The following is a 56,064-nucleotide window of genomic DNA, read 5'->3' on the forward strand; positions in this document are numbered from 1 at the left end:
AAGCCGACAACCTGATGGGAGGAAACCATGGCCGCCAAACCGACCGTACTCGTCACCCGCAAACTGCCGGACGCAGTGCACGCGCGGCTGTCGCGCGATTACGACGCGCGCCTGAACCCGGAAGACAAGCTTTATACAAAAGACGCACTGATCGAAGCAGCCCAGGACGTGGACGCCATCCTGCCCTGCCATACGGAACACTTCACGGAAGAGGTCTTCGCCAAGCTGCCCGAGCGCATGAAGATCATCGCCAATTTCTCCGTCGGCTATGACCATGTCGATGTCGAGGCGGCGAAGAAACACGGCGTCATCGTCACCAACACGCCCGAGGTTCTGTCCGACGCCACGGCGGAAACGACCATCCTGCTCATGCTCGGCGCGGCGCGGCGCGCCAGCGAGGGCGAACGGTTGGTGCGGTCCGGCGGTTGGAAGGACTGGTCGCCGGCCTTCATGGTCGGCCTGGGCGTCACCGGCAAGCGGCTGGGCATTCTCGGCATGGGCCGGGTCGGCCAGGCGGTCGCCGATCTGGCGCGCGCCTTCCGCATGGAAATCCATTACCACAACCGCTCGCGCCTCACCCCGGACAAGGAGAAGGGCGCGGTTTGGCACGACAGCCTGGACTCCATGCTGCCGCATTGCGATTTCCTCACGCTCCACTGCAACGTGACAGCGGAAACCCGCGGCATCATGAACGCCGCCCGCTTTGCCCTGCTGCCCGACGGCGCGGTGCTGGCCAACGCGGCCCGGGGGGCGGTGATCGACGACGACGCGCTGATCGACGCCCTGAAATCGGGCAAGCTGTTCGCGGCGGGAATCGATGCCTACAACAACGAACCCAACGTCGATAAGCGGCTGATCGCCCTCGACAACACGTTCCTTTTGCCGCACATCGGCAGCGCCAATCGGGAAACCCGTGACGCCATGGGGTTCCGCGCACTCGATAATCTCGACGCCTATTTCGCCGGCCGCGCCCCCGGCGACCGGGTCGCCTGAGACACTGTAATCAGCACGGTATTCCGTATCGTGAAAAACACCCGCGGCCCGGCAAGCGCGGCGACGGCGGTCGGGCTGGCCGTTCTGGACCACGAATTCCCGCCGTACGCGGCCCGGAATCTTGATCCCTCCCCCCTGTAACGCCCCCTCTACGAATCCGGGTCGCGTTGTCCGCAGGAAAAGTCCTACAGGGAAAAAGCCTTGCCTTCGCGTTGCGTATTGGGAAGATTCCCGACAGGATATAACGGTTCCCCACCACTAATGGTTCGGGAGCGGTTGTAACCGGGCCCGGGGGATTGCAAAAAAAATCAACACGACGACTTGGGCTGTTCATTAAACGCGCGAACATCGCGCAAATTATACCCATCGGCGGATGGTGGTTGTCCGCTGATTATTAATTGGGAGGAAACACATGACGACCACGAAAGTGAACCGGCGTAAGTTCCTTAAAGGCGGCGCCGTTGCCGCCGGAGCGACTGCTGCTACTCTTGCCATGCCGAACATCGCGACGGCGGCCCCCACGGTTCTGAAAATTCAGGCCGCCTGGGGCGGTGGCATCTTCCTTGAAAACGCCAAAAGCTATGTCGAACGCGTCAACGCGATGGCCGGCAAGGGCCTGAAGCTCGACCTGCTGTCCGTCAACTCGGTCGTGAAGACCAGCCAGATGCAGGACGCCGTCCATCGTGGCGTTCTCGACGGCGCCCACTACGTGCCGGCCTACTGGTATTCCAAATCGAAAGCGGCGTCGCTGTTCGGCACCGGCCCCTGCTTCGGCTGGTCGGCGCAGGAAATGCTCGGCTGGATCCACTACGGCGGCGGTAAGGCCCTGTTCGAGGAACTGATGAAGAGCCTCGGCCTGAACCTGGTCAGCTTCTTCAACAGCCCGATGCCCGCACAGCCCTTCGGTTGGTTCAAGGAGGAAATGAAAGACGCCTCCCAGATGAAGGGCCTCAAGTACCGCACCGTCGGCCTGGCGGCCAACGTCTTGCAGGAAATGGGCATGTCGGTCGTTCAGTTGCCGGGCGGCGAAATTCAGCCCGCCATGAAGAGCGGCCTGATCGACGCGGCCGAGTTCAACAACCCGACCTCGGACAAAGACTTCGGGATGCAGGACGTTTCCAAGCACTACCATCTGGCCAGCTTCCACCAGTCGCAGGAATGCTTCGAAATCACCTTCAACAAGAAGAAGTTCGATGCCCTGTCGAAGGAACTTCAGGCGATCCTGGAATATGCTTCGGAAGCGGAAAACTCCAACTTCTACTGGAACAACACGCTCCGTTACGCCGATGACCTGATCGCGCTGAAGGAAAAGCACGGCGTCAATGTCTACCGGACGCCCGAATCCATCATGGCCGAACAATTGAAGGCCTGGGATGTGATCGTGAAGCAGATCTCCGACGAAGATCCGTTCTTCGCCAAGGTCGTTGCCTCGCAGAAGACCTATGCCAAGAAGGTCATGGGCTATCTGCTGCTGAACCAGCCCGATTACGAGCTGGCCTACAAGCACCACTTCGGTTGATCTGATCCTTTTTTCCAGGATCAATCCGGAAAAATTCGGTATTGAGGGGCAGCCTTAACCGGCTGTCCCTCACATATCTGAGCCATCAAGGGCGGGAAACCAAGCCGTGATAAAGACCATCCATGCCATTGAAGAACTGAGCATCTGGGTCGGGCGCACCTTCGGTTGGTGCATCCTGATCCTCACCCTGTCCGTCGCCTACGAAGTCTTCGTCCGTTATGTCCTGAATGCCCCGACCGTCTGGGCCTTCGACATGATGGTGCAGATGTACGGCGCCCTGTTCCTGATGGCCGGGCCATATGCCCTTGCCCAGGACACCCATGTGCGGGCGGATGTGGTCTATCGCCTGCTTTCGGTCCGCTGGCAGGCGCGCATCGATTTGATTTTGTACTTTTGCTTCTTTTTCCCGGGCATGCTGGCCCTGGCCTGGTACGGCGCGGAAATCGCCGCCGATTCATGGCGTTACAAGGAAGTCAGCTGGAACAGCCCGGCCCGCATTCAAATCTATTTCTTCAAGACCCTGATCCCGCTGGCCGCCGGCCTGTTCATCATTCAGGGCATCGCCGAATGCATGCGCTGTTATCTTGCGATCAAGTCGGGCCGTTGGCTGCCGCGTCTCAAGGACGCCCAGGAAACCGAAGACATCTTGCTGCAACAGCAGGCCGCGGCCGCCAAGGCACAAGCCTGATTCTCATAATTACACACCGACGTTTTGGTGAGACGGAGCACGTTATAGAATGACGAACCCCGAAGTAGCGATTTTGATGTTGTCGCTGTTCATCGTGATGGTCCTGCTCGGATTCCCGGTGGCCTTCACCTTGCTCGCCATGGGCGTCGGCTTTGGTTATTTCGCCTACTACGAAGCTGGCAGCATCACGACCTTCAGCGACATCTTCAACAACAAGATCTTCTACCTTTTGAACCAGAACACCTATTCGGTGATGGAGAACGACACGCTGGTCGCCATCCCGCTGTTCCTGTTCATGGGCTACGTGGTCGAACGCGCCAACATCGTCAACAAGCTGTTCTACGCGCTACAGATGGCGGCGCGGAACCTGCCGGGCTCCATGGCCATCGCGGCCCTGATCACCTGCGCCGTGTTCTCAACGGCCAGTGGGATTGTCGGCGCCGTCGTGACCCTGATGGGGCTGCTGGCGTTTCCGGCCATGGCCAAGGCGAATTATGACAAGAGCTTCGCATCCGGCGTGATCTGCGCCGGCGGCACGCTGGGGATTTTGATCCCGCCGTCGATCATGCTGATCGTCTATGCGGCGATCGCCGAACTGTCGCCGCTGCGTCTCTACGCCGCGGCGATTTTCCCCGGCTTCCTGCTCGCGGGATCCTACATTCTCTATGTCATCATCCGCGTGATGATCAATCCGTCCATCGCGCCGAAACCGCGGGCCGAAGACGTGCCGCCCCGGCATGTCGTCTATTGGCAGCTTTTGACGTCCTTCGTGCCGCTGACGGCGCTGATCCTGCTGGTCCTCGGATCGATCCTGGGCGGCTTGGCGACACCGGCGGAAGCCGCCGCCATGGGGGCCTTCGGCGGCATTGTCCTGGCGGGCATATATCGCTCCCTAACGTGGCAGATGCTCAAGGAATCCGTCTACCTGACCGCCAAGGCAACGGCCATGGTCTGCTGGTTGTTCGTCGGGTCCTGGACCTTCGCCTCGGTGTTCTCCTACCTCGGTGGGCACGAAATCATCGAACACTTCATCCTCGGCTTCAACCTGGAGCCCTGGCAGTTCCTGATTCTGGTCCAGGTGATCATCTTCCTGTTGGGCTGGCCCCTGGAATGGTCGGAAATCCTGATCATCTTCGTGCCGATTTTCCTGCCCATGCTGAAGACCTTCGACGTCAATCCTTACTTCTTCGCCATGCTGGTTGCCCTCAACTTGCAGACGTCGTTCCTCACCCCACCCATGGCGATGTCCGCCTATTATCTAAAAGGGGTGATGGGCAAGGCCGTCGAATTGATGGAAATTTTCAGAGGCATCATGCCGTACCTGGCCATCGTCATTGCCGTCATGGTTTTGATGTATCAGTACCCGGGAATCGCGCTGTTCCTGCCTGATTACTTCTTCGGCAAGTACATCCCGTAACGCCGGCATGAGCGAAACCAAAACAAGGACGATCCAAGCCAGGATTTCAGGAGTGAACCGATCATGAGATCAAGGGTATTCGAACAATTTTGCGGCATCCTCGGCACCGCAATGGTGGCGGCCTTCGTCCTCGGCCTCGCCTGGGGCATCTCCCACGGCTTCGCCGGGTTCTGGGGCGGGCTGCCGTTCTGGATCATCAGCCTCGGCGTCCTGGCCCTGGTCCTTTACGACCTTTGGGACTCCACCTTGAAGAAGACCACATCAGACTGAACCATCGCGGGTTTGGCATACCTTTAGGAACCGGCACCATGGATTTGGCGGATTTGGGCGCATCCCAATTGGTTGGGATGATCGAACGGGGCGAGATCACCTCCACGGAACTGGTTGAGGCCTGCCTCGCACGGATCGAGGCAAAAGAAGACGCCGTCGGCGCCTGGGCGCATCTCGACCCGGATTTCGCCCGCCGCCAGGCGGCCCATTGCGACGATGTGCATGCCAGTGGTGCTCCGACCGGACCGCTGCACGGCATTCCCGTCGGCATCAAGGACATCTTCGACACGGCCGACCTGCCCACGGAAAACGGCACCGTGCTGTCCAAGGGCCGCCTTCCCGACGACGACAGCGCCGCCGTCCGCCTGTTGCGGGCCGCCGGCGCCGTGATCATGGGCAAGACCGTGACCACGGAACTGGCCGTCTATTCCCCGGGCAAGACCCGCAACCCGCACGACCCGGAACGCACCCCGGGCGGGTCGTCCAGCGGTTCCGCCGCCGCCGTCGCGGCGGGCATGGTGCCCTTGGCGATCGGCTCGCAGACCAACGGGTCCGTCATTCGCCCGGCGTCGTTCTGCGGTGTCGTCGGCTTCAAGCCGACGCACGGGCGGATTTCCCGCGCCGGCGCGTTGGCCCTGTCGCGAACCCTCGACCATGTCGGCGTGTTCGCCCGAACCCTGGAAGACGCCGCCCTGATCAGCGACTGCCTGATCGGCCACGATCCGGCCGACCCGGACACCAAGCCGGCCGCCGCCCCGCGCCTGTCGGAGATCACCCGCCAAGAGCCCCCCATCGAACCCCGGTTCGCCTTCGTCAAATCCCCCGTGTGGGACCGCGCGGACCCGGATGCCCAGGAAGCGTTCGAAGAACTGCGTGAGTTCCTTGGCGATCAATGCGAAGAAGTCACCCTGCCCGATCCCTTCAATGGCGCCGTCGACAACCTGCGCAAGATCATGTGCGCCGATCTGGTGCGCTACCTATCCGGATACGTGGCCCGCGGCGAAGACAAGCTGAGCGATGTGCTGCGCGCCATGATCGAGGAAGGCAAGTCGGTGACGGCCGTGGATTTCAATGAATGCGTCGACATGCGGGTTCATCTGGCCGGCTGGGTGAAAAGCCTGGGCGAGGAATTCGACGCCATCCTGACCCCGGCGACCTGCGGCGAAGCCCCCAAGGGCCTGGATGCGACGGGCGACCCGGTGTTCTGCTCGACATGGTCCTATCTGGGTGTACCGGCGGTGACCGTTCCCTTGATGCTGGGCGCCAACGGGATGCCCATCGGCGTTCAGTTGGTCAGCGCGCGAAACGATGACGGGCGCCTGCTGCGCACGGCGCGCTGGCTGGTCGAAAAGGTGGCGGCGGAAGGCTGACGGGAACGCGCGTTCCCATACCTCTCTCCGCGCACCGCCCCACATCGATCCGAAATGTTTCGTTGGCGCGGGTCGTCGCCCGCAATCGTCATCGACAGCAATCCACAGTTTTCATATGGTTATTGGCGCGACTCAATGGATGCGAGCCTGGAAAGGACAAGCGCATGACCGCCCCCAGCGTCGATGCCACGCCGGCCACCCGCCGGGGCACTCGCCCGCCGCCGCCGCAGGTGAACCGGGTTGGGGTCAATGACCTGATCGACGTTCTGGCCCTGGGCCTGCGGGATTTCCGGGCGGCGCCCGCCTACGACCTTTTTTTCGCGGGGATTTACGCGGTCGGCGGCTGGGTCTTGATCCTGATGCTTTTCGCCTTCGACCTTCCTTACCTGGTTTATCCTTTGGCCGCGGGATTTGCGCTGATCGCGCCCTTCATCGCCAGCGGCTTCTACGTGATCAGCCGACGCCTGGAGGCCCCCGCCCCAGACGGCGGCGCGGTGCTCAGCTGGGGGATCGTGCTGGGAACCGTCAAGTCCATGTTCAGCCATGAATTGGGCTGGATGGCGCTGGTCACCGGGTTTTCCCTGTTCTTCTGGATGGACATCGCCGCCCTGTTGTCCTTCGGTTTCATGGGATTCCAGTTCTTCGGATTCCGCGAACTGATCAACGACATCTTCACGACGCCGTCAGGCTGGTTGTTCCTGGTCGTCGGCAACGCAGCCGGCGCCCTCATCGCCTTCGCTGTGTTTTCTTATTCCGTCATCTCCATCCCGATGCTGTTCCACCGCGACGTCGATTTCATCACGGCCATGCTGACCAGTGTCCGGTTCGTTGCGCTGAACCCGCGGGTGATGGCGATCTGGTGCGCCACCATCGCCACGATGATCGCCCTCGCCCTGCTGTCCGGATTGATCGGCCTGTTCCTGGTCCTGCCGGTCCTGGGACACGCCACCTGGCATCTCTACCGCCGCGCGGTCGCGCTGCCCTAAGGGATAGATGCCCCTTTCCGCCTAATCCAGCGGTGCTCTGGCCAGCGGATGGGCCTGGTCAACCAGTGCCTTCAGACGCTCTTCCAGAACATGGGTGTAGATCTGCGTGGTCGAGATGTCCGCATGGCCCAGCATCTGTTGCAGAGAACGCAGATCGGCGCCATGAGCCAAAAGGTGGCTGGCGAAGGAATGACGTAGAACGTGCGGCGACACCCGTTTCGGCGGAATGTCGGCGGCAATCGCCAGTTCCTTGAGAATTTGCCCGAAACGGGCGCGCGTCAGATGCCCCTGTTGCGCGCGGGACGGAAACAGGAAGGCCGCCCGCGCGTCCCTGTCCTTGCCGAGAAATCCGTCGCGCACGGCAAGGTACTCTCCGAGGGCATCCCGCGCCGGCCCGCCGATCGGCACCATGCGCTCCTTGCCGCCCTTACCGCGCACGATCAGCACCCGCCCGTCGCGGGCAACCGCGGCCATGGGCAGGCCGACCAGTTCCGACACGCGCAGCCCGGTGGCATAAAGCACCTCCAGCAAGGCCGTCGTGCGCAGGCCGTCGGCACCCGGCCGTTCGCGGGCCGCGGTCAGCAGGCGTTCGACCTCTTCCTCGCTCAGGTATTTGGGCAGGGACCGCGCCTGACGCGGCGCATCGACGGCCTGGGTCGGATCGTCGTCGCGGACACGTTCCGCCTGGAGGAAGCGAAAGAACTGGCGCAGGGCCGACAGCCGCCGGGCCTGGGTGCTGGCCGCCATGCCGGCACCCGACAGGCGCTTCATATAGGCCGTGACGTCATCCGGGGCCGCCGCGTCGGCGGCCGTCTTGCGCCGGGCGCAGAACGACGCGAAATCGTCCAGATCCCGGCCGTAGGATTCAATCGTATTGCGGGCGGCCCCTCTTTCGGCGGCCAACATGTCGAGAAACAGGCTGATGTAACGAGACAGGAGTTGCCTCCCTTCGCGAGTTGCCGCCGGGCTTACAGGCCCGCCGCGAGCGCCGCCTCCAGCGCCAGGTCGTGGGCTTCCTGATCAAGGCCGATGGCGCGCAGGCTGATCACCGCCTGACGCAGAACCTGGGCTTCGGACCGCGCCGTGCCGCCATCGCCGATGGCGGCCAGCACCATCAGGATGATCTCGCCGCGATGGGGCGGCAGAACCGTTTCCTCGGCCACCGCGGGTGCCGGCAGCACGTCGGTCGTGCCGAGTTGCGCCTCGCGCGCAGCCTCACCCGCCGGCGGCACCTGCGACGCGTCAAGCGCCGCCGTAGAGACCGCAGCCGTTTCGCGTGCTTCGCGCGCGGCGTTCCATGCGGCCACCTTGTCGGTCACGGACAGCAGGCGGAACCACAGCGCCGGATGGACCGTTTCCGCCGTGGCATGGCCGATCACCGGCCCCATCGCCCGCCAAGCATCGAGCGGTACATCCTCGCCCAGACCGTCCAGCAGCGCATAGAGCAGCGCCGCCCGGCGGGCCGCGTCTTTCTCGCCCGCCATCGAACGCCACCAGACGCTTAGGTCGCGGGGCTCGTTCTCCAGCCCCATGGTGCCGACCAGCCGGACCAGCGGCGTCATGCGGATCAAAAGATCGCGGCTATCGTCCTGGAACAAAGCGCTCGCCTGTAGCAGCTTGAACCAAGCCTCGGCGCCCGTGGGGTCGTCCGTCGACAGCATCAGACGCACCGCGCCGGGGGCGAACCACAACAGGTCCGCCGACGGCGGAATCTTGGAAACCAGCGGATGGAACACCCGCGCGGCGGCACCATAACGGCCTTCGCCGACGGCGATCTTCAGGGCCTTGTCGATAATTTCCGCCTGAGCCGTCGGCACCGTTTGCGACAGGGCCGAATGGTAGAGCAGCGCGCGCGCCACGGGACCGCCGATTTCCTCGGCCCGCGACAACGAGCGCTTGAGATCGCCCGGATCGAAGGTGACGCTGGAATAAAGCTGGCGCAGGGCCTCCGTATCGAGGGCGCCGGCGGCCTCGGCGCGCTCGGCGGCCTCCAGGCGGATATCGGGCCCCACGTTGGGATTGACCGCGATGGCGCGCAGCACGCCCGGACGGTCGGACCGGGTGGCGTCGGCCGGCAACGGCGTTTTGGCCGCCCGCGCCATGGCCAGCAGCAAACCATCGGCTTCGCTCACCGTCGTCAGTTCCCCGGTCGTGCCGCCCAACAGGCGGTCGCTCAGGGCGTAGAACGCCGGGTCCCGGGCGCCCAGTTCGTTGAGCATGGAAATGCCGATTTCCGCCTTTTCCGGCTCCCCGGCCAGGATCTGGCAGAAAATCATCGCCTTCTGCCAATAAGGTCCGCCGCCGGCCTGAATCTGATGCGCCGTGATGCCGCAGGCGCGGGCATTGTCGTTGGCCAGGAAACGGGCGTTGGCTTCGACCTGCAGCAGGGCCGGATCGGTGATGCTGCCGGGGATCGCCGCCAGAAGGTCGCCAACCCCGGCGACGTCGCCCATGGCGGCAAGCTGTTGCACACGCAGGGTAATCAGGCTGACCGGCTTGGTCTTGGCCGCATCCGCGTCGTCGCCTTCAATCGGTTTGGCCGCGGCGGGGGGCTGGGCCGCCGTCAACAACAGCCGGCGCATCAGAGCGCGCATCACCGGCGAGGGGGCGCGCACGGGCAGGTTCGCCATCAAGGCCGCGACATAGGCGCGGTCGGCACCCTGCCAGAGATCAAAGCCCAAACCGCCTTCGTCGGGGCCGATGACGCCCGCCGTTTCCGGATCGACCTTTTCCAGGGTATCGACCTGAACCCCGGGCTCCCCACCCGAGGCCGAGCCCGACACCGGCCGGATCGACCCCTGGTCCATCGACGGCTGAACGGGTGCCGCGGGCGCATGAGGTTTCAGGGCCCGCGGCGGCGCCAACGCGGCCGGCGGTTGCAGGGCCACAGGTTGGGCCGCGGACGGCGGCATCGACGGCAGCGAGGTCGCAGGCGCATCCGCCGAGGGGGTCTGGGCCCGCGGCTGGCTTAACGGGGCGGTCAACAGCAGCGGCGCCACCGCGAGGGTAGCCAGCCGCAATGCCGAAACCGGGCGCTTAGCGCGGGAACCGGTCATCAGGCAGAACTTTCGTCACGTCCTTGGACGGCGCGGGGAAATCCCAGGTAACCAGGAACGTCCCGCCGCCCAGCACCAAGGCCAGGGCGAGGATGAGGATGATCTTGGAAATGCTTTTCATCGGGAGGGCGGGCCTATTCGTCTTCGCGGGTGATCTTGGTGGCCGTCGGATCGGCGTTTGCCACAGTCTTCGGGCTTTCTGCTAGACTGTGACTATGGCATTTTTCCGGCGGCGGCGGGCAGGCCGGAGTTTATCGGCTCGCCCTCCCGCTTTCAACGCCGCCCGCCCGGCGCCACCCGCAGCCCGCAAGTTACAGGTCCATGTCTTCCCAACTCATTCAAAAACAAGAAAAAACCATCGTCCTCGTCGGCCTGATGGGCGCCGGGAAAAGTTCCGTCGGCCGGATCCTGGCCACGAAGCTGGGCTTGCCGTTCATCGATTCCGACGACGAGGTGGAAACGGCCGCCGGCTGTAGCATCGAGGATATCTTCGAAATCTACGGCGAACCGGCGTTCCGCGACGTGGAGGAACGGGTCATCGACCGCCTGCTGAACGGGCCGCCCATGGTTCTGTCGTCCGGCGGCGGCGCCTTCATGAACCCGCGCACCCGCGCGCGCATCGCCGAGACGGCGACCAGCGTCTGGCTGCGCGCCGATCTGGAGATTCTGGAACGCCGCACCAAACGACGGGCCGCCGGGCGTCCGCTGCTCAAGGGCACGGATCCGTCGGAGAAACTGAAGCAATTGATAAATGAGCGTTATCCCGTGTACGAACAGGCGGATATCATCATTGAAAGCGTCGATGAAACCCCGGAAAAGACCGCCGACAAGATCATCGAGAAACTGACGGACGGCACGGCATGACGAGCGACGAGATCACAATCGAGCGCCTGGGCGTCGACCTGGGCGAGCGCAGCTACGATATCCTGATCGGCGATGGCCTGCTGCCCGACGCGGGGCGGCTGATCGCGCCCGTGCTGCGCTCTAAACAGGTTGTGGTGATCACCGACCGCAACGTCGCCGGCGCGGGACATCTGGCGACCCTGGAAACGGCGCTGGCCGCCGCCGGCATCGCCAGCCGCACGATCGTTCTGGAACCCGGCGAGCAGACCAAGGACTTCGCCCATCTGGAACAGGTCATCGGCGATCTTCTGGCCGGCGGCGTCGATCGCAAGACGACGCTGATCGCGCTTGGCGGCGGGGTCATCGGCGACCTGACCGGCGTCTGCGCGGCACTGACCCTGCGCGGCATCGATTTCGTACAGGTGCCGACGACCTTGCTGGCCCAGGTCGATTCATCGGTCGGCGGCAAGACCGCCATCAACACGGCCCAGGGCAAGAACCTGGTGGGCGCGTTTTACCAGCCGCGTCTGGTGCTCGCCGATACGGGCGTGCTCGACACCCTGCCGCCCCGCGAACTGCGGGCCGGCTATGCCGAGGTCGTTAAATACGGCGTCATCGACATGCCCGATTTCTTCGATTGGCTGGAAGGCAACGGCCCTTCCTTGCTGGCCGGGGACGCCGCCGCCCGCCGCCACGCCATCCTGACCTGCTGCAACGCCAAGGCGCGCATCGTCAGCGCCGACGAAACGGAACAGGGGCAGCGCGCGCTGTTGAACCTGGGGCATACCTTCGGCCACGCGCTGGAGGCCGAAACCGGCTACGGCGGCGGCCTGCTGCACGGCGAGGCCGTGGCCATCGGCATGGTCATGGCGCTGACCCTGGCGAACCGTCTGGGTCATTGCAAAGGCAACGACGCGGCGCGGCTTCGGGCCCATCTCGACGCCACGGGCCTGCCGGGCGACCTCGTGCGGCTCGACACCGGCGGCTGGACGGTGGACCGCCTGCTGGCGCACATGATGAAGGACAAGAAGACCGAAGGCGGCAAGCTGACCTTCATCCTGGCCCGGGCGATCGGCGAGGCGTTCATCGAACGTGATGTGCCGACCGGGCTGGTCGCCGATGTCCTCAACGAATTCCTCAGCGCCCGGCGTTGACCCGGGCCGACCCGCCGGTGCGCCCAAGACGGCGCCCGGCACATTGAATGAGCGGATAACATGGAAGACGAAACAAGCCTGATCACCATCTTTTTCCTGCTTTTGATGTCGGCGTTCTTTTCCGGCTCGGAAACGGCGCTGACCGCCAGTTCCCAACCGCTCATGCATCGCCTGGAACTGGCCGGCGACAAGCGGGCCGCGGTGGTCAACCGCCTCTACGATCAGAAGGAGCGCCTGATCGGCGCCATTCTGCTCGGCAACAATCTGGTCAACATCCTGGCGTCCTCTTTGGCGACCAGCCTGCTCATCACCTATTTCGGCGAGGCCGGCGTGGCCTACGCGACCCTGGTCATGACCCTTCTGGTGCTTATCTTCGCCGAGGTCATGCCCAAGACCTACGCAATCAAAAACGCCAACACCATGGCCCTTTTCGTGGGGCCGCCGGTGAGGATTCTGGTCGCCCTTCTGGCCCCCATCACCCATACCGTGGAATTGCTGGTGCGCGGCCTGTTCTACATGGTCGGCGTCGATATCCGCGCATCCGGCGGCAACGAGCACGAATCCGAACAGGAACTACGCGGCGCCATCGAGCTTCACACGGGCGACGAGGAAACGGGCCTGGAACGGGTGATGCTGCGCAGCGTGCTCGACCTGGCCGATGTCCAGGTCGGGGAAATCATGATTCACCGATCCAGCGTGAACACGCTGAACGCCGACCTGTCGGCCGAGGCGATCATCGCGGGCGTCCTGGAAAGCCCCCACACCCGCATCCCCCTGTGGCGGGGCGAGCCGGACAACATCGTCAGCGTGCTCCATGCCAAGGCCCTGTTCCGCGCCGTACACGGCGCCAAGGGCGATTTGGCGGCGCTGGACGTCAAATCCTTCGCCGCCGAACCCTGGTTCATTCCGGATACGACGCCGCTGTTGGACCAGCTTCAGGCGTTCCGCGAACGGCGCGAACATTTCGCCCTGGTCGTCGATGAATACGGCAGCCTACAGGGCATCGTAACCCTGGAGGACATCATCGAGGAGATCGTCGGCGAGATCGACGACGAGCATGACCTGAAGGTCGCCGGTGTCGAGCCGCAGGCCGACGGATCCTACCTGGTCGACGGCACGGTGACGATCCGGGATCTCAACCGCCAGTATGAATGGCACCTGCCCGACGAGGAGGCCGCGACCGTCGCGGGTCTTGTTCTGCACGAAGCCCGGCGCATCCCCGAGGTCGGTCAGTCGTTCCGTCTGTTCGGATTCCGCATCGACATCGTGGCCCGTCACCGCCATCAGATCACCCGCCTGCGCGTAACGCCGCCCAAGCCCGGCGAAGTCACCGACTGACCCCGTCGCCCGATGCACCAGCCGGTTAACGGTTAACATGAGCATCCGTTAATTCTTAACCCGTCGGCACAATTCCCGTACAATGACGCATCAATTGTCGCACCGTGGCAAAGCCCGGCAAACGTCCGGGCGACATGGTCAACGAGAGGAAACGTCCGATGCAGCGCAAGATTATTCCGGACATCGTTCAGCGCACGGAACTGACCGCGACCACCATCGACGCCACGTCGGAACAGGCCGCCAAGGACATGGCGGCGGCCAATGTCGCGGCGGTCGTCGTTCTGGACGCGGATGGTGTGCTGATCGGTATTCTGACGGAACGTGACATGTCCCGCCGCGTGGTGGCGGCGAACAAGCGCCCCAGCGACATCAAGGTCGGCGACATCATGACCGCCAATCCGGATACCCTGGCGCCGAACGACCGGGCCTCGGACGCACTCGAGTTGATGCTGACCCGACGCTACCGCCACCTTCCCGTCGTGGGCGAGGACGGCAAATGCGTCGCCATGGTGTCGATCCGCGATCTTTACCAGGCGGTCAAGGAAGGCCTGGAAGAGAACATTCGCGAGACGGAAGCCTTCGTCTTCGGCGACCGATACAGCGCCTAATACATTGAAATAAATATTTTTTTACGGGCCTGCGCCGACTGCGCGCAGCATCTCTTGCCGCCCGTGGCCGGCAACCGATAAAGTTGCCGGACGATATGCCCCGCCCGCTTCCGGGCGGCGGTGCCCAATTCGCCCGACAGGAATCCGCCCATGCCCCTCAGCAGACCCGCCTCCCGCAAGCATATCCACACCCGTGACATCAAATGTCTCGGCTTTGAGCGCGATGACGGCCTGTGGGACATCGAGGGCCGCCTGACCGACACCAAGACCTACAGTTTCGAAAACCACGACCGCGGCGGGATCGCGGCGGGCGAGCCCATTCACGACATGCTCATCCGCCTGACCCTGACCGGCGACATGGTGGTCACGGCCGCCGAGGCATCGACGGAATCGAGCCCGTTTTCCATGTGCGGCGACGTCACCCAGGCCTTTTCTCAACTGGTCGGACTGAAGGTCGGGCCTGGCTGGCGCCGGGCCGTGGCCGAAGCCATGGGGGGCGTGCACGGCTGCACCCATCTGCGCGACCTCGTGATGGGGCCCATGGCGGTGACCGCGTTCCAGACCATCTTTCCCGCCCGCAAGAAGCGGGGCGAACCCGGCCCCGGCAAGAAATCACCCTTGATCGACACCTGCTACGCGTTTCGCAGCACCGGCCCCGTGGTTAAGGTCCGTTGGCCCGAATTCTATGAGGAAGAAGGTGATGGCCCCGCCGGGACCGAAGGAAAGAAGGCCGGCTGACCCGGCCGGAACGTCAGGTGGTCTTGAAGGCCGTCAGTGCCTTGTCGGCAATTCCAACTTCGATGCTGGTGCGGTTCGCCGCCAGACGGAAATAGGTCACGATGAAGGCCCGTACCGTTGATGTGCGGGACGAGCCGAAGCGAACGCTTTCGATCATCGAGCAGAGCTCATGAACGGTCGTCTTTTCGCATTCACAGATTTGGTCCAAAGCATCCCACGTTGCGTTTTCAAGCCGCAGACTGGTTCTGCGGCCGTTGACGGTCACGTTTCGGCTTATAAGTTTGCTTTGCATAGTCCGACTAACACCCTCTTTTATTGTATGTGGCGATTATTATACTCGCATTACGCCTGTCACCCCAGCAGAACAAATCGTGCTGCCGCCTCCAAAACTTTCCCCCACCGGTTCACAGACGCCACATGAGGGCGCCGAATTACCGACGTTAGGGCGGAATCATCCGCCCACTGCCTTCAGAATTAGAGATAACGCAAGGGAATTCAAGTTAGACGAAGGTTATATGTCTGTTTTTCAACCCTTTGGATCATGACGGAATCCGGGGGCATTTTCGCCTTCGTAACGTCCACATGTCTTGTCTGGAACAAAGGGCGCGCGCATAGTGTCGTCATGGGTGAACTGCTTAAAAATCACGAATCCCGCCAGGCGGAGTCGGTCTGTGAATGGCCTGGCTGCGACGGCAATGCCGAATTCAAGGCCCCGCGGTCACGCGATGCCTTGAACGAATACCGTTGGTTCTGCCTGGCCCATGTCCGGGAGTACAATCGCAACTGGAACTATTACAAGGGCATGGACGAAAATCAGGTCGAGGCGGACGTGCGCAACGATACGGTATGGCAGCGGCCGACCTGGAAACTGGGCGCGGGCGACGCCGCCAAGTTCACCCGCGCGCGCATTTTCAATCCCTTCGGCATCGATGACGCGATCCGTGACGCCGATGCGCGGGCGCAGCCCTTTCGGGCGGACCCACGCGCGGCCGAAGCCCGCAAGACGGACCCGAAGACCGCGCGGGCCCTTTCCGTCTTTGGCCTTGAAACCCCGGTGACCATTGACGACGTGAAGTCCAGATACAAGGAACTGGTGAAACGCCATCACCCGGACGCCAACGGCGGCACCAAGGCGGCGGAGGAAGAATTCAAGAAAGTCACCGAGGCCTATGAGGCGTTATTGGACTTTCTCGGCCCTTGACGGCCCGCCGCTTAACCCCTACGACGTTTGCCAAACATGACCGATCTTAGCCCCGCGTCCGTCGGGGCGGCCTCAGAAACTGGAACATTTGCATGACAACTCTGGAATCGACCGCCACTCCCGGGATCGATGCGGCCCATCAGGTGCCCGACGTTACCGTCTCCGTGCGCCAGACCTTCGGCATCGACAGCGACATGGAAGTCCCCGCCTTTTCCCAGGCCGAGGAACATGTCCCCGAGCGCGACGAAGCCTACCGCTTCGACCGCGAAACGACGCTGGCGATCCTGGCCGGCTTCGCCTACAACCGGCGCGTCATGATCCAGGGCTATCACGGCACCGGCAAGTCGACCCATATCGAACAGGTCGCGTCGCGCCTCAACTGGCCCTGCGTCCGGGTCAACCTGGACAGCCACATTTCCCGTATCGATCTGGTCGGCAAGGACGCCATCGTGCTGCGCGACGGCAAGCAGGTCACCGAATTCCGCGAAGGCATCCTGCCCTGGGCGCTGCGCAACCCGACCGCCCTGGTATTCGACGAATACGACGCCGGCCGCCCGGACGTGATGTTCGTGATCCAGCGCGTGCTGGAAGTCGACGGCAAGCTGACGCTTCTGGACCAGAACCAGGTCATCAAGCCGCATCCGTACTTCCGCCTGTTCTCGACCGCCAACACGGTCGGCCTGGGCGACACCACGGGCCTGTATCACGGCACCCAGCAGATCAACCAGGGCCAGATGGACCGCTGGAGCATCGTCGCGACCCTGAACTACCTGCCCCATGACGAGGAAGTGGAAATCGTCTGCGCCAAGGTGCCGGAGTATGCCTCCAAGGCCGGCAAGGAACAGATCAGCGCCATGGTCGAACTGGCCGATCTGACCCGCTCCGGCTTCATGAACGGTGACATTTCGACCGTCATGTCGCCGCGCACGGTCATCACCTGGGCCGAAAACTCCCGCATCTTCAACGACGCCGGCTACGCCTTCCGGCTGACGTTCCTCAACAAGTGCGACGAAATCGAACGCCCGGTCGTGGCAGAGTACTATCAGCGCTGCATGGGCGAGGAACTTCCCGATTCCGCCATGCGCGCGGTGCTGCAATAGGACACCCACGCCCATCCGGGCCTTGTCCGGACGGGAATCGGGGCCATAGGACATGAACAATTCGGAACGCCCGGCAGATCTTCTGAAACGCGTCACGGCGGCCGCGGTCAAGGCGATGTCCAATCGCCCGGAGTTGGAGGTTCATTTTCAGGCCTCCGGCGCTTCGGCCACCGAGGAAGCCGTCAACCTGCCCGCCCCGTCGGGCCCGCCCAGCGCCGAAGGCATCACCAAGCTGCGCGGCGTCGCCGACGCCTTGGCGTTGCGGTTGCGCTATCACGACGCCGACGTGCACCGCCGCATGGCCCCCACGGGCCCCGACGGGCATGCCGTGTTCGAGGCCCTGGAACAGGCGCGCTGCGAAAGCCTGGGCGCCCAGCGCATGTGCGGTGTCGCCAACAACCTGGATTTCCTGTTGGCCGAAAAATGCCGCGCCAAGGGCTATGGCGGCGTGACCGAACGCGAGGAAGCCATGCTGCCCGAGGTTCTCGGTCTGCTCGCCCGCGAACGCCTGCCCGGCCAGAACCTGCCCAAGGAAGCCAAGCATATCGTCGATCTGTGGCGCGACGAGTTGACCCGTAAGGTCGGCCCGCAGCTTGCCGAACTCGAAAAGAACGCCCTGGACCAGGAAGCCTACGGCAACCTGGTGCGCGAGATGATTGTCGCCCTCGACATGATGACCGACGCACCGGCCCCGTCGGAACCCGAGAATCAGCAGGATTCCGCGGATGACGATGCCGAGCAGGGCCAGGACCAGAACCAGAACCCGGATGCCGACATGGACACCGACGGATCGCTGTCCAGCGAATCCGGCGAGGCGGAAATGTCCGACGACATGGAGTTTTCGACCGAAGGCTTCGACGACGACGTGATGTCCGGCGACGGCGAGGAAGAACCCGCCGGGCCGACCGACTGGGACGACCGCTGGCCGCGCAACGCACCCGACGATCTGACGCTCTACAAGGCCTTCACCCAGGCCTATGACGAGGTCGTCGAGGCGGAAGAGCTTTGCGATTCCGAGGAACTGACCCGCCTGCGCGCCCAGTTGGACCAACAACTGTCGCACCTGCAAGGCGTGGTCTCGCGCCTGGCCAACCGCCTGCAACGCAAACTGATGGCCAAGCAGACCCGGTCCTGGGACTTCGACCTGGAGGAAGGCGTCCTGGACGCCGCGCGCCTGTCCAGGGTCGTGACCGACCCCCTGCATCCCCTGTCCTTCAAGCAGGAACAGGACACGGATTTCCGCGATACGGTCGTCGGCCTGTTGATCGACAATTCCGGATCCATGCGCGGGCGGCCGATCACCGTCGCCGCCATGAGCGCCGACATCCTGGCCCGCACGCTGGAACGCTGCGGCGTCAAGGTCGAGATCATGGGCTTCACCACGCGGTCGTGGAAGGGTGGGCAGTCGCGCGAAGACTGGGTCGAAAAAGGCAAGCCTAAGAACCCAGGCCGCCTCAACGATCTGCGCCACATCGTCTACAAGGCCGCCGACATGCCCTGGCGCCGCGCGCGGCGCAACCTGGGCCTGATGCTGCGCGAGGGGCTGCTCAAGGAAAACATCGACGGCGAGGCCCTGATGTGGGCCCACAACCGTCTGCTGGCCCGCCCGGAACAGCGGCGCATCCTGATGGTGATTTCCGACGGTGCGCCGGTCGATGACGCGACGCTGTCCGCCAACCCGGGCAACTATCTGGAAAAGCACCTGCGCGACGTCATCAGCTTCATCGAAAACAAATCCGATGTGGAACTGACCGCCATCGGCATCGGCCACGACGTCACCCGCTATTACCGCCGCGCCGTGACCATCGTCGATGCCGAGGAACTGGGCGGTACCATGATGGCCAATCTCGCCGAACTGTTCGACGAGGACACTCCGGCCTCCAACGCGGGTGCCGTCCGCGGCCGCCGCCGGGCGGGATGACCGCTTCGGCCCGCCGCCGCGGACCGCCGTTCCCGTCTTCCGGACGGTTTCCCCTTCTGGCCGCTCTTGCCGCCATCCTGTTCGTCCTGATCCCCCCGGGCGCCCTCCAGGCGCAGAACCTCGTCGATACGGTCTGGCGTCTCCGGCCCATGACCCTGGCCGCCCTGCGCGAGGAACACCGGGGCATCGACCTGGTCGGCATGCAGTTGCCGCCCAAGTCCGATTTCGACATTCCTCTGGCCGATCCCGCCGCCACCGTGGCCAAGATCAAGGCGGCGGTCGACCGTGTGCTTCAGATGTCCCCCGTTGCCGCAGAGGGCCTCGACGCCCTGTCAAAGGCCGGGCAGATCCGCATCATCTACGACGCGGCCTTTCCCGAACGCTCGCTGTCCAGGGTCATCATCGCCGCCTTTCTGGTCGGCGAGTTCCAGCCCCAGGACGGCAAGCGCGACTTCACGGTGATCGTCAGCCGCTTCGGCGCCAACTGGCCGATGGACGAACTGGCGGCGGTGCTGGTGCATGAACTGATCGGCCATGGCCTGCAACGTCTCAAGAACCGCTTCGGCCACGACCGGCCCATCGACCTGGAGTGCGAGGCCCGCCTGTGGCAACAGCTGTACATCACCGACGCCGGCATGCCCCAGGACACCCAGGAAATGGTTTCCTTCCGCAAGACCACGGACCGCCGCGTGTGCCACGATTTCCGCCGCTACGTCCGCCATCTCCGTCCCGACCTGATGCGGCAATGGGATTCCGGCCATTTCGCCATGGCGGACATCATCGCCCTGTTCGAGGATTATTACGCGACGATCCGCAAGGGCCGGGAAAAGCTTCGCCGGAAACCGTAAGCCGCACCGGCCTTCGGGGTCATCAAGATTTCACAGAGCCCCCGTAAGATCAGGCCCATGAGCCTGACGCCCCGCCCTGTCCGATTCCGCCCAATCCCCTGCACCGGAAGGCCGCCATGGGCTGGCTGCTGACCCTGTTGCTCGCCGTGCCGCAGGTCGAGGGCACGGTTCAGGTCGAGATGTGGTTTTCCCGTGAATCCTACTGCACCTTCGCCCAGGCGAAATTTACCGAACAGCCCATGTACAGCCTGCCGAAGGGGCCCAAGCAGGATACCGTCCGCACGCCGGTCACGGTGACGGGCAGCAGCTGCCGCGAACTGGGCCCCGGAGAGGCAAACCGCGTGCCGGCCCACATGCGCGCCCAGGCAACGCCCGAGGCGGACACCGGGTTCTGATCCGCGGCCCCCGACCGCTCTGGACAACGGCCGCCCGTCCCCCCATTTTGGAGGCAACCGTTCCATGGGAAAGGCCCCGCCGCCATGCACCGCCGCATCGCCCGCATCATTTCCCGTGTCCTGACCGGGGCCGCCCTTGTCTTGCTCGCAGGTCATGCCCCGGCAGTGGCCGACACGGTCGAGGTACGGTCGGTCGCCGTGCCCCTGAATGCCGAGAAGCCGGACCAGACGACCGTCGGCAAGCTGAAATTCCGGGGCGGGGTGGAACTTCTCAGCCAATCCGACCGCTTCGGCGGGTTCTCCGCCCTGGGTCTCAGCGCCGACGGCAAACGCCTGGTTTCCCTCACGGACGAGGGCAACCGCCTGGACGCCCGTCCCGTCTACGGCGCCGACGGTAACCTGACCGGCCTGACGGACACGGAAATCTTCACCCTGACCGGCCCGGGCGGCATCCCCCTGATCGACAAGTCCATGGCTGACGCGGAATCCATGGCGCCCGGCGTGGACGGCGAAATCATCGTCGCCTTCGAACGCATCCACCGGCTATGGGCCTATCCGCCGAACCGGACCGAGCCCAGCCCCCTGCCCCTGCCCGCCGAGATGAAGAACGCCCCCGACAACAACGGCATCGAGGCCCTGACCCTGCTGAACGACGGCAGCCTGTTCGCGATCGCGGAGGGCAAGGGCCGCGGCGGGACCTTTCTGGCCTGGGTCAGCAATCCGAAGGGATGGAGCGTGCTGATCTACAAGTCCGAGGACAGCTACCGCCCGACCGGCGCGGCGACCCTGCCCGATGGCGATGTGGTGGTGGTCGAACGCTATTTCACCCCCCGCGAAGGGGCGCGGTCCCGCATCCGCCGCATCAAGGCCGACGGTATCCGCGCCGGCGCCGAAATATCCGGCGAATTGCTGGCCGATATTCGAGCCCCCCTGACGGTCGACAATTTCGAAGGCATCGAAGCCATCAAGGGTCCCAGGGGCGAGACCTTGATCTTTCTGATTTCAGACAACAATTTCAATCGCTTCAGCCCGCAGCGGACGCTGCTGATGATGTTCGAACTGATGGACTGACGGAGGGCCGTCACGGGTTTCCCGTTCCTGCGGCCGGCCGCCTGTGAAGTGAACCGGCGGGGCCGTGCCGCCGTATAGGGGGCATGAACATCTTCTATCTCGACCCCGATCCCGCGACGGCCGTCCGCTATCACTGCGACCAGCATGTCTGGAAGATGCCGCTGGAAACCGTGCAGATCCTGTGCACGGCGCTGCGCCGCCACGGGCTCGACGCCCCCTATCGGCCGACCCATCCGAAGCATCCCAGCGTCCTGTGGGCCGGGGACAATCTTGCGCAGTGGCGCTGGCTGTACGACTTCGGGCGCCTGCTGTTCGAGGAATATACCTTTCGCCGGGACCGTGAGCATGCGAGCCAGCAGGTCCTCGAAGCCCTGCCCGCTGACCCGCCCCTGCCGGACGGCGGCTGGACGCCACCACCCCAGGCCATGCCCGATCATTTCAAGCACGCTGACCCCGTCACGGGATACCGCGCCTTCTATGCCGGTGAGAAATTGATCTTTCCCGGCAAGGGGCCGGCGACCTGGACCCGGCGGGCGCGGCCGCCGTTCATGCCCGAAATGCCGGCCCTGCAGGCCGGGTGATCACACCGCCGGGTGCAGGGCCCGATCCGGCGGCAGCCGCTGTTCGCCCAGGATGTCGGCGAGGATCACCGCCCGGACCTCGTCCGCGTCCAGGTCGTGGAGCGCGATCATGTCTTTTGCATCGGCCAGGATGTCGTCGGCGTCCTGCATCAGCTTCATGCGCTTGAACAGGTCGGGATGGCGCAGGCCCAGGCTTTCGCCGATCAGTTCCATATAATTGACGATCTCGAACGGCCATTCGTTCTGATGACTGACCAACTCCCGGTGGTCGGCGTGGAACACCCCGGCCAGGACCTGGACGCCCTTGGCCTCCGCCTGGCGGAAGGTGCCGGCGATATGGCGTTTCTGCAGGTCCGGCAAGGCGTCGAGAGACGACATCTGATAACCGACGCCGGGATGATCCAGATCGACAAGCTCCAGCCCCGGGATCGCAGTCAGCAGCGCCTTCACCGCGTCGACCACGCCGGGCGACCCCGGATATTCATGAAGCGCCACGCGCTTGTTCACCGGCGTCGTCATCAGCGGACGCAACGTGTCCAGACGGGACGCCAGAAACACGGGCAGCATGAGATTGTCGAAGGGCTTGGGCTGGGCCGGGACGGCGGTCATGACCTCCGACATCTGCATCTGGCAGGTCGGACACCAGGACACCACCTGGGCCGCCCCCGTGCGGGCGAAGCGGTCCATGGTGCTGCCGATCTGGCGGCCCGAGTTGGCCGTGTCGCCGGGGCGGAACTGTAGAATGCCGCAGCAGTTGGCGGGCCCGCCGAACACTTCGTAGGACACGTCCAGGCGGTCCAGAACGTCCAGGCACAACAACCCGATATGCGGCGTCTTCAGCATGTTGCAGCCGGTATAGAACACGATGTCGGGCGGCGTGTCCCGTTCAGGATGGGATGCCGGGCTCAGCCGGTTCATGAGGTCCGGCGGCAGTTGCAGGCGCGACAGCACGCGCACGCCCCGGCTCATCGCCTTGAAGGCGGCCTTGCCCGCATCCTTGCGTTCGCTCTCGGACGCCGTCTCGGCCATTCGGCGGCGCGCCATGGCCAACATGACGCGCGGGTTGATTCCTTCCTCACAGACGCTGAGACAATTGCCCGTGCCGCAGCAGGCACCGGCCCAGGCCGCCGAAACCACATCACCCTGGCCGCCCCGCAGAATGTCCCGAACCCCGTCCGCGACGGCCTTGCCGTCGCCGGCGGCCAAACCCAGGATACCCGGCGTCGGGCAGGCTCGCACGCAGGCGCCGCAGGCCGTGCAGGCATCGGCGATGGCGCGCACCTGATCGTCCAATCTGTCGATGAAGGTTTCCTGGCCGTCCATGGCTTTGCCTCCGAACCTGATACCCAGACGAAGGCTAGCGGCGGCGGCCGGCCACGTGCAATGGAAGTATTGTCACCGGACAATCAAAGAAGACGTTTAACAGCCCCCTGGCGCGTCAGTTCGCAGGGGCTTTCTGGGCCTCGGCGCGCTTGCGCATCTCCGCCGCCAGGTCGGAAAATCCGCTGGCCCGCAGCAGACGGGCATAGTTCACCAGGGTTTCAATGATGTCGGGATGGCCTTTGGGCAGGATCTTTTCACGCAAGGCCAGGCAGCGTTCATAGGTCCTGCCCGCCGGCTCGTACCGGCTTTGCCGCTGATACAGCCGCGCGAGCTTGTAGAGCACGGCGGCGACGTCGGGATGATCGGGCCCAAGCGAGCGTTCCAAGGCCTCCAGCTCCGCCACATAGGCCTGTTCCGTATCGGCCAGACGCGGTGTGTCCGGATAGATCGGCCCCATGTTTCGCTTGGCCGCCCCCAACCGCACGCCGAGAACGGGATGGCGTTCCTCCAGGGCCTTGCGCTGGGCGATCTGCGCGGGCGTTTCCTCCGCAACGGCACGGCGCATAACCTCCGGCGGGGCCGCCGGATCGGCGGCAAGGGCGCGGATGGCCCCCGCATCAACCGGCTGCCCCGCGATCTCGACCGGCCGGGCGTCCCAGGACCGGACCTGGGCGGGCGCGGTCCCGGCCTCGACCGGCGACACCGTTCTCGCGTCGCTTGCCGGCGGGGCGGAAATCGCCGCGATGTCTTCCGGCGCGACGGCCTTTGATTGGGTGATGGGTGGCGGCGTACCTCGCAGGGGCAGGCCCTCGGCTTCCGGCGGACGGACGGCGGCCAATGCCCGCGGGACATCGGGCGGCGGCGCTGCGGCCATCATTGCAGCCTCTGGAACGGCGGCGTCAGCCACCTCGACCGCCGGCGGCAGCGCGGACGGCGCCGGCGACGGTGACATGGGCGTTCCCCGCAGGGGCACAAAGCTCCGCGCATTTGGCGCCGGCCGCACGGCCGAAACAGCCGGTTCAGGCGGCGATACGGCCATCGACAAGGCCGCCTCGGGCGCGCTGACTTCGACCGCCGCGACGGCCGGCGGCAGCTTGGCGGCGGCGGTCGGGGGCGGCGGGGCTGGAATTGGCGCCAGGACCTCGGCCGGGGGCGGCGGGGGCACCACCGCACCGGCAAGCCGGTAATGGGTCAGCACCGGCACCGACGGCACGGGCGGCGGCGGAACGGGCACGGGGGCTGCCGCGGACTGGATAGGGGCGGGAACCGGCGCGGGGGGCGAGGCCGGTGCTGGCGCCGCATTCGGCTCGATCGGGCGCGGGGGCGGCGGGCTCTTCACCCCGGTGGCGGCGGCTTCCTGGGCGCGGCGCGTCGCGGCCTCCTGGCGGGCGTTGCCCGCCTCCGCCCCGGCCAGGGCCGTCCGGTAAATCGCGATCACGCCGTGCCGGGCATGGCCCGTGTCATACAACGCCTCGGCGATGGTCAGGGCCTGACGATACAGCGACGCCGCCTCGGCGAAGCGTTCCTGAGAAACGTAAAGCCCGCCCAGCCCCGCCATGGCGCGTTCCAGGTAGCCGCCCGTGCGGTCAAACCGTTCCGCCAGTTTCAGGGCCTCCAGATAGTGGTCCTCGGCCTCGGCGAGATTGCCCAGCATATGGGCGTGGTCCGCCGGATCCATTGCGGCCTGCCAGCGATCCTGGTCGCTTTGCGCCTGCGCCGCCGCCGGCGCAAGCGTCAGGCCCGCCGCCAGGGTCCCTGCGGACAGAAACGCAATGATCGGTCGGATTGATTTTGCGCGGAACATCCCGGCCTCTTTACCCGTCCCATGGGGGCGGCATGAACAGGGCCGCATTGTCGCAGAATGCGGCCCTGGTTTCGAGGCCGGGCATGCGCCTTGGGCAGGCTCAGCCCAGGTTTTTCACCATCAGCAGCGCCCGCCCGTCATGCTGGATCAGCGGATGCGGCACGATGTCGCGGCTGTCCTTCACGCGATAGCCCAGGCGTTCGTAAAGGCGGACCGAATCCGTGTTTTCCTCGAACGCGATCAGGGACATCTTGGCGAGCCCCCGCGTCATGGCGCGCAGTTCGGCGAGGCGCAGCATCTTGGTCCCCATGCCGCGCCGCCGATAATCGGCCTTCAGGGCGATGCCGGCGATGTAATAGCTGTCGTCTTCTTCCAGTTCCGCATAGGGGCGCAGCACCGGATCGACCGAGGCCGGATCGATTTCCGGATCGGCATGCATGGGATAGGCATGCAACAGGCCGACCGGGCGGCCCCGGGATTCGGCGATGGCGCAGTTCTGATAGGAAAAATCCGCGTCTTCCCGGGCATAGCGCCGGGCCCCCGCGTCGATAACGTCCTCGCCCGGTTCTTTCAAGGCGTCCCAGATGACGTCTGCGACCCCGCCGGCGGCCAGGCGGTAGAGTGCGGCGATCTCGCGCGCGTCGGCCTGTTCGGCATCACGGAATAAAATCTGGGTCACGGACATGTCGGTCATTGTCTGGGTCTCCTCTACCTTGACCGGGGTTGGATACGGCAAATCGGAAAAGAAAAAGGCCCGCGCCTTTGTAGGGCGCGGGCCTTTGCCGTCTGGCAAATTTGTATGGCTGGGCTACGCCGCTTTGACCTGCGCTTTCTTTACGAGCTTCTTGATTTTGACCATGGCGGGTGCCAGGTCAGCATCGGAAGCGTCCAGCAGGAAGGCGTCCAGACCGCCCTTGTGTTCAACGGTGCGGATCGCGCTGACCGACACCTTCAGACGCACCATGCGGCCGAGCGAATCGCTCCACAGGCTGGTTTCCTGCAGGTTCGGCAAAAACCGGCGGCGGGTCTTGTTGTGGGCGTGGGACACGTTGTTCCCGGTGATGACACCTTTGCCCGTCAGATCGCAAACTCTGGACATGACTTCTACGTTCCTATGATCAGCTTTCGCTGGTAAATAAACCGTTGGATGCGGGCCGGAGTCCGCGTCGGAGGCGGCTTTTTAAGGCAATCGCCGCGCCCCGTCAACCAAAGCAAGACGCTTTGTGCTAAATTCCTTGACCGGGCGTTTCGGTCGGCATATCTCGGCCCGACCCCCGCGCCCAATCGGTCCGAACGCCCAGGAAGGCCCTGAACCCCACCATGAACGAAATGAACGCCCCCCTCAACGACGATCCGGCCGTCCGCTTCGATTGGACGGCGGAACAGGCCCTGGCCCTGTTCGCCCTGCCCTTCGCCGACCTGATTCACCGGGCGCAGACCCTGCACCGCCGCTATTTCGACCCCAACACCGTGCAGATGGCGTCGCTGTTGTCGGTCAAGACCGGCGGCTGCCCGGAAGATTGCGCCTATTGCCCGCAGGCGGCCCAGTACGACACGGGCGTCGACGCCGCCAAGCTGATGGATGTGGACACGGTTCTGGCCGAGGCAAAACGGGCCAAGGACGCGGGCGCCACGCGCTATTGCATGGGGGCGGCCTGGAGAAGTCCGAAGGACAAGGACCTGGACGCCGTCTGCAAGATGATCGAAGGCGTGCGCGGTATGGGCATGGAAGCCTGTGCCACGCTCGGCATGCTGTCACCGGAACAGGCCCGGCGGCTGTCCGATTCCGGCCTCGATTTCTACAATCACAACCTGGACACCTCGGAAAGCTTCTATTCCGAGATCATTTCCACCCGTACCTACGCCGACCGCCTGAACACGCTTCAGGCCGTGCGCGACGCGGGGATCAAGGTGTGCTGCGGCGGCATTCTCGGCATGGGTGAGGCGGCCCGGGACCGGGCCGACATGCTGGTGACCCTCGCCAATCTGCGGCCCCACCCGGAAAGCGTGCCCATCAACATGCTGGTCCAGGTCGAGGGCACGCCGCTGGAGGGCCGCGAGGCGCTGGATCCGCTGGATTTCGTGCGCACCATCGCCGTTGCCAAGATCATGATGCCGTCCTCCACCGTGCGCCTGTCCGCCGGGCGGGAAGAAATGTCGGACGAATTGCAGGCGCTGTGCTTCCTGGCCGGCGCCGGGTCCATCTTCGTCGGGCCCAAGCTGCTGACCACGGCCAATCCGGAACAGGACCGGGACGCGGCTCTGTTCCGACGCCTCGGCATTCACGGCGAGGACATCGGTCCGGTTTCGACCGACACCCTATGACCTCTGACGGTACCGCCCCCGGCTGGCTTCAGGCGGGTTACGGCAGTATCTGGATGCCTTACACCCAGATGCAGACGGCCCCCCTGCCCCAGGCCGCCGTGGCGACACAGGGATCGCGCATCCGTCTGGCGGACGGGCGGGAGCTGATCGACGGCGTCGCCAGCTGGTGGGCGGCCTGTCACGGCTACAACCACCCCCATATCGTCGATGCCATCCGCAGTCAGGCATCGCAAATGCCGCACGTCATGTTGGCGGGGCTGGCCAACGAGCCCGCGTTCACCCTGGCGGCGCGCCTGCCGGGCCTTCTGGACCTGCCCGGCTACCGCGCGTTCTTTTCAGAATCGGGATCCGTCGCGGTCGAGGTCGCGCTGAAGATCGCGGCCCAGTACTGGCACAACAGGGGCGAAACGGGGCGCAAGAAATTCCTCAGTTTCCGCGGCGGCTATCACGGCGACACCTTCGCGACCATGGCGCTGTGCGATCCCGTGGACGGCTTCCACGCCGCCTTTAAGGGCGTGGTGCCGGGCCAGTTGATCGCCGACCTGCCCCGCGACGACGCGTCGGAGGCGGCGCTGGACGCCCTTCTGACCGCCGAGGCAGGCACCATCGCCGCCGTCGTCGTCGAGCCCGTCGTGCAGGGGGCCGGCGGCATGAAGTTCCATGCGCCGGAAGTACTCACCCGCCTGCGCCGCCTGTGCGACGCCCATGGCGTGCTGCTGGTGTTCGACGAGATATTTTCCGGCCTGGGCCGCCTGGGTGCCATGCTGGCAGGGCAACTGGCCGGGGTGACACCGGACATCCTCACCCTGTCCAAGACCCTGACCGGCGGCACGATGCCGTTGTCGGCCACCCTGGCGTCGGACACGGTGTTCCAGGCCTTCCAGTCGGACAAGCTGGAACACTGCCTGATGCACGGGCCGACCTTCACCGGCAACGCGCTGGCTTGCGCCGCCGCCAACGCGTCCCTGGATCTGTTCGAGGCGGAAGGCCGATTGGCCCAGGTCCAGGCCCTGGAAAAGCTTCTGGTGCCCGCCCTGGCCCCCTGCCGCGACATTCCCGGGGTCAAGGACGTGCGCGGCCAAGGCGCCATCGGCGTGGTCGAACTGGACGTCGGCGGGTTCGAGGAACTGACCTGGCTGCGCGGCCGCTTCGTTGAGGAAGGCGTGTTCATTCGCCCGTTTTCCGACATCGTCTACCTGACCCCGGCCTACAACATTCCGGCGGATGACCTGGCCCGGCTCTGTGATGTTATAGTGTCCGTGGTTGCCGAATGGTCGGCCCGGTTCAAGAAGACCTAGGATCATGTCCCGCACCCTCGACGATTTCGCCCAGGAAAAGCTGGATGCGCTGGAGGCCAAGGGCCTGCGCCGCCGCCTCACGGTGACGGAGCGCACGGGCGCCATCGAGGTGATGCGCGGCGGCCGGCGGCTGATCTCGTTCTCCTGCAACGACTATCTGAACCTGTCGCAGCACCCGGCCCTGAAACAGGCCGCCAAGGATGCCGTCGACCGGCTCGGCGTCGGCTCGGGCGCGTCGCGGCTGGTGACCGGCGACCATCCCCTGCTGCCGGAGCTGGAGGCCCGCCTCGCCCGCCTCAAGGGGACCGAGGACTGCTGCGTCATGGGCTCCGGCTTCCTGACCAACACGGGCGTGATCCCGACCCTGATGACCGAGGGCGATCTGGTCCTCGCCGACGAATGGAGCCATGCCTGCATCATCGTCGGCGGGCGGTTGTCGCGGGCAGCACAACACCTGTTCCGCCACAACGACATGGCCCACCTGCGGGCCCTTTTGGAAGAACACCGGGCAAGCCACAACCGCTGCCTGATCGTCACCGACGGTGTGTTCTCCATGGACGGTGATTTGGCCCCCGTGCATGAAATGGCCGATCTGGCCCAGGAATTCGACGCTTGGCTGATGACCGACGACGCCCACGGCATCGGCGTGGTCGGGGCCGGCGGGCGCGGCTCGACCTTCGCCGGCGGCACCAAGGCGGCGGTCGATTTACAGATGGGCACGTTGTCCAAGGCCGTCGGCGGCTACGGCGGCTATCTCTGCGCCTCCAAGCCAGTCATTGATTTGATGAAGACGCGCTGCCGCACGCTGATCTATTCCACGGGCCTGCCGCCCGCGACCGTGGCCGCCGCCATCGCGGCGCTCGACATCATCGAGGGCGATCCGGAATACGCCGCCCGACCGGTGAAGAAGGCCCGGCGCTTCACCCAGCGCCTGGGCCTGCCCGCCGCCGAAAGCCCCATCGTGCCCATTCTTCTGGGCGACAGTGCGCGCACCATGGCGGCGCAGAAGACGCTGGAGGACGCGGGCTATCTGGTCATCGGCATCCGCCCGCCGACGGTGCCGGAAGGCACGGCGCGGCTGCGCCTGACCTTCACCGCCCAGCATGCGGACGCGGACATCGACCGCCTTGCCGATCTGATCGCCGACAAGGTGTTAGCAGGAGACGAACCATTCAGGGCCTCTTCATAACTTCGACCGGCACGGGCATCGGCAAGACGCACGTCGCGGCGGACATGATCCGGGCCCTGAAGGCCCAAGGCAAGGCCGTGCGCGCCGTGAAACCCGTGATCTCGGGCTGGGACGATAACCCGGCCGCCATCGCGGCCTCGGACACCGGCATCCTGCTGGCGGCCCAGGGCCTCGACCTCAGCCCCGAGAACATCGACGCCTGCTCTCCCTATCGGTTCAAGGCACCGCTTTCGCCGGACATGGCGGCGGCCCGCGAAGGCACGGCCATCGATTTCAAGCGCGTGGTCGGATTTTGCCGCCATGCCGCCGAGGGCCTGGGAGAAAACGGCACGCTGCTGATCGAAGGCGTGGGCGGGGTCATGGTGCCCTTGACGGACGACAAGACGGTCCTGGACTGGATGGCCGCCCTGAGCCTGCCCGTGGTCCTGGTGACCGGCAGCTACCTGGGAACGATCTCACACACCCTGACCGCGGCCCTGGCGTTGCGCGAAAAGCACATCAGCATCCGCAGCATCGTGATCAGCGAGTCGGAAGACAGCCCCGTGCCCTGCGAGGAAACGGCGGAAGCGCTGATACGGCACCTCGGCCCGACCCCCATCCGCATCGCGGCGCGGGAACGATGACGCCGGACCTCCTTCATCGGACATGAAAAACCCGGGCCGAAGCCCGGGTTTTCCGTAATCATTCTTCGTGGGGCCTGGGGGCGCGGCTTGGCCGACCCGGCCAACCCCAAGCCGCTTGAGATTGCCTCAAGCAGTCTCGCTTACCATTTCGCCATTTCGGCCTTCAGGTTGCCGTCCAGCACGTCCAGGAACTGCTGGGTCGTGCACCACCCCTGATCGGGGCCGACGAGGATCGCGAGGTCCTTGGTCATGGAGCCGCTTTCCACCGTATCGATGCAGACCTTTTCCAGGGCGTCGGCGAATTTCACCACCTCGGGCGTGCCGTCGAATTCGCCGCGGTACTTCAGGCCCTGAGTCCAGGCGAAGATCGAGGCGATCGGGTTGGTCGAGGTTTCCTTGCCCTGCTGGTGCAGGCGATAGTGGCGGGTGACCGTGCCGTGGGCGGCCTCGGCCTCGACCGTCTTGCCGTCCGGCGTCATCAGCACCGAGGTCATGAGACCCAGCGAGCCGAAGCCCTGGGCCACGGTGTCGGACTGCACGTCGCCGTCGTAGTTCTTGCAGGCCCAGACGAAGCCGCCTTCCCACTTCATAGCGCAGGCGACCATGTCGTCGATCAGGCGGTGTTCGTAGGTGATGCCGGCGGCCTTGAACTTGTCCTTGAATTCGGCGTCGAAGACTTCCTGGAAGATGTCCATGAAGCGGCCGTCGTATTTCTTGAGGATCGTGTTCTTGGTCGACAGGTAGCAGGGCCAGCCCAGGCCGAGCGCGTAGTTCATGGACGCGCGGGCGAAACCGCGGATGCTTTCATCCAGGTTGTACATGGCCAGGGCGATGCCGGCTTCCGGCGCCTTGAACACTTCGCGTTCGATCACTTCGCCGCCGTCGTCGGGCACGAACTTCATGGTCAGCGTGCCGGGTCCCGGGAACAGGAAGTCGGTGGCGCGGTACTGGTCGCCATAGGCATGGCGGCCGATGACGATCGGCTTGGTCCAACCGGGAACCAGGCGCGGCACATTCTTGCACACGATGGGCTGGCGGAAAATGGTGCCGCCCAGGATGTTGCGGATGGTGCCGTTGGGCGAGCGCCACATCTGCTTCAGGCCGAATTCCTCGACCCGGCCTTCGTCCGGCGTGATGGTCGCGCATTTGACGCCGACGCCGTACTGTTTGATGGCGTTCGCGGAATCGATGGTGATCTGGTCGTCGGTCTCGTCGCGCTTTTGCACGGACAGATCGTAATATTTAAGATCGACGTCGAGGTAGGGAAGGATCAGCTTGTCCTTGATGAAGGCCCAGATGATCCGCGTCATCTCGTCGCCGTCCAGCTCCACGATCGGGGTTTTGACCTGAATTTTCGCCATCGGTACGGTGCTCCGGTTGTCCTGCGATTGAAGTTGCGGCGCACATTATATCCTGCCCTCTTTCCCTGCAAGACGCAGGCGCGGCGAAATGTGCGGCGGGAACCGGGGGTCAGAGACGGGCGGACGCTGCCTTTGGGCCGGGCCGGGCGGCGGCGTCGATGGCGTCGAACACCTGTTCGGGGGTCTCGACCACCGACCACAGAGTCTGGATGTCACCGTAGGCGAAGCCGCCCTTGACCACCGAAGCGAGCAGCGCCGACAGCGCCCCCCAATAGCCGGCGGCATCCAGGATCACGATGGGCTTGGCATGCAAGCCGAGCTGCTTCCAGGTCGCGACCTCGATGGTTTCGTCCAGGGTGCCGAGCCCGCCCGGCAGGGCGACGAAGGCATCGGCCAATTCGAACATGCGCTGCTTGCGGCTGTGCATGCTGTCCGTGACGATCAGGTCGGTCAGGTCGTCGCGCCCGACTTCGCGGCGCTTGAGGAAGTCCGGGATCACGCCGATGGCCTGGCCGCCGGCGTCCAGCACCGCGTCGGCGACCACCCCCATCAGACCGACGTGCCCACCACCGTAGACTAGGCGGATGCCCCGTTCGGCCATCATCCGGCCGAGGACCCGCGCGGCGTTTTCATAGGCCGGGTCGCTGCCCGTTCGCGAGCCGCAAAAGACGCAGATGGCGGAAATATCGGACATGAAAGCGTTTTGATTCCGTTGAACTTTTCGTGACCAGGGAAGCTGGCCGTTCACAGGCGGCGCCTGAGTGATTACAGTCTGCTCAAGGTCCAGGCTGGCCCGGGGCAGTATATGCCAGACCAGGTCCGATTGGTGATACTCTTTTGTTTCAGAAGGATCGGCGAAAAATGCAGAAATTCAAGGCAATGACCCGTGGCATCCTGGCGGCGGCGGTCGTCGCGACCGTTGCCGCGGCGGGCACGGCGCAGGCCAGCGACGGCGGCGAGATCAAGTACCGCAAGGCGGTCATGAAGGCCGTCGGTGGGCACATGAACGCCCTGGTCGGCATCGTCAAGGGCGAGACCGCCAACAAGGCCGACATGGCCGCGTTGGCCAAGGGCATGCTGTCGCTTGCCAAGATTTCCCAGAACGTATTCCCCAAAGGATCCGACGCCATGGGCGGCGAAACGGACGCGCTTGCGAAAATCTGGGACGACCCGGCGGATTTCAAAAAGGTCAGCATGGCCTTCGTCGATCACGCGCAAAACCTGGTGACGGCCGCCGAATCGGGTGATCCCAAGGCCCTCGGCGCCGCCGTGGGCGCCCTCGGCAAGAACGCCTGCAAAGCCTGCCACGACAGCTACAAGAAAAAGGACTAAGGACGAAGGCTCAAGCCGCCGGGACGGACACCGTCCCGGCGCGCCTTACCAAATCGACAAAATCCAAGCCACGGGCGCGGCCGCCACGATGACCGCCACCGCCAACCATGCCCAGGGCGTCGGCCCGTCCGCCGCCGCCGCATCGGCCCCCGGCTTGACCCCCGTGATCATCGGCCTGACCAGATTGTCGCCTTTCCACCAATGCAGGGCGACGGCCGCCACATGGGCCGCCACCAGCACGTAGATCACGGTACTCATCAGATGATGGATGCCGGTCAGGCGGTCGCTGAGCGCCTTGCCCGCGTATTTCGCGAGCGGCCCTTCCAGGAAGATGTCGTCGTTGGCGAACAGGCCCGTCCCCGCCTGCACCGCCAGCGCCGACAGGATCAGCACCACGGACCAGCCGCCGAGCGGATTATGGCCCGCCGTATGGGCGGCGCGGCCCTTCAGGAAATCCACCGCGTAGCGCAGCACGGTCGCCGGGCCTTTGACGAAGGCGGCGAAGCGTGCATGACGCCCGCCGACCAGCCCCCACAGCACACGGAACACCACCAGCCCCAGGACCACGCAGCCCGAGACCACATGCAGGTCCATCTGCCACAGGCCGCCGGTAAGCCCGGTCGCGACCGACGTGACGACGGCGGCCAGCAGGGTCCAATGGAACAGCCGAACGGGCAGATCCCACACGCGAACGCCGGATGCGTCCGTCCGACCGGCGGCGCGTCCTGCCTCATTTGGTACCAAGAGCCTATCTCCTCTACCGTTTCGGGAAAAATGGCCCCTGACAGCGCCGCTGGCAAGGTTCCGCTAGATGCCGATTGCGTTGCCGCCTTCGGGCGACTAATTGTGAAGGATAGAATTTGGGGGAAAACAGGAGAATGCCGCCTCGTTGCGGCATTTGTGAACGCGATGTGGCGTAATCCACTGTTCATCGTTGGTGTCGGACTGGTCGTGGTGGCTTTCGCCATCGTCGTCAATCTGTCGTCGCCCGACGACGGCAAGGACGACGATGCCGCCCGCCCGCCCGCGCAGGCCCTGACCACCCCCGGCAAGGACGCGTCCGTCCCGGCGCCGGACCGCGCCGCCCGGACCGGCGACCCGAACCTGCCGACCTTCGACGTGGTCCGCGTCAGCTCGACGGGCGACACGGTCATCGCCGGCCGCGCCGCCCCCGGCGCCACGGTCATCATCAAGGACGGACAGACCGAGATCGGCCGCATCACCGCCGACGACAAGGGCGAATGGGTCTATCTGCCGAGCGACCCGCTGCCGCCGGGCAACCGCTACCTGTCCCTGGAAACCGTCGGCCCGGACGGCAAGATTCTGACCTCGCCGGACGTCGTCGTGCTGGCCGTGCCGGAACGCACGGACACCGGCCCCCTGGTGGCCGAGGAACGCACCACGGAACCGCTCGCCATCCGGATGCCCCGCGAAGGCGAAGGGCCGAGCAGCCTGATCCAGGGCGACGGGCCGCAGAAGATCGAATTCGACATCAGCGCCGTCGACTACACCCCCGCCGGCCGGGTCATCGTCAGCGGCCGCGCACCGGCCGGTGACGGCGTCGCTCTTTACATGGACGACGCCCCCCTGGGCACGGCACAGGCCGACGCCCAGAACCGATGGTCCCTGACCCTGAAGGACAAGGTGTCGCCCGGCGTCCACAAGCTGAAGGCGGAACGCATCGGCCCCGCGGGCAAGGTTCTGGGCCGAGTGTCCATTCCCTTCCGTCAGGAGGAAATCATGCCCAACCTGGCGGCCGGGCAGGTCGTCGTGGTGCAGCCGGGCAATTCACTGTGGCGGATCGCACGGCGGGTTTACGGCGAAGGCGTGCAGTACACGATCATCTACCGCGCCAACAAACAGCAGATCGGCGATCCCGATCTGATCTATCCGGGTCAGGTTTTCCAGGTTCCCAAGCCGGCAAACTGACGCCGGCCGGCGTCTATTCGGCCGGAGACTGGGCCTCCGGCGCCGGCAGCAGGGCATAGACCGCCTTGCTTGCCCCCGCGATCAGCGCCAGCAGTTCCAGATACGGCTTGGCCGACAGAAGGAACGCGACCGTCTTGGTCAGCAGCGACTGGGGCGTCAGGGTTTCATCGAAATTGAATTCGTCGAGGAACAGGATGCGCTGTTCCCGTGTGATGCTGATACGCCCGCCAAGCGCCCGCCCCGCCTCGTGGACCACGGCCCGCATGTTGCTGCGCAGGTCCGGCGCCTCGGCCGTATAGGGAAGATGGCCCAGCACCGCATGGATGCGCATGCGGGTATGCCCGGGTTCGACTTCGGCCCGCACGGCGAACTGGTAGCCCATGTAGCTGAAGGTGAAATTGATCAATCCGTCATTGTTCTTACGGACAAGCTGGCCGTCGCCGTCGAGACCCATGGCCCCCAGCGGCATGGCCGTGGATGGCGTCGAGGCAGAGTCGACAAGGGCTTTGGTCTTTTCGGCGGAAGAGGCTGTGGCCACGGGGGTCTCCTGTCTGCTTGTCGAATTATCGTCTTTTTGCCTGGCGCCTGACAAGCACCCGCAATGCATATCGTGGGTATTTCGACCGGGCATTCCGGGTAAAATATGTTATGTAGGGCGCCCGAGACGCCGGCCCCGCCGGCGGAGGGTTCGCAACGGACAATAACGGCGGCACATGAAACAGAACATCATCCTGGATACCGTCATGACCCCCATTCACAAGGCGGGCTGGCCGTTCATCGCGCTATTCGCGGCGATCACCATCGTCCTGTTCTTCATTGCCGAGGAACTGGGCTGGCTGGGCGTCATTCTGACCGCCTGGTGCGTCTACTTCTTCCGTGACCCGGACCGCATGACGCCCCTGGGCGACACCCTGGTCATCGCCCCCGCCGACGGCGCCGTGCAGATGATCGACCGCGCAGCACCCCCGCCCGAACTGGAAATGGGCGACGAGGAACGCACCCGCATCGCCATCTTCATGAACGTGTTCAACGTGCATGTGAACCGCGCGCCCGTGGCCGGCACGGTGGTCAAGCTTGCCTACCGCCCCGGCGCCTTCCTGGATGCTTCCCTGGACAAGGCCAGCATCGAGAACGAACGCCAGAGCGTGCGCCTGAAGATCGCCGGGGTGAAAAGCCGGTCGGCCAAGAAGAACGAGATCGCCGTGGTCCAGATCGCGGGTCTGGTGGCGCGGCGCATCCTGTGCGACCTCAGCGAAGGCGACACGGTCAGTGCCGGCGACCGCTTCGGCCTGATTCGCTTCGGCTCGCGCGTCGACGTCTACCTGCCGGAGGGCTGCGAGCCCCTGGTGTCCGTCGGCCAGACGTCCATCGCCGGCGAAACGGTGATCGCCGAAATCGGCGCCGAAAGCGCCCGCACGGCGCAGCGCCGTTAACGGAACGGAAGGCCTGGGGCCATGAGCGACGCCAAACCCGACCCGAAAGCCGATTCGGCCCAGAAACCAGTCCAGGGCGAGCGCCCGCGCCGCCTGCGGCGCGGCCTCCGGGTCATGCCGATCAACAAAATGATCCCCAACATGCTGACCCTGGGGGCCCTGGCCTCGGGCATGACGGGGATGCGCTTCGCCCTCAACGAACGCTGGGAGGCCGCCGCCTTCGCCATCCTGATCGCGGCGATCCTGGACACCCTGGACGGCCGCGTCGCGCGCCTGTTGAAGGGATCGAGCAAGTTCGGGGCGGAACTTGATTCCCTGTCCGACTTCATCTGCTTCGGCGTCGCCCCCGCGATGATCCTCTATCACTGGGCGCTGGAAGGCGCGGGGCGCTTCGGCTGGTTCCTGGTGGTCCTGTTCGCCATGTGCTGCGCCATGCGCTTGGCGCGCTTCAACACCATGCTGGAAGACGACAAGAAACCCGTGTGGGCGGGGCGTTTCTTCACCGGCGTGCCGGCCCCCGCCGGCGCGGGGCTGGTCCTGCTGCCGATGATCCTGTCGTTCCAGGTGCCGGAAGACTATGTCGGCTACCTGCAAAACCCCTATCTGGTCTCGGTCGTCCTGACCCTGTGCGGTGGCCTGTTCGTCTCCACCCTGCCCACGTTCTCGTTCAAGAACATGAAGATGGCGCGGGCCTGGATGATGCCGCTGATGATCGCCGTGGCGATCCTGGCCGCCTTCGTGGTGACCGACCCCTGGCTGGCGTTGACGGCGATCCTGGTGCTCTATCTGGCCAGTTTCCCGCTCTCGATCCGGTCCTACCTGTGGCACAAAAGCCGGTCGACCAACCCATTGCCGACGCCGGAGCCGACCGCCGAATAACCCCTATTCCGCCGCCTGCGGCTGATTACCGGCCCGCCGCCCGGCCCGCCAGGCCTGGAAATTCGCCCGCACCATGAGCGCCGCCGGGGTCACGATCAGGGTCAGCACCGTGGCGAAGGCCAAGCCGAACACGATGGCCGTGGCCAGCGAGCGCCACCATTGGGTCGAGGGCGCGCCGACCGTGACCGCATGGTTCACGAAGTCGATGTTCATGCCGAGCACCATGGGCATCAGGCCCAGCACCGTGGTCACCGAGGTCAACAGCACCGGGCGCAGGCGCTGCGCCCCCGTGCGCAGGATCGCCTCCTTCATGTCCGTGGCGGTTTTGGCCAGGCGGTCGAAGGTGTCGATCAGCACGATGTTGTTGTTCACGACGATCCCCGCCAGCGCGATCACGCCGATCCCGGTCATGACGATGCCGAAGGGCTGCGCCGTGACCATCAAGCCGATGAACACGCCGATGGTCGACATGATGACGGCGCTTAGGATCAGGAAGGCCGAATAAAAGCTGTTGAACTGGGTGACCAGGATGATCGCCATGATGAACAGCGCCGCCGAGAAGGCCTTGGACAGGAAGGCCTCGGCCTTGGCCTGTTCCTCGTCCTCGCCCTTGAAATCGACGCCGATGTTCGGATCCAGGTTCGCCTGGGCGATCCACACCTTCAACGCCGCCAGTTTCTCCGCCGCCTGCACGCCGGGCGCCACGTCGGCCTTGACCGCCAGCACCCGCTTGCCGTCGGATCGCGACAGGGTGCCGATCTTGGGCTTGGGCGTGATGGTCACGAAATTACGGATCGGCACCGGACCGTTCGCCGTGTTGACCTTGATCGCATAGAGTTGTTCCAGCGTGCGGAATTCGGCTGGATAGCGGACACGGATGTCGATCTCGTCGTCGCTGTCGTCGGGGCGGTATTCGCCGACATTGATGCCCGTGGTGACGGTCTGCACCATGCGGCCGATCAACTGCACGTTGGCGCCGAACTTGGCCGCTTGGGCGCGGTCGACCTGAACTTCCCAGTCGATGCCGGGAAGCTGCCGGCCGTCCTCGACGTTGATCAGGCCACCGATGGCATTGATGCCTTCCAGCACCTTCTGCACGGCGGCGGGCAACAATTCGGGCAGACGCGATGTCAGTTCCACGTTGACCGGCTTGCCCACGGGTGGGCCTTTTTCCTGCTTGCGCCGGTCAACATGGATGCCGGCCAGGTCATGGGTACGCTTTTCGACGTCGTTGAGAATCTCATCCGCCGTGCGCCGGGTCGTCCACTCGGCGAATTCCAGGGTGATGGTGCCGATGATGTCCTCGGCTTCCTGGCTCTGCTGGTTCTTGCCCGTGCGGGTGTAGATGCTTTTGAATTCGCGCATGTCGAGGATGCGGTCCTCGACCTCGCGCATCAGCTTGTCCTGTTCCCAGGCCGACAGGTTGCCCCGGGCACGGACCTGCAATTGCGCCAGTTCCGGCTCCACGTCGGGAAAGAATTCGACCCCGTGGCCGAATTTGGCATAGCCGACTTGGACCACGATCAGCAGCAGCACCGACCCCGCCAGCACCTTGACCGGGTGGCTGAGCGCCCCCCGCAGGACCATGAGATACATCCCCGTCAGCCCGCCGACGCCCTCCAGGCTGCCCGTGCCTTCGTTGTCCTCGTCCTCGGACACGGCGGCCAGGCGTTTCGCCGTTTCCGCATCGCCCGTGCCGCCGGCGCGACCGAACACGGCGCCCAGGGTCGGCACGAAGATCAACGCCATCAGCAACGACGCCGCCAGGGTCATCAGCAGCGTGATCGGCAGAAATTTCATGAACTCGCCGACCACGCCCGGCCAAAACAGAAGCGGCAAAAAGGCGGCCAGGGTCGTCGCGGTCGAGGCCGTGATCGGCCAAGCCATGCGCTTGGCGGCCAGGCCGTAGGCAAGCTTGGGCGGCGCCCCTTCCGTCATCTTGCGGTCGGCGTATTCGGTGACGACGATGGCTCCGTCGACCAGCATGCCGACAGCCAGGATAAGCGAGAACAGGACGACGATATTGACCGTCAGCCCCATGGCCGACAGCACCAGGATGGCGGTCAGAAACGAGCCCGGGATGGCGAGCCCGACCAACCCGGCCGAACGCAGGCCGAGCGCCGCGACGACGACCACCATGACCAGCAGGATCGCGGAGGTCACGTTGTTCTGTAGGTCCAGCAGCATGGTGCGGATCTGGATCGACTTGTCCTGGATGAAATCGACCGTGACGGCGCGGCGCACTTCTTCGGGCCAACCGGCCTGTTCCTGGGCAACCACCTGGCGCACGGCTTCGATGGTGTCGATGATGTTCTCGCCGGTGCGCTTGACGACCTCGAGAACGATGGCCCTTTCGCCGTGGATGCGCGCGAAGCCTTCCGGGTCCTTGAACCCACGCCGAACCTCGCCGATATCGCCGAAGGTGACGACGGCGTCGCCCTTGAAGGCGACAGGCATCGAGACGATGTCGGTGAGCGTTTCGAACAACCCCGGCACCTTCAGCGAGAACCGGCCCTGGCCCGTGTCCTGAGCGCCGGCGGCGACCAGCTTGTTGGACGCCTCGACCAGTTGCACCGTATCGACGGGCGACAGGTTGTAGCTTTCCAGTTTGATCGGATCGATGAGAATTTCCAGAAGCTCCTCGCGGTCGCCGGCGATCTGCGCCGACAGGACGGCGGACACGGCCTCTATCTTGTCGCGCAGGTCGCGCGCCAGCTTGAGCAGCAGGCGTTCCGGGACGTCGCCGGACAGCGTCACCGCGATCACCGGAAACAGCGAGAAATTGACTTCGTTGACCGACGGCTCGTCCGTGTCATCGGGCAGTTCAGGTTTGGCCAGGTCGACCTTTTCGCGCACATCGGTCAGCGCCTGGTCGGCGTTGAACCCCGCCTCGAACTCCAGCGTCACGTTGGCGCCGCCTTCATAGCCCTTGGCGGTCATCTTCTTGACCCCGTCGATGCCGCGCATTTCCTTTTCCATGGGGCGGATCAGAAGGCGTTCGGCGTCCTCGGGCGAAATACCCTCGTGGGTGATCGACACGTAGATGATGGGGATGTTGATGTCAGGATCGGCTTCCTTGGGGATTTCCACGTAGGCGACCGTACCCGCGACCAGGATCAGCACCAGGGTCAGGAGCACCGTGCGCGCATGGCCGAGCGCCGCGTCGATCAACGCATTCATGACGCGGGGCCGCCCTTGCCCGCCGTCAGGGAGCTTTCCTCGACCGGCTGGACAAGCTGTCCTTCACTGACGAATTCCTGGCCCACGGTGATCAACCTCACCGTGTCCGGCAGGCCGCCCAACCAGATGCCGTCGGGCGTATGGGCGATGATGCGGACCTTCGAGAAACGGACGCGGTCGGTTTCGTCCACGTATTTGACGCCGATCTCGCCGGCGTCGTTGAGGGTCAGCACCGCGGCCGACACCTTATGCGCCTTTTCCCGCCCCGCCTGGAACAAGACCTCCATGGTCTGACCATCGCGTAGGACATGGTCCGGGTTTTCCAGCCAGGCATCGACCCGAAAGGTGCGCGTCGCCTCGTCGGCGCGCTGCGCGACATAGCGGATCGACCCGGCGAAGTCCTGACCCTGCACCGTGCGGGCGATGGCGGTGTCGCCGGCCTTCAGGTTCGGGACGTCCCGCTCCGACACCTGCGCGACGACGCGGATGGGATCGGGATTGATCATGACCACGATCTTGTCGCCGGATTTCAGGTAGTCCCCGACATTGATGGGCAAGGTTTCCAGGTAGCCCGAAATCGGCGCGCGCACGGTCGTGCGCTCGACATCCAGCTTGATGGCGGCCAATTCAGCCTTGGCCTGCGCCAGTTCCGATTCCTCCTGAGCCAGCTTGACCTCGGACTGGAAGCCCTTCTTGGTCAACTTCTTGGCGGCCTCGAAGCCGATCCGCTCGTAAACCAGGCGGGCTTCGGCTTCGCGCAATTTCGCCTCGCGATCATCCATGGCCAGTTTCAGGATCACGTCACCCTTTTCCAGCCAAGCCCCCTTGGACGCCGCGATCTCGACGATGCGGCCCGTTGTCTCGGCCGTCACCTCGGCGTCGAGGATAACGTCCGTGCGTCCGGTGACGATGGTTTCACGCACGCGGTCCAATGCGTCCATCCGCCGCACACGGACCATGGCCAATGCCCTTTCAGGGCGGCCGGCGCCTGCTGTGGCCTTGTCGTCACCCGCGGTTCCGGCCGCCGGTTCGGCGGCGGGGTCGGCGGCGGTGAAGCCGTAATGGCGCTTCGCCTGTTCCAGATCGCCGGAGAAAATCCATGCGATGGCAACCAGGGCAAGAACCGTGGCCGCGGCATAAGATGGTTTGATGGGCAGTTTCATGAAGGTATCCCTATTCCGCCGCGTCGGCCTTGCCGGACCCTGCGTTCAAAAGCAGATCCCGGTTTTCGGTCATATAGGTGACCATCGCCTGATAGAACGCCAGCCCCAGGCCGCGCACGAACAGTCTGCCCTCGGGCACGCCCTCGGGGTCCAGTCCCTGCATGGTCTGGACCCTCGCGCGATAGAACCCGAGGTAGTCGTCATAGACCGCGCGCAGGTGATCGGGGTCCAGGAATTCGGCGAAGAACATCAGGAACGCCGCGTCAGACCGGATTTTGTCTGGCATGGGTTCCCGCGCCAGCGATTGCCGGAACACCGCGCGCCCGGCCGGGGTCGCCGCATAGACTTTCTTGTCCGGATGGCCTTCGCCGGGCGTGTCGGTCACCGCGATCAAGCCTTCCTCGGACAGTTTCGCCAGGGCCGGATAAATGGACCCGTAGCCGACGTCCTGGAAGTGAGCGAAGGGCCCTTCTTCGAACATCTTTCGGATTTCATAGCCCGAGGCGTCGCCCATCACGAGCACGCCCAGGCAAAGGGTTCTAGCGTCCATGTTCCCGAAGCAAAGCCTGCGCGGCCCGCCCAATTCTGTCCAAGGTGAATGTGACGCGGAAACTACATGCAATTTTGTATTGTATCAAGCCGATATATTGATGACGGATCACGATGACAACGGATCGGGCGGATAGGTGGTGTGAGCATCCAATTATTGCGATTAATTATCATTTGCAATAATAACACTCCATACATCCAAAAAAACCCGCCCAAGGACCCACCATGTCGCCCGTCGTCACCGTCCTCCTGATCGTTTCCTGTGACCCCAGCCTGCTCTACTGTTCGTCGGTCGAACCCTGGCACCGGACGTGGGCATCGACGGAAGACTGCCGCGCCGACCGGCCTGCCATCCGCCGCAAAGTGGCGCGCGATGCCGGGCCCGACAGGGTCGTGATGGCGCAATGCCGATTATATTTGGAAGAACGCCCGAGGGACGAAAAGACGCCCCCCGCGGATCTCTGGGTCGCGGACAGCGCGCCGCCGCCCGCCTATGCCTTGCCGTCCAGCGCCGCCAGGCTTTCGGCCCAGGGCGGATTCTTGACGAAACGTTCGACCAGCCAGTCGATGAAGGCCCTGACCTTGGGTGCCTGGTGGCGGCCCGGGGGATAGACGGCGAACACGCTGCGGCCTTCCTCGGTCTCGTATTCCTGCAACACGGGGATCAGGCGGCCGTCGCGCAGCGCTTCCCAGGTCAGGAACTGGGCCGCACGGATCAGGCCGACCCCGGCAATCGCCGCGTCGTACAGCAGCGAAGCGTCGTTGACCATCAAGGACCCGTTCACGTCCATGATGCGCGGGCCGTCGGCGCTTTTGAATTCCCAGCGGTTGATGGAGGTTTCGAAGCTGACGCGCAGGCAGTTGTGATGAACAAGGTCGTCGGGCGTCTGCGGGATGCCGTGGCGCTCGAAATAGGCCGGGGCGCCGGCAACGACCCGTTTGACCGCCGTCAGGCGCCGGGCGATCAGCGAGGAATCGGTCAACGTGCCGATGCGCAGGCCCACATCCACGCCTTCGCCGACAAGATCGACCATGCTGTCCGAAGTGATGAACTGAACCTGAAGTTCGGGATAGGCCTCGATGAACTCGTGCAGGTGCGGGATCACCGCATAGCGGCCGAAGGCGGTTGATGAATTGACCTTCAACACTCCGCGCGGTTCCGCATGCAATTCGCGCACGGCCAGTTCCGCCGCCTCGATTTCCTCCAGGATGGTCACCGCGCGTTCATAATAGGTGCGGCCTTCCTCGGTCAGGCTGATCGACCGCGTGGTGCGGTTCAGAAGCCGCGCGCCCAGACGGTCTTCGAGCCGCCCGATCAGCTTGCTCACCGCCGACGGCGTGATGCCCAGATCGCGGGCCGCGGCGGAAAAACCCCCACCGTTTACCGCGCGGACAAACACCGCCATTTCACTGTCCCGGTCCATATCGCCTCCCCAACCGCTCATTTAGTGAAATAATTTCATAAATCATAATCTGCCTTTCCAGATTATCAATCAAAACCGCAATGGTTAGGCTTCCCTCAACAACCGGCGGCCTGCCCTCCGCCGAAGCCGATTTGAGGAGAAAGACCATGCCGATGACACCGCTTGACCTGAGAAACGCCATCCCGCACGCGGAGATCGAAGCCGGCGTGCGCCGGGGCCGGCAGCTGCGGGCCGAAGCCATCCGCGACGTGATCGGTCGGATATTCCGTCATTCACCTCTTGGCGAACGCCATGCCCGCACCCCTCAGGGCGGCGTTCCCACTCCCTGCTGAAGCCTCTCCTTGCCGCCCGGTCGCCGGCGGCACCCCTCCCCTCGCCGGCCAGCCCCCTTGCCGGCAACGTGGGGTGAAACGGCGCCATCTCCCTACTTGTGGAGTAGATAGGCAAACTGCCGGGCGGCCCTTATAGGGCCGCCCTCTTTTTTGCGCCCTTTCAATTTGCCCGGCGGCACCGCACACTCGGCAGGGATATGCGGCGACAACCGAGTGACGTTTAATGACCTTTGACCAGATCGCCATTATCGGGCTGATCGCGGCGGCGCTGGCGTTGTTCGTCTGGGACCGCTGGCGCTACGACGTGGTCGCCTTCAGCGTGCTGCTGGCGGCGGTCATCCTGGGACTGGTGCCCGCGCGCGAGGCTTTTTCCGGGTTCGGCCATCCGGCGACCATCACCGTCGCGGCGATCCTGATTCTCAGCCACACGCTCGCGCGCACGGGGGCATCGGAAATCCTGGCCCGCATCATTGAACGCTCGGCCACGGGCATGGCGCGGCATATCGCCGTGCTGTCGGGCCTGGGGGCGCTGATGTCGTCGGTCATGAACAACGTGGCGGCGCTGGGGCTGCTCATGCCGCCGGCGATCCAGACGACGCTGAAGACCAAATACCACGCGGGGGCGGTGCTCATGCCCCTGTCGTTCGCGACCATTCTGGGCGGATTGATCACCCTGCTGGGCACGCCGCCCAACATCATCATCGCCGCCTTCCGCGGCAAGGTGACGGGCGAACCCTTCGCCATGTTCGATTTCACGCCCGTGGGCCTGCTGGTCGCCGGGATCGGGGTCGGGTTCCTCGCGGTTTCGGCGCGCTTCCTGATTCCCAAACGCCGCCTGCTGCAAGACGCGACCCGCGACCATATGGGCATCGACAAGTTCGTAACCGAGGCGACGGTGGTCAAGGACACGGACGCCGTCGGCATGACGCGGGGCGAATTGCGCATGCTGGCGACGGATTGCGACGTGCTGATCGTCAACATCATCCGGCGCGGCCGGCGCATGACCAGGCTGCCGCAGGGCGACGGGCTGAAGGTCGGCGACAAGCTCCTTCTGGAGTCCTCGTCCGAGGGATTGGACCGCCTGACCACGGCCATGGACCTGAAGGTCGGGACCATGAAGGGCAGCAAGTCGGAAAACATGATCGACGAGGATCTGGACCTGGTCGAAGCCGTCGTGCACCCGGGATCGCGCATGATCGGGCGCGAGCTTCTGTCGCTCCGCCTGCATTCGCGTTACGACACCGACATCCTGGCCGTGTCGCGCCAGGGCCGGGCATTCCGCGGCCGCATGGGAAATTTCAAGTTCCGCCCCGGCGATCTGGTGCTGTTCTACGGACCGCGCGACCACATGCCCGACCTGATGGCCCGCATGGGATGCCTGACCTTGCAGGAACGGGTTCAGTTCGGCGAGGCAAGCCACCGCCACGCCCGCATGGCCATCGCCATCTTCGCCGTCGCCGTGGCGCTGGCGAGCTTCAACATCCTGCCGATCACGATTGCCCTCGGGCTCGCTGCCGTGGCCATGGTGGTACTCAACATCCTGCCCATGCGCGAAATCTACGACGGCATCGACTGGCCCGTGGTCGTGTTGATCGGCGCCCTGATCCCCGTGGGCGACGCCTTCGACGCCACGGGCACCACGGGCCTGATCGCCCAGGGCATCCTCGACAGCCCCCTGCCGCTTAACCCGCTGGCCGTGCTGACCCTGCTGATGGTGGTGACCATGGCGCTCTCGGCGGTGCTCAACAACGCCGCCACGGCGGTCATCATGGGCCCCGTCGCGATCACCCTGTCGCAACGCCTCGGCGTCGATCCCGATCCCATGCTGATGGGCGTCGCGGTCGCCGCCAGCTGCGCCTTCGTCACGCCCATCGGACATCAGAACAACGCCCTGGTCATGGGCCCCGGCGGCTACGCCTTCGGCGACTATTGGCGATTGGGCCTGCCGTTGCAGGGCGTGGTGCTGGTCGTCGCCGTGCCGGCGATCCTATTGTTCTGGCCGTTCTGACCGCGGAAACCGGCTAGGCTCTGACGAAACACAATCCATCGAAAGTTTCCCGCCATTCGCGGACTTCCGCAGCCATGGCGTCCGGATCGTTGGCGGCAAGGGCCCGGGCGATCAGCTTGCCCAGGCGCGGCATATCCGCCGCCGTCATGCCCCGGCGCACCAGTTCCGGCGTGCCGATGCGCAGGCCGTTCAGGTCGCCCGCGACCGGATCGACGGGAAGACCGATGCCGCAGGCGAGAAAGCCCGCCCGGCGCAGTTTCTGGGCCGCCGCCTGCCCGCCGCCGTAAGGGGCGGCCAGGACCGCGAACTGGTGCGAGGTCGTGAAGCCTTGATCTTTCGCGAACAACGCCACGCCCTCGGCGTCCAGGGCCGATGCCAGGGCACGGGACGTCGCCACCATCTCGTCCGCATAGGCCCGGCCGTATTCCCGCCAATCGAGCAGCGTGATCGCCAGCGCCGCCGACTTGGCCGCGTCGAAGTTGGCGGTCATCCCGGGAAAGGCGATGGCGTCGAGGCGTTGGGCGAGTTCCCTGTCGTTGGTCACGACCAGGCCGCCCGCGGGTCCCCCTAAGCTTTTGTAGGTGCTCATGGTCATCAGATGCGCACCCTGGGCCAGCGGGTCCGGCCAGGCGCCGCCCGCGACCATGCCGCAGAGATGCGCCGCGTCGAACAGCACCTTGGCCCCGACCGCGTCGGCGATGGCGCGGATCTCGGCCACGGGATGGGGGAACAGGTTGAGGCTGCCGCCGATGGTGATCAGCCTGGGCCGCACGTCCTGCGCCAATTTACGCAGGGCGTCGAGATCGACCGTATAACCCGACGCATCGACCGGGGCCGCGTGGGTCGTGAGCCCGAACAGCCCGGCGCAGCCCGCCGCGTGATGGGTGACATGGCCGCCGATTTCGGACGACGGCGCGATGATCGCGTCGCCCGGCCGGCAGGTCGCCATGAAGGCGTAGAGGTTGGCCAGGGCGCCCGAAGCGACACGGATTTCCGCGAAGCCCGCACGGAAGATTTCGGCGGCCAGTTCGGCGGCGATGACCTCGATCTCCTCGATCGCCTCCAACCCCATTTCGTACTTGACCCCCGGATAGCCCAGCGACGGGCGCGCGCCCAGGCCGGATGCCAACGCAGCCTCCGCCTTGGGGTTCATCACGTTGGTCGCCGGGTTCAGGTTGAAGCACTCGGCGTCGTGGATGTCTCGGTTGCGGGCGATCAGCGCGTCGATGCGGGCGGCGACCGCATCGGTGCCGTCCGCCGCCGTGGCCTCGGCGATCCGTTGGACCAGGGCCTCGCTCTCGCCCGGCACCCAGCCACGGGGCGTCAGGTTGGTCATCGCACTGTCTCCTTGCCGCCGGTCGGCTTATCCCTTGAGAACCTCGGGATTAATGACGTTGATGGGGCTGCCTTTTTCGAAGGCCACGATCTGGTCGAAAATGTCGGTGAAGTGGATTTCCCATTCGTCGACGGTGACGTAGCCGATATGCGGCGTGCAGGTCACGTTGGGCATGTCGACCAGGGGCTCCGAGCCCTTGGTCACCGGCTCGTGGTCGAACACGTCGACCGCCGCCATGCCGGGGCGCCCGGTCTTCAAGGCCGCCGCCAGCGCCCCCGGCTGGATCAGGCCCGCGCGCGACGTGTTGACCAGAAGCGCCGTGGGTTTCATCAGTTCCAGGTCCGCCTGGCTGACGATGCCCTGGGTCGCGTCCTTGAGGCGCATGTGCAGGCTGAGGATGTCGCAGTCGCGGAAGAAGTCTTCCTTGCTGGCGGCGACGTCGCAGCCCTCGGCGCGGGCGGCCTCGCGCGACGCTTCGCGCGCCCACACCAGGATGCGCATGCCGAAGGCGCGGCCGACCTCGGCGACGGCGCGGGAAATGCGCCCGTAGCCGTAGAGCCCCAGCGTCTTGCCGCGCAGGGAATGGCCCATGCCCATCTGCCAGGTACCGGCCTGGAGCGAGGCCATCTGCTGCGGAATTTGCCGCATGGCGGCCAGGATCAAGGCCCAGGTCAGCTCCGACGTGGCGTAGCTGGGCGTGCCTTCGTGCTGCGCCGAACACACGACGACGCCCCGCGCCGTGCAGGTATCCACGTCGATATGCGGCCACACGCTGCGCTGGCTGATCAGTTTCAGGTTAGGCAGGCGTTCCAGAAGCGGCGTGCGTATCTTGGTGCGCTCGCGGATCAGGACAAGAACTTCCGTATCCTTCAGACGCTCGGCCAGGCCGTCCGTGTCCTGGACATGGTCGTTCCAAATGGTGACGTCGTGGCCGGCGATCTTCTGAAAGCAGGGCAGGCCGCGGATGACGTCGAAATAGTCGTCGAGAATGGTGATTTTCATGGAATCCGGTCTCCGCTCGAAGCCCCCCCTTCGGGTTACATCAGGTGCCAGGCTCAGACATTGCCGGCCGCCTTCTGAAGCTTGCGCGCCGCCGCCCATTCCGCCTGCTGCTTGGCTTCCAGTTCGGCGTGGTGTTCGGCGTGCTCCCGGGCCTCGGCCATGATCCATTCGCGGAACGCCTTGATCTTGGGCTTGTCGGCGGTGTCCTCGGGCGAAATCAGCCAATAGGCATGGGCGACGGGAATGGTGTCGGCGAAGGGCCGCACCAGGCGCCCGGTCTCCAGGTCGCGCTCGGCGACCGAGGCCTTGACCAGGGCCACGCCCTGCCCGTTCACGGCGGCCTCGACCAGCATCCAGTGCGGTGAGATGTTGGGCCCGGGGATCGGCCCCTGGGTGCGCACGCCATGGCCGCGCAGCCACATTGCCCAGGTTGGAAAGCTGTCATCGAGATCCTGCTGCACGGGGTGCAGCAGCGTGTGGTTCAGGAGATCACGTGGTTCGCGGATCGGGTTCTTGCCGTTCATCAGCTCCGGCGCGCAGACGGCATAGACCTCTTCTTCGAACATCTTATCGACCCGGCAGCCGGGGTAATTGCCGGGGCCATAGCGCACGGCGACGTCGGCCTCGCCCATTTCGAAGCGCACCTTCAACGAGGTGGCGACCAACATGACCTGAATCTCGGGATGCAGGTTGGTGAATTTTTCCAGCCGGTGAACCAACCACTTTGCGGCGAAGGTCGGCGTGACGGATACGGTCAGCGGCCCCGTGGATTCGGAATCGTACAAAGCCTGGGTCGCCGCCTGCAGTTTCGCGAACCCCTCGCGCAGGCCGGGCAGATAGGCGGCCCCCGTTTCGGTCAGGGCGAGCCCTCTCTGCTGGCGATGGAACAGCTGCACACCAAGGTATTCCTCCAGCCCCTTGACCTGATGGCTGATGGCCGCTGGCGTTACATGAAGTTCATCCGCGGCGCGCGACATGGATAGGTGTCGGGCGGCGGATTCAAAGGCGCGGAGCGCGTTCAGGGGCGGCAGGGCTCTCATGAGCTCAGGTTTATCTTATAGATTTTCTAAAATCAAGAGTGAGAAATGGTCGTTTGCGCCAAAGCGCCTCCGTACGTAAGTTTTCTTCAACAGAACACGGGAACCCCGCCCAACTACGAGGGTTTGACCGTTCAAATAGATAAGTTCGAATAGGGAAAAACGTTCCAAGCCTACCGTTACCTGTCCCGGAACCCCGTTCGACACTTAAGGAGAATTAACATGGCCTACAATCGCTACATCGGACATTCGGCCCCCTTGCCCACCGGCGCCCTGCCGACCCAGGAAGAGATGAGCGCCCTGCGCCACCAAGCCTGGAATCGCGATGTCCGCAACGTCCGCAACGTCATCGGCCGCCTGTTCAAGTAAGGCCCCGCTTTCTTGGCCAAGGACGGCACCGCCGCCTTGCCTGACCAACGACTGACCGCCTGAGATACACGCTTACAACCTGTTACTTGCCCACGACCACCTGATTATCTCCCTACCCCCGGTTCTTACCGGGATTCGACTTCCCACCTTTGGGGTCTGCTTTTTGGATCGCTCCAGCCCCCCTTCGCGATCCCTAAGGCAGACCCCTAATTTTTTGGGACGGCGTTCCAAAGACTCACGCGTGGGCGTGGCAGGGTCGGCCACACGCGCCCAAGCCCCCCTTAAATCACATCGAACGCGATCGAATGGCGGGTGTCTTCGCGCGTGAAGGGCCGCACGCCGTGCCATAGGTAGGACGGAAACAGCACGAGCTTGCCCGGCTCCGGCCGGACCGTGATGCGCGTGCGGTTGCGTGCGCTCACGTAGGCGTCGGGGGGCGCGCCGATCTGCAAGCAGCCCTCGCCCGTCCGCCACACATCGTCCGGCAGGTCCGGCACCTTCACGTAATAGACACCGGACAGCCATCCTTCGTTGTGGATATGGCTGGCGTCGTAGCCGGCGCCCCGCAGGATCGTCGACCAGGCGCCGGTAAATCGAAAGCCCGGATTGACGAAGCGCAGGAAAGGATGATCGGCGTCGCGCTCCAGCCCGGCGATGAAACGGCGCAGCGATTTGACGATCTCGGCCTTGACCAGGGCGACGGCGCCCGTTGGCCCGCTGAACAGATTATCCGGAATCTGCGTGCCGCCGCGCATGGTCTGGTTGATCGGCGGCGGCAGCGCCATGTGGCGGACCTCCAGTTCGGCATGCAGGGCCGTGTTGAAGGCAGCCAAATCCGCGTAACCTTCGGGCAGGTCGATGAATTGCTGGGTCACGGCGGCATCGAAATCGACGATGCGGGCGAGATCCGGGTCATCGGCCTCGGTCATGGCGATGGTCAGCAGGCCGAGAATCCCCGACCTCCTTGGGTTGCGGGCATGCGCCTCCTTCAGCGGCGCCACCGCATCACCGTGCCGTCCGGCGCGCAGCAAGGCCTCGCCCTGGATTTCCAAAATCTCGGGATCGTTCGGCGCCAGCTCATGCGCCCGCGTCAGGGCGTCCAATGCCTCCTCGTGACGCCCCAGGGCCGACAGGGCCGCACCCAATTGGCCCAGGACCTGGGCATTATCGGGCGCCAGGCCGAGGGCCCGGCGCAGCACCGGCTCCGCCTCGGCGAACCAGTGATCCGTCACCAAACAGCGCCCGTACTGCAAATGAGCCATGGGATTGTCCGGCAGTTCGCGGCACACCCAGCGGTAGGTGTCGTGCATCTGATCCTGTTGGCCGCTCTCCCATTTCAGGTTCTTGAAGCATTCGTGCGCGCCCTGATGGAAGGGATCGAGGGCGACCGCCTTGCGGCAGGCGTCGAAGGCCTCGTCGCGGCGGCCGAGTTGGAAATAGATGGCGCCCAGGCTGGCATAGGAATCGGGCCAGCCGCCGGATATGCGCACCGCCTGCTCGAAGGCATGGACGGCTTCTTCCGGCCGGGCCGCCGCTTGCAGAGCGACGCCGTAATTATGGAACAGTTCGGGATCGCGGATCTGGCGCGTCAATGCCGCCTTGAAATCGCGGATCGCTGCGTCCAGCGCGTCCAATTTCTGTAGCGCCATTCCCCGGTTGTTGAGGAAATCCGGATTGCCCGGATCAAGCGCCAGGGCGCGGTCGCCGGCCGCCCGCGCGGCCGCGAAATCCTCGGCGTAGTAGCGGGCGAGGCCCAGGTTGTTCCACCACGCGGCCTTGGTGGCATCGATGGCCACGGCCTGTTCCAGCATTTCCCGGGCCGCCGCCAGGTCGCCGCCCTGCATCAGGGCGACGCCGAGCAGATGCGCCGCGTCGCCGTGCCCCGGATGAGCGGCAAGGAACGCGCGGTACATCGCCGTCGCAGCCGCAATATCGCCGGCCTGATGGCGGGCGAAGGCCTGTTCGAGAGATGCGGGGACGGCGTGCGCCATCGGCGATTTCCACAACCACAAAGACTCCTTCAAGGAGCCCAATCGCCAAATAATACAGATTGGCGGTGGCGGCAATCCGCTAATTCAGCAGGTCGTTCCTGCCCCTTCGAGAGCACGGATTTCGGCGGCGCTCAGGGTGAAATCGAAAACGTCCAGGTCCTGGGCCATATGGGCCGCGTCCTTGGTGCCGGTCAGGGCGATCATGCCGACGTCGAGGGCGAAGCGAAATACCGTCTGCGCCGGTGTCTTGCCGTGACGCGCGGCGATGTCCTTGACCAAGGCATGGTCGACCAACGCCCGGTTCGCCGTGAGCAACGAGAACCCCTGATAGTGGATGCCGGCTTCCGCGCAGAACGCGCGGATGTCGCGGTCCCAGCCGCGCGACGCGTAACAGCGGTTCTGCACGAAGCGGGGTTTCACCTCGGCCCGAGCGCAGAGCAGGCGGACCTGCTCCAGCTTGAAATTGCTGACCCCCAACAGGCGTACCCGGCCCTGCTTGTGGATCGCCTCCATGGCCCGCCACACCTGCCAGTCGATGGGGTGCAGGCGCGCGCCGGTCCAGGGGCCGTGCAACACCAGACTGTCGATATAGTCCGTCTGCAGATGTTCCAGGGATTTTTCGAAAGACTGGGCGACCTGCGTGGCGGCGGGCGCGTCTTCGTCATAGGGCAGGCGGTGGTCCTGGCCGCGCCGATAGGTGAACTTGGTCTGGATGAACAGGTCCCGGCGCCGGACCCGGCCCGCCTTGATCGCCTTGGCCAGGGCGGCCCCGGTTCCGGCCTCGTAATAATGCTTGCGCTGATTGGCCGTATCGAAGCCCCGGAACCCTTGCGCCAACGCCAGGGTCACCAGCGCCTCGGTGGCGTCTTCCTTCCAGGCCGTGCCATACAACTGACGCGGCACGGTAACGCCGTCGATGTCGATGGTGCGTGCGTCGTCCATGGTGACCGCCCCCAGGGTTAGAGTCTGACCGTCATCCCGTCGGCCAGCGACTGCCGGTAAGCGCCGAGCGCGGGCACGGCCCCCGCCAACACCCCGGCCAGAACGACGGCCCCCAGGATCGCCAGATCGTGGGCCGTCGGCGCGGAGATTTCCAGGAACAATCCGAAACGGCTATCGAGCACGGGGCGGAACGCGGCGAGCGCGGCATAGAACAGGCCGAGCCCCGTCGCCGCGCCGGCCAGGGTCAGCACCGCCGCCTCGGACACCAGCAGGGCGAACAGATGCAGCGGTCGGGCGCCGACGGAGCGCAGGATCGCCATCTCCCGCCGCCGCTCGTTCAGCCCGGCCAGCATCATGATCATCATGCCGAGCAGCCCCGCCGCGACTACCGCCACGGAGATCGCCGCCAGCGCCGCCTCGGCCGTGCCCATGAGGTCCCAGAGTTCCTGCAAGGCCACCCCAGGCAGCACGGCCAGCAGGGGTTCCGGGCGGTATTCGTTGATCGCGCGTTGCAGAGTGAAGGCGGCGAACCGCGATTTCGCGCCAACCAGAACGGCGGTGACGGCGCGGGGCGTCAGGTCCATGCGCCGGACCTGATCGGCGGTCACGCGCATGCCCGGCGCGGGGGCGCCGCTTTTCCAATCGACATGGATCGCCTCGATGGCCCGCAGGCTGACGTGCACCGTACGGTCCACGGGCGTGCCCGTGCGGGCCAGGATGCCGGCGACGCGGAAGGGTTTGTCCTTGTGGCTGGAAAAACCCTCCGCCCCCAGGCCATGGGCGACGACCAACGGGTCGCCCAGTTTGTAGCCCAGGGCCCGCGCAACCTCGGCGCCCAGAACGGCGTCGAACAGGTCCGTGAACGGCCCGCCGGCGCTGAACGCCAAGGGCTTCTTGCGGGCGTAGCGGTAATGACGGAAGTAATCCCCCGTGGTGCCCAGCACGCGGAACCCGCGGTGAGAATCGCCGAGCGACAGGGGTACGGTCCAGGCCACGTCGGGCCGGTCCGCGATGTCCCGGTAGCTTTCCCAGGAGATGTTGTTTGTCGCGTTACCGATGCGGAACACGGAATACAGCAGCAATTGAACCGAACCGCTGCGCGCACCGACGATCAGGTCCGTCCCCGAAATGGTGGCGGCGAAGCTGGCCTTGGCCTCGGTCCGCAGCTTTTCCACGCCGAGCACCAGCGTCACGCTGACGGCCAGCGCCAGCAGGGTCAGCCCCACGGTCGTCCGGCGGTTCAACAGGCTCTTGACCGCAAGGCCGAGGATCGGCGCCCCCCTCATGCGACTCCGCCTTCCACACGCGCCGCCCGGTTGATCTCGGCCAACGCCACCACCCGGTCGAACCCGGCTTCGAGCCGCCGGTCGTGACTGACGAACAGCACCGTGGCGCCGCTGCGTCCGGCCTCGGCGAACAGCAGGTCGAGGAAGGCCGCCTGGGCGTCGGCGTCGAGGGCCGAGGTCGGCTCGTCGGCGATGATGACCGGCGGCGCGCCGATCAGGGCGCGGGCGGCGGCGACGCGCTGCTGCTGGCCGGTGCTCAGTTCGGCGACGGCGCGGCCGCCGGCGGCGGCCTCGCCCAGACCCATATGGGCGAGCAGGCGCAGCGCCTCGCCCTCGGCCCCGCCCGGCTCGGCTTCGGCACGGGCCCGGCGGACAGGCGAGAACCGGCAGGGCAGAAGGACGTTTTCCGTCAACGACAGGAACGGCAGCAGATTGAACATCTGGAAGATAAAGCCGATACAGTCGGCGCGGATGGCGTCGCGGCGAGGACCCGGGACATGGGTCAGATCCTCGCCCGCGATCTCGACCGCCCCCTCCTGAGGCAGGCAAATCCCGGCCAGCAGGTTCAGAAGCGTGGTCTTGCCGCTGCCGCTGGGGCCGCTGACGAACAGCCGTTCGCCGGGCCGGGCCGCGAATTCCGCGATGTCCAGAACCAATGGCGCCCCGGCGCGCCAGCGAAACCGGACACCGGACAGGCGGATCGCGTTGCCGTTCATGCTTCTGCCGTTCCCTCCGGGCGCCAACCCAAACCGCCTAGAAAGTCAGGCGCGGACGGTCCGCTGTCAACTCCGCCGCACCCTGGCCCTTCGCCGTGATGGTCCGTGCCTCAAGCTCTCGGGCCGCCGGGAACGCGGTGAAATAGCCCAGATCGACATGGCTCAGCGCCGCCGGATCGGCGCAACGGAAATGGTAATGGGCGCGGAATTCCGCATGGGCCTCGGTCTTTTGATCATGTCCTTTTTCATGGCCATGCGCCCCGTCCAGCAGGGCGGAGTGAACCTCCGCCTCCTCCAATCGGCAGGCGGCCCTGGGCGGAAAATGGAATAAAGCAACCGCATCCTTCAGGCGGGCCGCGGCGGCGGCCAGGGCCGCACGGTCGGCCTCGGTTTCCGCCGCATGCTCGAAGCCGACGATATCCGCCCCCGGCGCCGTGATCTCAATTTCGACCTCGTTGCCCTCCACGGCCAAGCTCAACTGCCCGACGCCGTGTTCATGGGGGCCGTGTTCGCGCTCGGCCGCCGATGCCGGTTTGGCGGCGACGAACAGGCCCGCCAGCAGGGCAGCGGCGGCGAAACGGGGTTTAAAGGATACGATGCGCGGGACCGGCAACAGGGACATCGGCTTCATGGGAAAACTCCTTCGGGCGTGGCGTAATTGCGGGCAGAATTCGTAATGTTATATTATAACATTTTTTGTCCGGCAATCGCTCTTTACCCCCATCACCCGATTATTCGGTCGTGAAAACGACGGTCGCCCGGCGCGGCCTATTTTTCCGTATAGGGTTCGACCCGCGTGCCCTGGATCGTGTAACCGGCTTCGACATCGGCGCTGCCGTCGACCAGGGTAAGCGCGCGCTTGGCCCGCTTCACGGTCATCCGCCCGGTCACCCAGACGGGCTCGTACAATTCCTTGGCGGCGTAGGACTGGTTCAGATGCACCACCACCGTCTGGTTGATGGGCGGCGGCGGCACATGGATGCAGGCCCCGACATAGGGCACCAACAGGAATTCCTTGACCGACGTGCCCTCGAACTCCAGCGGCAGGACATAGCCGGGCAGCCGCACCAGCTGGCCGTCCAGGTCATGGGCCAGTTCGCCGTTCCGCGCCGCGACCTCGACCTGCATCTTCTGCA

Annotated in this window: 55 protein-coding genes (1 of these 55 cut by a window edge); 30 read left to right on the forward strand and 25 right to left on the reverse strand. The window is 65.0% G+C overall.

Going from position 1 to position 56,064, the window contains the following annotated elements:
- Window positions 1-27 precede the first annotated feature (27 nt).
- The 7 genes from RJ527_00270 (at window position 28) to RJ527_00300 (ending at window position 7,243) form a co-directional block, all read left to right on the forward strand.
- Window positions 28-993, forward strand: a complete 966-nt coding sequence (locus RJ527_00270) for a D-glycerate dehydrogenase (GenBank protein WND76190.1) — start codon at window positions 28-30, stop codon at window positions 991-993.
- 412 nt (window positions 994-1,405) lie between these two features.
- Window positions 1,406-2,512: a TRAP transporter substrate-binding protein gene (locus tag RJ527_00275; protein ID WND76191.1), complete on the forward strand. Its 1,107-nt coding sequence runs from the start codon at window positions 1,406-1,408 to the stop codon at window positions 2,510-2,512.
- Between the two features lie 106 nt (window positions 2,513-2,618).
- The gene (locus RJ527_00280; protein ID WND76192.1) at window positions 2,619-3,200 is read left to right on the forward strand and encodes a TRAP transporter small permease subunit; all 582 of its coding nucleotides are present in this window, start codon (window positions 2,619-2,621) and stop codon (window positions 3,198-3,200) included.
- A gap of 49 nt (window positions 3,201-3,249) precedes the next feature.
- Window positions 3,250-4,617 carry a TRAP transporter large permease subunit gene (locus tag RJ527_00285; protein WND76193.1) on the forward strand — a complete coding sequence of 456 codons (1,368 nt, stop codon included), beginning with the start codon at window positions 3,250-3,252 and terminating at the stop codon, window positions 4,615-4,617.
- A 63-nt stretch (window positions 4,618-4,680) separates the two neighbouring features.
- Entirely contained in the window at window positions 4,681-4,887 is a 207-nt protein-coding gene (locus RJ527_00290; GenBank protein ID WND76194.1) for a hypothetical protein, read from the forward strand.
- Between the two features lie 38 nt (window positions 4,888-4,925).
- Complete coding sequence (locus RJ527_00295) at window positions 4,926-6,257, forward strand: amidase (protein ID WND76195.1); 1,332 nt, start codon at window positions 4,926-4,928, stop codon at window positions 6,255-6,257.
- Between the two features lie 164 nt (window positions 6,258-6,421).
- A complete protein-coding gene (locus RJ527_00300; GenBank protein WND76196.1) occupies window positions 6,422-7,243 on the forward strand; it encodes a DUF2189 domain-containing protein in 822 nt (273 codons plus the stop codon).
- 21 nt (window positions 7,244-7,264) lie between these two features.
- On the opposite strand, the gene xerD is transcribed toward RJ527_00300, so the two are convergent.
- The 3 genes from xerD to RJ527_00315 form a co-directional block, all read right to left on the reverse strand.
- Window positions 7,265-8,149, reverse strand: a complete 885-nt coding sequence (gene xerD / locus RJ527_00305; protein WND76197.1) for a site-specific tyrosine recombinase XerD — start codon at window positions 8,147-8,149, stop codon at window positions 7,265-7,267.
- A 62-nt stretch (window positions 8,150-8,211) separates the two neighbouring features.
- The gene (locus tag RJ527_00310) at window positions 8,212-10,299 is read right to left on the reverse strand and encodes a hypothetical protein (protein WND76198.1); all 2,088 of its coding nucleotides are present in this window, start codon (window positions 10,297-10,299) and stop codon (window positions 8,212-8,214) included.
- Window positions 10,280-10,420, reverse strand: coding sequence for a hypothetical protein (locus RJ527_00315; GenBank protein WND76199.1), 141 nt, complete (start codon window positions 10,418-10,420; stop codon window positions 10,280-10,282). The genes RJ527_00310 and RJ527_00315 overlap by 20 nt, the downstream gene beginning before the upstream one ends.
- A 200-nt stretch (window positions 10,421-10,620) precedes the next feature.
- Between RJ527_00315 and RJ527_00320 the strand changes: the two genes are divergently transcribed.
- The 5 genes from RJ527_00320 (at window position 10,621) to RJ527_00340 (ending at window position 14,980) form a co-directional block, all read left to right on the forward strand.
- The gene (locus tag RJ527_00320) at window positions 10,621-11,163 is read left to right on the forward strand and encodes a shikimate kinase (protein WND76200.1); all 543 of its coding nucleotides are present in this window, start codon (window positions 10,621-10,623) and stop codon (window positions 11,161-11,163) included.
- A complete protein-coding gene (gene aroB, locus RJ527_00325) occupies window positions 11,160-12,296 on the forward strand; it encodes a 3-dehydroquinate synthase (protein ID WND76201.1) in 1,137 nt (378 codons plus the stop codon). Before RJ527_00320 ends, aroB begins: the two co-directional genes overlap by 4 nt.
- A gap of 60 nt (window positions 12,297-12,356) precedes the next feature.
- Window positions 12,357-13,634, forward strand: coding sequence for an HlyC/CorC family transporter (locus RJ527_00330; protein ID WND76202.1), 1,278 nt, complete (start codon window positions 12,357-12,359; stop codon window positions 13,632-13,634).
- Window positions 13,635-13,792: 158 nt separating this feature from the next.
- Window positions 13,793-14,242 (forward strand): CBS domain-containing protein, encoded by a 450-nt coding sequence (locus RJ527_00335; protein ID WND76203.1) that lies wholly within the window; start codon window positions 13,793-13,795, stop codon window positions 14,240-14,242.
- A 150-nt stretch (window positions 14,243-14,392) separates the two neighbouring features.
- Complete coding sequence (locus tag RJ527_00340) at window positions 14,393-14,980, forward strand: DUF2889 domain-containing protein (GenBank protein WND76204.1); 588 nt, start codon at window positions 14,393-14,395, stop codon at window positions 14,978-14,980.
- 13 nt (window positions 14,981-14,993) lie between these two features.
- Here the strand turns inward: RJ527_00340 and RJ527_00345 are convergent, their stop codons facing one another.
- A complete protein-coding gene (locus RJ527_00345; protein ID WND76205.1) occupies window positions 14,994-15,272 on the reverse strand; it encodes a ribbon-helix-helix domain-containing protein in 279 nt (92 codons plus the stop codon).
- 330 nt (window positions 15,273-15,602) lie between these two features.
- Here RJ527_00345 and RJ527_00350 point away from each other — a divergent pair, with 330 nt between their 5' ends.
- The 7 genes from RJ527_00350 to RJ527_00380 all read left to right on the forward strand — a co-directional run bounded on the left by RJ527_00350 (window position 15,603) and on the right by RJ527_00380 (window position 22,097).
- The gene (locus RJ527_00350) at window positions 15,603-16,181 is read left to right on the forward strand and encodes a J domain-containing protein (GenBank protein WND76206.1); all 579 of its coding nucleotides are present in this window, start codon (window positions 15,603-15,605) and stop codon (window positions 16,179-16,181) included.
- A 92-nt stretch (window positions 16,182-16,273) separates the two neighbouring features.
- Window positions 16,274-17,281: a cobaltochelatase subunit CobS gene (cobS, locus tag RJ527_00355; protein WND76207.1), complete on the forward strand. Its 1,008-nt coding sequence runs from the start codon at window positions 16,274-16,276 to the stop codon at window positions 17,279-17,281.
- Between the two features lie 52 nt (window positions 17,282-17,333).
- On the forward strand, window positions 17,334-19,202 hold the full coding sequence (gene cobT, locus RJ527_00360) for a cobaltochelatase subunit CobT (protein ID WND76208.1): 1,869 nt from the start codon (window positions 17,334-17,336) through the stop codon (window positions 19,200-19,202).
- Window positions 19,199-20,050 carry a hypothetical protein gene (locus RJ527_00365; protein WND76209.1) on the forward strand — a complete coding sequence of 284 codons (852 nt, stop codon included), beginning with the start codon at window positions 19,199-19,201 and terminating at the stop codon, window positions 20,048-20,050. Before cobT ends, RJ527_00365 begins: the two co-directional genes overlap by 4 nt.
- Window positions 20,051-20,166: 116 nt before the next feature.
- Window positions 20,167-20,445, forward strand: coding sequence for a hypothetical protein (locus RJ527_00370; protein WND76210.1), 279 nt, complete (start codon window positions 20,167-20,169; stop codon window positions 20,443-20,445).
- An 84-nt stretch (window positions 20,446-20,529) separates the two neighbouring features.
- On the forward strand, window positions 20,530-21,516 hold the full coding sequence (locus tag RJ527_00375; protein ID WND76211.1) for an esterase-like activity of phytase family protein: 987 nt from the start codon (window positions 20,530-20,532) through the stop codon (window positions 21,514-21,516).
- 83 nt (window positions 21,517-21,599) lie between these two features.
- Complete coding sequence (locus RJ527_00380) at window positions 21,600-22,097, forward strand: hypothetical protein (protein ID WND76212.1); 498 nt, start codon at window positions 21,600-21,602, stop codon at window positions 22,095-22,097.
- Here the strand turns inward: RJ527_00380 and RJ527_00385 are convergent, their stop codons facing one another.
- The 4 genes from RJ527_00385 to rpmB all read right to left on the reverse strand — a co-directional run bounded on the left by RJ527_00385 (window position 22,098) and on the right by rpmB (window position 26,323).
- Window positions 22,098-23,420 carry a (Fe-S)-binding protein gene (locus tag RJ527_00385; protein ID WND76213.1) on the reverse strand — a complete coding sequence of 441 codons (1,323 nt, stop codon included), beginning with the start codon at window positions 23,418-23,420 and terminating at the stop codon, window positions 22,098-22,100. It lies immediately after the preceding gene.
- Between the two features lie 115 nt (window positions 23,421-23,535).
- Entirely contained in the window at window positions 23,536-25,224 is a 1,689-nt protein-coding gene (locus tag RJ527_00390; GenBank protein WND76214.1) for a tetratricopeptide repeat protein, read from the reverse strand.
- 100 nt (window positions 25,225-25,324) lie between these two features.
- Window positions 25,325-25,918, reverse strand: coding sequence for a GNAT family N-acetyltransferase (locus RJ527_00395; protein ID WND76215.1), 594 nt, complete (start codon window positions 25,916-25,918; stop codon window positions 25,325-25,327).
- A gap of 114 nt (window positions 25,919-26,032) precedes the next feature.
- Window positions 26,033-26,323: a 50S ribosomal protein L28 gene (gene rpmB / locus RJ527_00400; protein ID WND76216.1), complete on the reverse strand. Its 291-nt coding sequence runs from the start codon at window positions 26,321-26,323 to the stop codon at window positions 26,033-26,035.
- Window positions 26,324-26,544: 221 nt separating this feature from the next.
- Between rpmB and bioB the strand changes: the two genes are divergently transcribed.
- Genes bioB through bioD form a run of 4 tightly spaced genes read left to right on the forward strand, consistent with a single transcriptional unit; the run spans window position 26,545 to window position 30,659 of the window.
- Window positions 26,545-27,549, forward strand: a complete 1,005-nt coding sequence (gene bioB, locus RJ527_00405; protein WND76217.1) for a biotin synthase BioB — start codon at window positions 26,545-26,547, stop codon at window positions 27,547-27,549.
- Complete coding sequence (locus tag RJ527_00410; protein ID WND76218.1) at window positions 27,546-28,847, forward strand: adenosylmethionine--8-amino-7-oxononanoate transaminase; 1,302 nt, start codon at window positions 27,546-27,548, stop codon at window positions 28,845-28,847. The genes bioB and RJ527_00410 overlap by 4 nt, the downstream gene beginning before the upstream one ends.
- 4 nt (window positions 28,848-28,851) lie before the next feature.
- Window positions 28,852-30,036 (forward strand): 8-amino-7-oxononanoate synthase, encoded by a 1,185-nt coding sequence (gene bioF, locus RJ527_00415; GenBank protein WND76219.1) that lies wholly within the window; start codon window positions 28,852-28,854, stop codon window positions 30,034-30,036.
- A 44-nt stretch (window positions 30,037-30,080) separates the two neighbouring features.
- Window positions 30,081-30,659 carry a dethiobiotin synthase gene (bioD, locus tag RJ527_00420; GenBank protein WND76220.1) on the forward strand — a complete coding sequence of 193 codons (579 nt, stop codon included), beginning with the start codon at window positions 30,081-30,083 and terminating at the stop codon, window positions 30,657-30,659.
- 140 nt (window positions 30,660-30,799) lie between these two features.
- On the opposite strand, the gene RJ527_00425 is transcribed toward bioD, so the two are convergent.
- Window positions 30,800-32,020: an NADP-dependent isocitrate dehydrogenase gene (locus tag RJ527_00425; GenBank protein ID WND76221.1), complete on the reverse strand. Its 1,221-nt coding sequence runs from the start codon at window positions 32,018-32,020 to the stop codon at window positions 30,800-30,802.
- 109 nt (window positions 32,021-32,129) lie between these two features.
- Complete coding sequence (locus RJ527_00430) at window positions 32,130-32,714, reverse strand: TIGR00730 family Rossman fold protein (protein WND76222.1); 585 nt, start codon at window positions 32,712-32,714, stop codon at window positions 32,130-32,132.
- A 185-nt stretch (window positions 32,715-32,899) separates the two neighbouring features.
- Here RJ527_00430 and RJ527_00435 point away from each other — a divergent pair, with 185 nt between their 5' ends.
- Entirely contained in the window at window positions 32,900-33,352 is a 453-nt protein-coding gene (locus RJ527_00435) for a cytochrome c (protein ID WND76223.1), read from the forward strand.
- 45 nt (window positions 33,353-33,397) lie between these two features.
- Here the strand turns inward: RJ527_00435 and RJ527_00440 are convergent, their stop codons facing one another.
- Window positions 33,398-34,039, reverse strand: coding sequence for a cytochrome b/b6 domain-containing protein (locus tag RJ527_00440; protein WND76224.1), 642 nt, complete (start codon window positions 34,037-34,039; stop codon window positions 33,398-33,400).
- A 222-nt stretch (window positions 34,040-34,261) separates the two neighbouring features.
- Between RJ527_00440 and RJ527_00445 the strand changes: the two genes are divergently transcribed.
- Window positions 34,262-35,281, forward strand: a complete 1,020-nt coding sequence (locus RJ527_00445; GenBank protein ID WND76225.1) for a LysM peptidoglycan-binding domain-containing protein — start codon at window positions 34,262-34,264, stop codon at window positions 35,279-35,281.
- 13 nt (window positions 35,282-35,294) lie between these two features.
- Here RJ527_00445 and RJ527_00450 read toward each other — a convergent pair whose 3' ends face one another.
- Window positions 35,295-35,819, reverse strand: coding sequence for a hypothetical protein (locus RJ527_00450; protein ID WND76226.1), 525 nt, complete (start codon window positions 35,817-35,819; stop codon window positions 35,295-35,297).
- A gap of 175 nt (window positions 35,820-35,994) precedes the next feature.
- Between RJ527_00450 and RJ527_00455 the strand changes: the two genes are divergently transcribed.
- Together RJ527_00455 and RJ527_00460 are read left to right on the forward strand one after the other, a co-directional pair.
- Complete coding sequence (locus RJ527_00455) at window positions 35,995-36,714, forward strand: phosphatidylserine decarboxylase (GenBank protein WND76227.1); 720 nt, start codon at window positions 35,995-35,997, stop codon at window positions 36,712-36,714.
- A gap of 21 nt (window positions 36,715-36,735) precedes the next feature.
- Complete coding sequence (locus RJ527_00460; GenBank protein WND76228.1) at window positions 36,736-37,593, forward strand: phosphatidylcholine/phosphatidylserine synthase; 858 nt, start codon at window positions 36,736-36,738, stop codon at window positions 37,591-37,593.
- A 3-nt stretch (window positions 37,594-37,596) separates the two neighbouring features.
- Here the strand turns inward: RJ527_00460 and RJ527_00465 are convergent, their stop codons facing one another.
- The 4 genes from RJ527_00465 to RJ527_00480 form a co-directional block, all read right to left on the reverse strand.
- Window positions 37,597-40,773, reverse strand: a complete 3,177-nt coding sequence (locus tag RJ527_00465; GenBank protein ID WND76229.1) for an efflux RND transporter permease subunit — start codon at window positions 40,771-40,773, stop codon at window positions 37,597-37,599.
- Entirely contained in the window at window positions 40,770-41,936 is a 1,167-nt protein-coding gene (locus tag RJ527_00470) for an efflux RND transporter periplasmic adaptor subunit (GenBank protein ID WND76230.1), read from the reverse strand. Before RJ527_00470 ends, RJ527_00465 begins: the two co-directional genes overlap by 4 nt.
- A gap of 10 nt (window positions 41,937-41,946) precedes the next feature.
- Complete coding sequence (locus RJ527_00475) at window positions 41,947-42,486, reverse strand: PadR family transcriptional regulator (protein WND76231.1); 540 nt, start codon at window positions 42,484-42,486, stop codon at window positions 41,947-41,949.
- A gap of 490 nt (window positions 42,487-42,976) precedes the next feature.
- A complete protein-coding gene (locus RJ527_00480; GenBank protein ID WND76232.1) occupies window positions 42,977-43,930 on the reverse strand; it encodes a LysR family transcriptional regulator in 954 nt (317 codons plus the stop codon).
- Window positions 43,931-44,055: 125 nt separating this feature from the next.
- Here RJ527_00480 and RJ527_00485 point away from each other — a divergent pair, with 125 nt between their 5' ends.
- Both RJ527_00485 and RJ527_00490 read left to right on the forward strand, forming a co-directional pair.
- Window positions 44,056-44,241 carry a hypothetical protein gene (locus RJ527_00485; GenBank protein WND76233.1) on the forward strand — a complete coding sequence of 62 codons (186 nt, stop codon included), beginning with the start codon at window positions 44,056-44,058 and terminating at the stop codon, window positions 44,239-44,241.
- Between the two features lie 223 nt (window positions 44,242-44,464).
- Window positions 44,465-46,249: an SLC13 family permease gene (locus RJ527_00490; protein ID WND76234.1), complete on the forward strand. Its 1,785-nt coding sequence runs from the start codon at window positions 44,465-44,467 to the stop codon at window positions 46,247-46,249.
- A 13-nt stretch (window positions 46,250-46,262) separates the two neighbouring features.
- On the opposite strand, the gene RJ527_00495 is transcribed toward RJ527_00490, so the two are convergent.
- Genes RJ527_00495 through gcvA form a run of 3 tightly spaced genes read right to left on the reverse strand, consistent with a single transcriptional unit; the run spans window position 46,263 to window position 49,627 of the window.
- Window positions 46,263-47,585 carry a beta-eliminating lyase-related protein gene (locus tag RJ527_00495; GenBank protein ID WND76235.1) on the reverse strand — a complete coding sequence of 441 codons (1,323 nt, stop codon included), beginning with the start codon at window positions 47,583-47,585 and terminating at the stop codon, window positions 46,263-46,265.
- A 27-nt stretch (window positions 47,586-47,612) separates the two neighbouring features.
- A complete protein-coding gene (locus RJ527_00500; protein WND76236.1) occupies window positions 47,613-48,587 on the reverse strand; it encodes a D-2-hydroxyacid dehydrogenase family protein in 975 nt (324 codons plus the stop codon).
- Window positions 48,588-48,640: 53 nt separating this feature from the next.
- Window positions 48,641-49,627: a transcriptional regulator GcvA gene (gene gcvA / locus RJ527_00505; GenBank protein ID WND76237.1), complete on the reverse strand. Its 987-nt coding sequence runs from the start codon at window positions 49,625-49,627 to the stop codon at window positions 48,641-48,643.
- A gap of 219 nt (window positions 49,628-49,846) precedes the next feature.
- Between gcvA and RJ527_00510 the strand changes: the two genes are divergently transcribed.
- Window positions 49,847-49,993, forward strand: a complete 147-nt coding sequence (locus tag RJ527_00510; GenBank protein ID WND76238.1) for a hypothetical protein — start codon at window positions 49,847-49,849, stop codon at window positions 49,991-49,993.
- 281 nt (window positions 49,994-50,274) lie between these two features.
- On the opposite strand, the gene RJ527_00515 is transcribed toward RJ527_00510, so the two are convergent.
- The 6 genes from RJ527_00515 to RJ527_00540 form a co-directional block, all read right to left on the reverse strand.
- Window positions 50,275-51,984 carry a tetratricopeptide repeat protein gene (locus tag RJ527_00515; protein WND76239.1) on the reverse strand — a complete coding sequence of 570 codons (1,710 nt, stop codon included), beginning with the start codon at window positions 51,982-51,984 and terminating at the stop codon, window positions 50,275-50,277.
- A gap of 84 nt (window positions 51,985-52,068) precedes the next feature.
- The gene (locus RJ527_00520; protein ID WND76240.1) at window positions 52,069-52,926 is read right to left on the reverse strand and encodes an aldo/keto reductase; all 858 of its coding nucleotides are present in this window, start codon (window positions 52,924-52,926) and stop codon (window positions 52,069-52,071) included.
- Window positions 52,927-52,943: 17 nt separating this feature from the next.
- Window positions 52,944-54,212, reverse strand: coding sequence for an ABC transporter permease (locus tag RJ527_00525; protein WND76241.1), 1,269 nt, complete (start codon window positions 54,210-54,212; stop codon window positions 52,944-52,946).
- Window positions 54,209-54,928, reverse strand: coding sequence for an ABC transporter ATP-binding protein (locus RJ527_00530; protein WND76242.1), 720 nt, complete (start codon window positions 54,926-54,928; stop codon window positions 54,209-54,211). The genes RJ527_00525 and RJ527_00530 overlap by 4 nt, the downstream gene beginning before the upstream one ends.
- A gap of 37 nt (window positions 54,929-54,965) precedes the next feature.
- Window positions 54,966-55,559 carry a DUF2796 domain-containing protein gene (locus tag RJ527_00535; protein ID WND76243.1) on the reverse strand — a complete coding sequence of 198 codons (594 nt, stop codon included), beginning with the start codon at window positions 55,557-55,559 and terminating at the stop codon, window positions 54,966-54,968.
- A 137-nt stretch (window positions 55,560-55,696) separates the two neighbouring features.
- A protein-coding gene (locus RJ527_00540) for a DUF3299 domain-containing protein (GenBank protein ID WND76244.1) crosses the window boundary here: on the reverse strand, window positions 55,697-56,064 show its 3' portion. It continues 307 nt past the right edge of the window; the window shows 368 of its 675 coding nt (coding positions 308-675); the start codon falls outside the window, past its right edge — the gene reads right to left on this strand; the stop codon is at window positions 55,697-55,699.

The organism is Thalassospiraceae bacterium LMO-SO8 (assembly GCA_031655335.1).
In the GTDB taxonomy this organism is placed as follows: domain Bacteria; phylum Pseudomonadota; class Alphaproteobacteria; order Rhodospirillales; family Casp-alpha2; genus UBA1479.

What these genes read in the sequence shown, in the direction of transcription:
- RJ527_00270 (WND76190.1), top strand. Translation starts at nt 28, where the DNA reads ATGGCCGCCAAACCGACCGTACTCGTCACCCGCAAACTGCCGGACGCA.
- RJ527_00275 (WND76191.1), top strand. Translation starts at nt 1,406, where the DNA reads ATGACGACCACGAAAGTGAACCGGCGTAAGTTCCTTAAAGGCGGCGCC.
- RJ527_00285 (WND76193.1), top strand. Translation starts at nt 3,250, where the DNA reads ATGACGAACCCCGAAGTAGCGATTTTGATGTTGTCGCTGTTCATCGTG.
- RJ527_00290 (WND76194.1), top strand. Translation starts at nt 4,681, where the DNA reads ATGAGATCAAGGGTATTCGAACAATTTTGCGGCATCCTCGGCACCGCA.
- RJ527_00295 (WND76195.1), top strand. Translation starts at nt 4,926, where the DNA reads ATGGATTTGGCGGATTTGGGCGCATCCCAATTGGTTGGGATGATCGAA.
- RJ527_00300 (WND76196.1), top strand. Translation starts at nt 6,422, where the DNA reads ATGACCGCCCCCAGCGTCGATGCCACGCCGGCCACCCGCCGGGGCACT.
- xerD (WND76197.1), bottom strand. Translation starts at nt 8,149, where the DNA reads ATGTTGGCCGCCGAAAGAGGGGCCGCCCGCAATACGATTGAATCCTAC.
- RJ527_00310 (WND76198.1), bottom strand. Translation starts at nt 10,299, where the DNA reads ATGACCGGTTCCCGCGCTAAGCGCCCGGTTTCGGCATTGCGGCTGGCT.
- RJ527_00315 (WND76199.1), bottom strand. Translation starts at nt 10,420, where the DNA reads ATGAAAAGCATTTCCAAGATCATCCTCATCCTCGCCCTGGCCTTGGTG.
- RJ527_00320 (WND76200.1), top strand. Translation starts at nt 10,621, where the DNA reads ATGTCTTCCCAACTCATTCAAAAACAAGAAAAAACCATCGTCCTCGTC.
- aroB (WND76201.1), top strand. Translation starts at nt 11,160, where the DNA reads ATGACGAGCGACGAGATCACAATCGAGCGCCTGGGCGTCGACCTGGGC.
- RJ527_00330 (WND76202.1), top strand. Translation starts at nt 12,357, where the DNA reads ATGGAAGACGAAACAAGCCTGATCACCATCTTTTTCCTGCTTTTGATG.
- RJ527_00335 (WND76203.1), top strand. Translation starts at nt 13,793, where the DNA reads ATGCAGCGCAAGATTATTCCGGACATCGTTCAGCGCACGGAACTGACC.
- RJ527_00340 (WND76204.1), top strand. Translation starts at nt 14,393, where the DNA reads ATGCCCCTCAGCAGACCCGCCTCCCGCAAGCATATCCACACCCGTGAC.
- RJ527_00345 (WND76205.1), bottom strand. Translation starts at nt 15,272, where the DNA reads ATGCAAAGCAAACTTATAAGCCGAAACGTGACCGTCAACGGCCGCAGA.
- RJ527_00350 (WND76206.1), top strand. Translation starts at nt 15,603, where the DNA reads ATGGGTGAACTGCTTAAAAATCACGAATCCCGCCAGGCGGAGTCGGTC.
- cobS (WND76207.1), top strand. Translation starts at nt 16,274, where the DNA reads ATGACAACTCTGGAATCGACCGCCACTCCCGGGATCGATGCGGCCCAT.
- cobT (WND76208.1), top strand. Translation starts at nt 17,334, where the DNA reads ATGAACAATTCGGAACGCCCGGCAGATCTTCTGAAACGCGTCACGGCG.
- RJ527_00365 (WND76209.1), top strand. Translation starts at nt 19,199, where the DNA reads ATGACCGCTTCGGCCCGCCGCCGCGGACCGCCGTTCCCGTCTTCCGGA.
- RJ527_00370 (WND76210.1), top strand. Translation starts at nt 20,167, where the DNA reads ATGGGCTGGCTGCTGACCCTGTTGCTCGCCGTGCCGCAGGTCGAGGGC.
- RJ527_00375 (WND76211.1), top strand. Translation starts at nt 20,530, where the DNA reads ATGCACCGCCGCATCGCCCGCATCATTTCCCGTGTCCTGACCGGGGCC.
- RJ527_00380 (WND76212.1), top strand. Translation starts at nt 21,600, where the DNA reads ATGAACATCTTCTATCTCGACCCCGATCCCGCGACGGCCGTCCGCTAT.
- RJ527_00385 (WND76213.1), bottom strand. Translation starts at nt 23,420, where the DNA reads ATGGACGGCCAGGAAACCTTCATCGACAGATTGGACGATCAGGTGCGC.
- RJ527_00390 (WND76214.1), bottom strand. Translation starts at nt 25,224, where the DNA reads ATGTTCCGCGCAAAATCAATCCGACCGATCATTGCGTTTCTGTCCGCA.
- RJ527_00395 (WND76215.1), bottom strand. Translation starts at nt 25,918, where the DNA reads ATGACCGACATGTCCGTGACCCAGATTTTATTCCGTGATGCCGAACAG.
- rpmB (WND76216.1), bottom strand. Translation starts at nt 26,323, where the DNA reads ATGTCCAGAGTTTGCGATCTGACGGGCAAAGGTGTCATCACCGGGAAC.
- bioB (WND76217.1), top strand. Translation starts at nt 26,545, where the DNA reads ATGAACGAAATGAACGCCCCCCTCAACGACGATCCGGCCGTCCGCTTC.
- RJ527_00410 (WND76218.1), top strand. Translation starts at nt 27,546, where the DNA reads ATGACCTCTGACGGTACCGCCCCCGGCTGGCTTCAGGCGGGTTACGGC.
- bioF (WND76219.1), top strand. Translation starts at nt 28,852, where the DNA reads ATGTCCCGCACCCTCGACGATTTCGCCCAGGAAAAGCTGGATGCGCTG.
- bioD (WND76220.1), top strand. Translation starts at nt 30,081, where the DNA reads ATGATCCGGGCCCTGAAGGCCCAAGGCAAGGCCGTGCGCGCCGTGAAA.
- RJ527_00425 (WND76221.1), bottom strand. Translation starts at nt 32,020, where the DNA reads ATGGCGAAAATTCAGGTCAAAACCCCGATCGTGGAGCTGGACGGCGAC.
- RJ527_00430 (WND76222.1), bottom strand. Translation starts at nt 32,714, where the DNA reads ATGTCCGATATTTCCGCCATCTGCGTCTTTTGCGGCTCGCGAACGGGC.
- RJ527_00435 (WND76223.1), top strand. Translation starts at nt 32,900, where the DNA reads ATGACCCGTGGCATCCTGGCGGCGGCGGTCGTCGCGACCGTTGCCGCG.
- RJ527_00445 (WND76225.1), top strand. Translation starts at nt 34,262, where the DNA reads ATGTGGCGTAATCCACTGTTCATCGTTGGTGTCGGACTGGTCGTGGTG.
- RJ527_00455 (WND76227.1), top strand. Translation starts at nt 35,995, where the DNA reads ATGAAACAGAACATCATCCTGGATACCGTCATGACCCCCATTCACAAG.
- RJ527_00460 (WND76228.1), top strand. Translation starts at nt 36,736, where the DNA reads ATGAGCGACGCCAAACCCGACCCGAAAGCCGATTCGGCCCAGAAACCA.
- RJ527_00465 (WND76229.1), bottom strand. Translation starts at nt 40,773, where the DNA reads ATGAATGCGTTGATCGACGCGGCGCTCGGCCATGCGCGCACGGTGCTC.
- RJ527_00470 (WND76230.1), bottom strand. Translation starts at nt 41,936, where the DNA reads ATGAAACTGCCCATCAAACCATCTTATGCCGCGGCCACGGTTCTTGCC.
- RJ527_00475 (WND76231.1), bottom strand. Translation starts at nt 42,486, where the DNA reads ATGGACGCTAGAACCCTTTGCCTGGGCGTGCTCGTGATGGGCGACGCC.
- RJ527_00480 (WND76232.1), bottom strand. Translation starts at nt 43,930, where the DNA reads ATGAGCGGTTGGGGAGGCGATATGGACCGGGACAGTGAAATGGCGGTG.
- RJ527_00485 (WND76233.1), top strand. Translation starts at nt 44,056, where the DNA reads ATGCCGATGACACCGCTTGACCTGAGAAACGCCATCCCGCACGCGGAG.
- RJ527_00490 (WND76234.1), top strand. Translation starts at nt 44,465, where the DNA reads ATGACCTTTGACCAGATCGCCATTATCGGGCTGATCGCGGCGGCGCTG.
- RJ527_00495 (WND76235.1), bottom strand. Translation starts at nt 47,585, where the DNA reads ATGACCAACCTGACGCCCCGTGGCTGGGTGCCGGGCGAGAGCGAGGCC.
- RJ527_00500 (WND76236.1), bottom strand. Translation starts at nt 48,587, where the DNA reads ATGAAAATCACCATTCTCGACGACTATTTCGACGTCATCCGCGGCCTG.
- gcvA (WND76237.1), bottom strand. Translation starts at nt 49,627, where the DNA reads ATGAGAGCCCTGCCGCCCCTGAACGCGCTCCGCGCCTTTGAATCCGCC.
- RJ527_00510 (WND76238.1), top strand. Translation starts at nt 49,847, where the DNA reads ATGGCCTACAATCGCTACATCGGACATTCGGCCCCCTTGCCCACCGGC.
- RJ527_00515 (WND76239.1), bottom strand. Translation starts at nt 51,984, where the DNA reads ATGGCGCACGCCGTCCCCGCATCTCTCGAACAGGCCTTCGCCCGCCAT.
- RJ527_00520 (WND76240.1), bottom strand. Translation starts at nt 52,926, where the DNA reads ATGGACGACGCACGCACCATCGACATCGACGGCGTTACCGTGCCGCGT.
- RJ527_00525 (WND76241.1), bottom strand. Translation starts at nt 54,212, where the DNA reads ATGAGGGGGGCGCCGATCCTCGGCCTTGCGGTCAAGAGCCTGTTGAAC.
- RJ527_00530 (WND76242.1), bottom strand. Translation starts at nt 54,928, where the DNA reads ATGAACGGCAACGCGATCCGCCTGTCCGGTGTCCGGTTTCGCTGGCGC.
- RJ527_00535 (WND76243.1), bottom strand. Translation starts at nt 55,559, where the DNA reads ATGAAGCCGATGTCCCTGTTGCCGGTCCCGCGCATCGTATCCTTTAAA.